The following is a 57352-nucleotide window of genomic DNA, read 5'->3' as shown; positions in this document are numbered from 1 at the left end:
TGAGAATGTTCGATGTTTGTGACTGTGAACATGTTGTGGGGACGTTCGTCTTTAAAGGCGAGGCGGTAGTCCCGGTGCACTTTAAAACGTTTATCGTCTTCCCAGACGATCTCCTCTTTCATTTTTTCGAGCCACTCCGGCATGTTCGGCTTGTACCCGGTAGCGAGTACGATCTTGTCTGCTTCAACGTGAAAATCCTTTTCCTCCATCCACTGATGGCAGGTCACATCGTAACGTCCCTCATCTGTTTTATCAATCGTTTTCACATCACTTGCAGAGCGGATCGTCACCGGCGCAGTGCCCGGATGAATGGATTTATGGTAAAGAAGATCGTAAATTTCGTGAAGGGTCTTCTCCTCCACGCCGTTTCGGAGGTGATAGAGGTTCGGGAGCTCTTCTTCTCTTTTTTCAAAACTCAGTCTGTGAAAGTAATTCACATAATCCGGGGAGAACACTTCCTGCCCTACTTTGCCCGATTCAAGCTGAAAAAAGCCCGGAGACCTCGTAATCCAGTGAAGATGATAGCCGGCACTGTCTTGACGCTGGAGAAGGTCAAGGAACACTTCGGCTGCACTCTGGCCGGACCCGACGATAAGAATGTCATCGGAGTCTTTCATTATCCCGTCTTTATGACACATATACTGGCTTGTGTGAACCACGTCTTCCACCGGAAAGGCATCAAATCCTTCAGGTACGAGAGGGATGCTCCCGGTTCCCATTACCACATTTTTAGCATAGTACCGCTCTGTAACCTTTGCTTCACGGTCTTCAACGACCACTTCGTAAAACGGCTCTCCTTCTTCTCCCCGGTTAATCACATCGGTGACCCGCTTCCCAAAATGACAATAGTCAAGCTGCCCGGCCACCCACTGGGCATAGTGATTATATTCCGATCGTGGGATGTCGAAACGGTTAAAGAAAAAAAACTTCTGTATACGGTTGTGCTTGTGCAGGTAATTTAAAAACGAATAAGGACTCGTCGGATCCGCGAAGGTGACCAGATCTGCAATAAACGGAACCTGAAGATCAGCTCCTTCAATGAGCATTCCCGGGTGCCAGTTAAATTCAGCTGATTCGTCAAAAAAGATGGCACTCACATCGTCAACACGATCCAAAAGGGCTGCCATCCCCAGGTTAAACGGTCCGATTCCGATCCCAATTACGTCGTATGAAGCTGGATTTGTCATAGTAACGCCTACTTCCTCTCATCTGGTTCTATTAGTTTTTTCGACAAATATTATTCTCATTCCCATTACCCTCTTTTTTCCCATTTAAAGCTTTTGTTGACGCCTCTGTGCGCAGCGGATAAACTAAGTAAAATTACAGCAGAACAAGAGAGGGGACTCCCATGCTTGAAAACCAGATTAAAACAGCCCAGAAGCAGGAGCTGTGTGACCTTGTGATAAAGAACGCCACGATTGTGGACGTGTTTAATAAAACGCTGATAAAAGACCAGGATGTTGCAATCCAAAACGGAATGATTGTTGGGACCGGCCTATCTTTTAAAGGACGTGACGAGTATGACGCCAAAGGGAAAATCATGGTGCCGGGTCTGATTGACGCTCATGTACATATTGAATCATCCATGATGACACCGCGGCACTTTTCCGATACCCTCATTCCAAGAGGCGTAACGACGGCGATTACTGATCCTCATGAAATCGCCAATGTCTCCGGGGAACGAGGGATCCGTTTTATGCTGGAGGAAGCGGAAAAAGCAGACACAGATCTTTACACGATGCTGCCCTCTTCTGTGCCGAGTACGCCATTTGAGACTGCAGGCGCAAAACTCACAGCAACGGATCTTGCTCCCTTTATGGATCACCCGAAAGTCCTCGGCCTCGCTGAAGTCATGGACTCATCGGCCGTGACTTCAGGAGATGAAGACATGCTGGCAAAACTGGCTCTTGCAAAGAACGCCGGGAAAAACATTGACGGACATGGGGCAGGCCTCGGTGTTGATGCTCTGAACGTCTATCGCACTGCGGGTATTGAAACAGATCACGAATGTGTCACAGCCGAGGAGGCCATCGAACGGGTACGCAGGGGGTTTTATGTGATGCTCCGGGAAGGCTCGGTTGCCAAAGACGTAAAGAACCTTCTCCCTGCAGTCAATGAGGCTAACAGCCACCGTTTCATGTTCTGCACGGATGATAAGCATCCGGACGACCTTCTCACAGAAGGAAGCATTGACCACAATATCAGAATCGCCATAGAAGAAGGCGTTCATCCGGTTACAGCGGTACAGATGGCAACGATCAATCCCGCTGTATGCTTCGGACTCAAAACCAAAGGAGCGGTGGCTCCGGGATTTGAAGCCACGTTTGTTCTCACAGAGAGCCTTGAGGAATTTCATGCTGACGAGGTGTATATAAAGGGCGTTAAAAAAGCGGAAAAAGGTAAGCTCACGAGGGACACTGACTATACAGTGGACCTGCCTGAAGAATTGAAGGAGACCGTTCACCTGCCAGCGCTTACAGAAGAAAGCTTTGCGATTTCAATGAACGGGTGTAACAGAGCAAACATCATTGAAGTGCAGGCAAACTCTCTTGTTACCAGACACGCCGTGGAACATGTAAACGTAAACGAGGACGGCACGTTTGCTCCTGATACAGCAGCAGATCAGCTCATCCTTGCCGTTGTGGAGCGTCACGGGAAAACAAGGAATATCGGCCTTGGGATTGTGAAAGGTCTCGGTCTGAAAAACGGTGCCATTGCGACTACCATCGCCCACGACTCCCATAACATCATTACCGTAGGAACATCGGGTAGAGATATCCTTCAGGCAGTCCGGAAGATTGAAAAAGATCAGGGGGGCTTAACGGTGGTAAGCAGCGGTCGGGCTGTGTCCTGTCCTCTTCCATGCGGCGGGCTGATGGGACTGGTGCCGGTAAAAGCTGCTGCAAAGAAGCTGGATGAGCTTCACGAAGCTTTGCACAAGACCGGATGTGAAAATACCTTTAATCCATTTCTGACTTTATCGTTTCTCGCTCTTCCCGTAATCCCATCGCTTAAGTTAACAGACATGGGACTGTTTGATGTAAAAGAGATGAAGCATGTAAGTGTTCCGGTGGAAAAATAGGAACTCGAAGAGGCTGGGACAAAAGTGTTTTAGTTGAACGAGAATCTGAACGAATAACAGAGGCGCTGATAAACCGCTACTGAAATATACTTCGCTTTCCGCGGGAAGCTGGTGAGCCTCCTTGTGCTATCGCACTGCGGGGTCTCACCTTTGCTTTTCATCCCGCAGGAGTCTGCGTATATTTCATCCGCTATGTCAGTACATGGTTCGGATTCTCAGCTAAATACATTCTTTATGTCCCAGCCTCTTCTATTTTGTATTTTAACCGTTTACTTTTTGATCAGTACCCATACATCATCCTGTCCACCTTGAGGACCGCTTCATGAACGACAAAAAACAAGCCTGCGCTGATAAGTCCCCCGACTGTAGCAATGTTTATAATTCCGTGGGAAAAAACGCTCTCGTCAAAAATGCGGTACGGAAAAATAAAAGCCAGCCCGAATATGAGATGAATAAGAAAAGAAAGGAGCCTCATGTTCTTCCATCCTGCTTTTTTACTTAAGTAATCCGCTAAAAATGACGCGGGGATACCATAGATAAAGACAGCAGGAGTGAGAAACAGACCGTATAAAAGGACATTCACAACATATCGGTCCACAGTAAACACCGGAAGAATAACAGGCATAAGCAATGAAAGAATGATGATTGAAATGAGAGCGGTTGTGACCTTTGGAAATCTCACGATAATCGACCTGCCTTCTCTGGAAACCCTGTTCTATATATTTATGTTCAACACCTGCCGGCCTCTTTCCTTTTTATCTTTCTGTCCCTGAGAATAGAGATCCGGAATGCGCGTTGGGACATGCCGGGAATAAGTTAAAGTGTATTATTTACAGTGAATACGTGCCAATCCTGCGGGAAGAGCAAACCTCCCGTGGATTGGGATCGCGATGAGCGTAAATCAACACCTGAGCTTAACAGGAAATCATTTCGTTTTCTACTCTGAATTTAACAAGCCTAATCATTTTTAATGTTACATAATGCTATGCTATCATTAGGTTAAGTAACTTGGAGGTCAATATTATGGAATATGTTGAACCAATTAAAGACATCAGTAAAATTAATGAGATTAAGGAAATATTAAAAAAGCAGTCTCCGAGGGATTATGCCCTGTTTACTCTCGGCATCAATACCGGGCTGCGCATTTCAGAGATTCTCTCCATTAAATTATCTGATATATCCGATTCTTCCGGCAGTATTAACGAGTTTTTCAGCTATACAGAAAACGAAAAAGCATACTGCCACTTCTATTTGAATAAGCAGGTGCACGAGGCACTTCATCTTTATTTATCCAGCAGGGATCTTAAACCCGGGGATTACTTATTCAAATCTGCAAAAGGAGACTTTCCCCTCTCCCGCCAGCAGGCCTACAGAATTATCCACCAGGCAGCCAGGGAAGCCGGGATTACCAATAAGATCGGCACCCACACGCTCCGGAAAACCTTCGGCTATCACGCTTACCAAAAAGGAGTTGCCATTTCGCTCCTTCAAAAAATACTGAATCACACTTCCAAGAAGAAAACCTATGAATACCTGGGAATCGATCCTGAACAACAGGCACCCTTAAAAATAGACGTGAATTTGTAGAAAGGCGGTCATGAATACAGGATGATACAAGACATCATCAATACCGATTATTTCATACTTATATTAGCCCTCTTTTTCATTATCGGGGTTGTAACGACAAAGTTTTCCTCCCGTTTTGGGGTTCCTGCTCTTATTTTATTTATTGTCCTTGGCATGGTTGCCGGAAGTGACGGGCTCGGCCTTATTTATTTCGACAATGCTTCCTACGCACAGGTAATCGGAATCTTCGCACTCGTGGTTATTTTGTTTGAAGGGGGACTCTCAACCAAGTGGTCAACAATAAAACCCGTAGCGGTCCCTTCTCTCCTTCTTGCCACTGTCGGAGTACTGGTGACCAGTTTTACTGTCGCTGTGGTTGCAACGTTCCTTCTTGGTGTTACCTGGCTTGAAGGACTGCTGTTCGGTGCCATTGTCGGTTCTACAGATGCAGCAGCCGTTTTCGCCGCATTAAAAGGGCAAAACATTAAAGCACGGCTTGGAGCCACACTGGAAGCGGAATCGGGCACAAACGATCCGATGGCCATGTTTCTGACGCTCGCTCTTATTCAGTTAATTACAATTGAAGAAACAAACATTTTGCATACGATAGGCACGTTTTTTCTCCAGATGGGGCTTGGCCTTATCTTCGGTCTGGCACTCGGCTGGATTGCGTCGTGGGTCATTAACCGGATCAACCTCGATTCAGGGGGGCTGTATCCGATTATTGCCATGGGATTTGCTCTCATGACCTACAGTGTTACAGCAAGCCTTGGGGGAAGCGGACTTCTGGCTGTGTATGTGGCTGCCCTTTATATCGGGAATTCAGAATTGACATACCGCCATACGATCTTCCGTTTTAACGAAGGATTTGCCTGGATGATGCAGCTTCTCATGTTCGTCATTCTCGGATTACTCGTATTTCCCGCGCAGCTCTTTACATTTGAAGTCATCCTTCACGGGTTAATCTTGTCGTTTGTCTTAATCTTAATCGCCAGACCACTGGCTGTTCTTTTGTCTACGATCGGGTTTAAGTACTCCTGGAAAGAGAAAACCCTCATTTCCTGGGCCGGACTTCGTGGGGCTGTTCCGATTGTACTGGCCACATTTCCGATGATTGCCGGCCTTGAGAATGCACAGCTGTTTTTCAATGTCGTCTTTTTCGTTGTTTTAACATCAGCCTTAATCCAAGGCTCAACCATTTCTCCTTTTGCCAATAAGCTTGGTCTTACAGGACCGAAAAAAGTCACACCTCTGCACTCCCTTGAGCTCGTGTCCATCGGTCAGGCAAATGCTGAGATGGTCGAGTATGTAGTTAATGAAGAGACAGCCATTATTGGGAAGAATCTGGCTGAGATCGAATTTCCTCCGGATGTACTGATCAATGCCATCATTCGTGACGGCGAGCTCGTGACACCATATGGGGAAACGATCATTGAACAAAATGACATCCTCTATATTCTCGTTTCAAGAAAAAGCAAGAAGCAGCTCACCATCCTTTTAGGAGAACGTGAGAGTGTTCCGGAAAAATAAATGATGGTAATGAAGTCACAACAGGAACTCGTAAGTTTCAACCGCTCCTCTTTCGTGAATAAAGAAAACGTAAAGCAGTACAGAAAGGATGATAGATAATGCAATCATTACAAGGAAAGAAAGCACTGATTACTGGAGGCAGCCGGGGAATCGGCCGGGCCACCGCGATTGCTCTTGCAAAGGAAGGCGCACACCTTGGTCTCGTCGCCCGCTCAGAAGACAGTTTCGGCTCAGTAAAAGACGAACTCACCGAGCTTGGTGCCACTGTTGTCACAGCCGCCGCAGATGTAGCGAACGAAGCTGAAGTCCGGAAGGCGGTAAAAGAAATCGAAGACGAGCTTGGCGGAATCGATATTCTGATTAATAACGCCGGTATCGCTGCCAGAGGAACGTTTCAGGAGCTTACAACCGAGCAGTGGCAGAACGTCCTTGATGTGAATGTGATGGGAATTGTCCATGTAACAAAAGCCGTGCTGCCTGGGATGATTGCCCAAAACCGAGGCGACATCATTAACATTTCATCTATGTCCGGTCTCAAAGGTACAAAAGGCTCAAGCGCCTACAGTGCATCAAAGTTTGCCGTGATCGGCATGAGTGAAGGGCTCATGCAGGAAGTAAGACCTCACAACATCCGCGTAAGCGTCCTTACTCCAAGCCTCGTGGAAACAGACCTTACACGGGGGCGGGACAACAGCGAACGGGATCCGGAGAAATTCACCCAGGCGGAGGATCTGGCGGAATTTATGGTAAGCCAGCTCAAGCTTGAGCAGCGCACCTTCGTGAAAACCGCGGCGCTATGGGCAACCAATCCATTTTAAATGTGTCATTTCATGAAGCAGCCCCAGGAGGTCTTTACGCCTTTTGGGGCTGTTTCCTTGATTTTTACCCCTGTAATCGATTTATTTCTCAAACCTCCCCTGTTTCGATATGATAAGAATGAGGTGATCAACATGACTGAAACGTATGCCGTCTGGTTTCGAAGCGACTTTCGCCTGGACGACCAGGCAGCTCTGTATCATGCCATTGAAACCGTGAAACATAATGATGCCCGGTGGTTTGCTTTTTTCCACCTGGACCCCCGTTTTACAAAAGAGATCGACCTTCATCATGATTACTTTTTCCAGACCCTGAACGACTTTCGCAAGGCGTGCAAGGACCACGGTGTTCACCTGCACCTTGTATACGGAGAGCTTGAAGAGGCACTCAACCGAATAACGAAAAGGGTTTCGTCCCTTGAAGCTGTCTTTTTTAACAGAGACGATGCCGGTGAAAACAGCGTCCGGGATCAAGAAGCGATTGATTTTTTCCATAAAAAAGAGATTGAAACCTATGCATATGAAGACGCCCACCTGCACGGCCCTCACGAGGTGACAAAGCAGGACGGTGATTATTACAAGGTATTCACCCCCTATCACAAAGCGTGGAGCAAGGAGGAAAAGCCTAGATCCTATCAAGTGGACACAAAAGCACTGGCAGATTATCAGGCTGAGCTAAAACCTCTCCATGAAAAAGGGGAAACGTTTTTTGAGGAAGACGTCCTTTCCCGCTGCGAAGGAAACTGGCAGGCAATCGGCCGTGAAGCGGCGCTCGACAGGCTGGAAACCTTTGTAGATGAGCGTCTGAATTACTATAAGGACGAGCGGGACATTCCTCTAAAGGCAGGCACGAGCCGGCTCAGCCCTTATTTAAAAACCGGGGTTCTTTCACCGAGGGAGGTTTACCACCATGCGGCTGCCCGCCGGGAAGAAGCCGGGGCCGGTGCTGAAACGTATCTCTCAGAGCTTGCGTGGCGGGACTTTTACTATATGATTCATGCCCATCACCCGGATTCCAAAGATAAAGAGATTACGGAGAAATATACGACCCTCAGCTGGGGAAAAGATGAAGAGCGTTTTCAGTTGTGGTCCGGAGGCATGACTGGATTCCCGATTGTGGATGCAGGGATGCGGCAGCTTAACCGGATCGGCTGGATGCACAACCGCCTCAGAATGATTACCGCTTCCTTTTTGACGAAGGACTATCTCCTCGACTGGCGCCTTGGTGAGCGGTATTTTCAGAAGAAGCTCATCGACTATGATGCGTCATCCAATATCGGAGGCTGGCAGTGGGCTGCCTCTGTTGGAACCGACGCCGTTCCTTACTTCAGGGTGTTTAACCCGACAACCCAGGGCAAACGGTTTGATCCTGATGGCGACTTTATCCGTAAGTACGTGCAGGAATTAGGGAACGTGCCAAAGAAATACATTCACGAGCCTTGGAAAATGCCAGAGGACGTGCAGAAAGAAGCAGGCTGCCTGATCGGCAAAGACTATCCTGAGCCGTCCGTTGATCACAGTGTGCAACGAAAAAAAGCGATTGAGATGTTTAAGGGAGAGGGTTAAGTGAACATTCGAAAATTAAAAGAGCACGAGCTCAACACAGCCATCCGGATGTCAGAGTTCGCGTTTCAGTATGAATTAACAGAAGACGAGAGAACAGAAAGAAAAAAAGCAATGAATCCTGAGGAAACGTGGGTCATTGAAGAAGAAGGTGACATTCAGTCAAAAGCCACAGTCCTTCCTTTGAATGTCTACATTGGAGGTAAACCGTGGTCCATGGGCGGTGTTGCCGGTGTTGCCACGTGGCCCGAGCACCGCCGGTCGGGGCTCGTCCGCGAATTGCTCGGGGCTGCTCTTAACGAAATGAAGGAAAAAGGACAGACCGTTTCCTTCTTGTATCCGTTCTCCATCCCTTTTTACCGCAAGTTCGGCTGGGAGCTCTTTGCCGACCAGACCGTGATTACGATGCCCAGGGATAAGCTGCCTGTGAGGCGGACAACTGAGGGAAGCGTCCGCCGTGTGGAAAAGAACGACACGATCGTCGGGCCTGTATATGATCAGTGGGCACAGAAATTCAACGGTCCTTTAAAACGTAACAGTACCTGGTGGGAGCGCTCGGTTTTTAAACGCCGGGACGGTGAGCTCGCCGTTTATTTTAACGAGGATAAAGAAGCACGGGGTTATCTTTACTATCAGGTAAAAGATGAAGTTCTCACCGTTCACCAGATCGTCTGGCTTGATCATGAGGCTCGGACAGGCCTGTGGACGTTCATCAGCAACCACGATTCCATGATCAAAGAAGCGGTTGTCACACTTCCCGGGGACGATGGAACCGTGTTTTTACTGGACGACCCCCATGTAGAGAAAAAGGTCAGTTCGTATTTTATGGCGAGAATCGTGGACGCGAAGAGCTTTCTTGAGGCGTATCCTTTTGCGACAGCGAACGAAGATGACGGGCCAGTTTTCATTCATCTGGAGGACAGCTTCTGTGAGTGGAATAATGGCACGTATGTGATCAAACCGGCTGCTGGTGGCGGTGAACCGGTCCACGTGACCCATCATCATAAGCCGGAACAGGGGGCGAGCTGTGCACACCCGCCAAAACGTGGTCTTACAATGACCGTCAATACCCTGTCTGCCCTGATGCTCAATGCCCAGCCTGCGAGCGTTCTTTACGATGCCGGACTTATTACCGGGCGAAAAGAAGAAATCGTTCGTTTGGCCGGCATGATTCCGGACCGTAAACCGGCCTTTTATGATTTTTTCTAAAATTAATATCTCTTTTGCCTGATCATAAGAAAAAAACGACATGGAGAAACATAATCTCCATGTCGTTTATCTATGATTGATCCACAGGTTAGAAATGCCAGTTTCAATAACGCCTGCATTTGGGGCCATCTTTTCAGGCCTCCTGAAACGTCTTTGATTAACCTGCCTTCCCTCTGCACACAACGTAGCCTTTGGCTTTGAGTAAGGAATACAGGTTTTTAACGGTCTTTCTGTTTCCGTCCCGGTAGTTGGTATTCTCCAGCAGGTCCTCAACCGCTGCAAGTTCTTCCCACTGAACAAGAGCTGAATGAAGCTTTCTGCCATTATCCTTGGCATCATTTTTGTTTTCAATCGTTTGTTTCGTATCCCAGTTGTTCGTAAAGTGAAAAGCGCACCAGCGGGCATGTTCTGATTTTGCCAGCTGTTCCATTACCCCCTCTAATGCTTCATGGTACTCTTTTTCATCAACGATCTCGTCTTTTTGAGGATCAATCTTGTCTCTTCGTTTTTTATGAAAGTTTAACTCATTGAGCTTTGTTTCAATGTGATCCGCCTGGGCACGGTTGGAATTCTTGTGAAAAAGACTGAGTTCCTCCCAGGAGGGGCCTCCGCCTTCGTTCGTATCGCAATAATAGTCGTGTATTTCTTCTGCAAGTTCATCTAGGCGGTGGTTAATAATCACATCCTCACTGGCAATATTCTGCAGGTCTCCGAACCGGTACATCGTTTTAAACTGCTTCACATTCTGATCCACCCACTCAGCAATGTTCACATCACGCTCCATATGGATCGCAACCGGAATCGTGTGGTACTGTTCCCAGAAGAAAAGGCCGTTAATAAAATCAATATGGTCTGAGGATAAGCTCACTGCGATGTAGGTGATCGGCTTCGTTTCCTCTAAACGCAGTTCGGTGAGATCCGTGATGGTCTCAACGTCTTTTGTAATCACCTTCATGGTGCACACGCGGTCAATAAACTTATACCGTTTACGAAAGCTCTTAATCTTATAATCTGCCTCTTTATCAATGATCGTCACGTGGAGTTTTTTTCCGTCCATAAAATGACTCAGCCTGGCTGCCTGGAGGAGGATGTGCTGGCCGGTCTTTCCGAATCCCACAATGAGGAGGTGGACAGCCTCACCTTTCGCTTTATGCTTATATAACGGGTGATGACGGAACAGTACTTTGGCCGTTGTTTCATAGAGGTTGAAGATTTCCAGATCAAGGCTGTTTTTCGTTTTGCTGTGGTTGTTAATTTCCTTTTCGAACTCTTCAATCACTTTATGAAACTTAGGGTCAACGATGTGTATGCAGCACCTTGTTTTTCTTGTTGTGAATGTTTTACGCTGTTTAAAAATCGAGGTGGTCTTGATAAGTGCTTCAATGTTTAACGTGTCGTTCTTTGTCATCATCAGAAGATGTCTGCAGTTGATGACATTTGCCTTCTCCAAGGTCCTGTAATCAAGAAAGTCCCCTTCGATCACAACCGCCCCGTTTCTTCTAAGCACACCGATAAATTCATTTTGATGGTCTTTTTCGATCACAATAACCTTTTTGTGGTCTTTTCGCAGGTCTAGTGCCAGTTCTTTAGCAGCCTCATTCAATCCGCAAATGACGTAGTGATTACCGACAATACCTATTAATCTGCTTTTGAACGTTTCTGTTGTAATGTTATAGATTTTGTTCAGCACAGCAGAAAGAATAAAGAGAACGGCAAACCAGCGGGCTATCTCGAGGGAAAACGGAACTTCCGTGGTATCCAGGTTAAGGAAGAATAACTTCACTGTGGCATACAGGCTCTCAAAAAAGACGTGAAACCCATTGCCATCAATGAGTTCGAAAAAGCTCGGCATTCCTGTAAGAATGACAACCGCAAAAGATATTTTCTGAAGTCGGTTGTGCCGGGGCACTTTTAACCAGTTCAGGATAATAATAAATGTAAAAAGCAAACCAAGAGCCAGTATGTTTGCATAAGGTCCCTCACTGTATTCAGGGTGAAACAGAAAAACAAACGCAGCTCCGCCTGAAAGGAAAGCGGCAGTGCTGAGCAGCCATACGTGCAACGTTGTTAATTTTTCATTAAACAATCTTCAATCTCCCCACATAGTCTGTTCAATTCTTTTTATCGATTGTATACCCGAGTGCCATGATGGCTTTTAAGGTATTCATTGCTGTGATCCGGTCATACCTTTTTTCTGAATCTGACAGACGTTCATATTCTATAAGGCTCGGGTGCTCCAGTTTTTCGTCGTCCCGTTTTGGTCCATAGGTCCAGCCGTTTCTCATTCTTTCTTCCGCCCACAGGTCATGGGTATTTTTTGCAAGTTCTTCGGTCAGTTTTTCTACATCTTCAGGCAGCGTAATATGATCGGTATTGATCGGCTTTGGCTTATAGGTCATGGTTTAAACACCTCTGTTTATGTATGTTCCAATTATACCTTAATTTGTATTATTTACAAATTGGCAATGTTAAAAAAGCTCTGGTAAACTTTCCTGTTGAATTCGCACTTTCCACGGGCGGTTCGATTCGACGTTTGCATCTGCGGGGCCTCCTCGAAACCGGCTTCTACTATCGTGCTTTCGCTCCAATCAATCATATAAAAAAACCGGCCCATAAGGTGTTTCCTACTTATGGGCCGGCCATTTACGGGAGTGTGTTACTCCCACATCTTTCTCATCGCTTTAATCGATCCTTCACTTTTGCTGTACCGGAACGGCAGGTCAAATTTATTTGTCTGCTTCAGGACGCTTTTCTCATGTGAGAACGTCTCAAAGCTCGACCGCCCGTGATAGGCACCCATGCCGCTTTCCCCGACACCGCCGAATGGAAGGTGAGGTGTCGTGATGTGCATGAGTGTATCGTTGACACATCCTCCCCCGAAGCTCAGGTTCTCAAGAATAAGAGATTCGGTCTGTTTTTTCTCTGTAAACAGATACAGAGCAAGAGGGTGCGGCCGTTTGCGTACTAGTTCGATCACTTCGTACTCGTCTTCAAAGCTGATCAGCGGCAGAATCGGTCCGAAAATTTCTTCACCCATTACAGCGTCATCAAAGGTGACGTTATCCATAATCGTCGGCTCGATGAACAGCTCTTCTCTGTTATGGGCGCCGCCGTAAACGATTTTATCGGGATCAAGAAGTGCCGTAATCCGGTCATGGTGCTTTTCGTTTACAATACGGGGGTATTCCTTGTTTTCTTCGACACCTATGCCGTAAAATTTCTTGATGTACTTCACCAGGTATTTATAAAGCTTTCGCTTCGCTTTTTCCTGAACGAGAATGTAATCCGGTGCCACACAAGTCTGCCCTGCGTTGATGAACTTGCCCCAGACGATCCGCTTGGCTGCCAGCTTCACATCCGCGTCCTTCATCACAATAGCCGGACTTTTCCCGCCGAGTTCCAGCGTCACCGGGGTCAGGTGTCTGCTCGCCGCCTCCATGACTTTTCGGCCTACGTCAACACTTCCCGTAAAGAAAATGTAGTCCGTGTTTTGTTCGAGAAGGCCCTTTGCAACGGACGCATCCCCTTCTCTTACGGCGACGAAGTCTTCTTCAAACGTGTCTTCAATAATTTCCCGGACCACGGCGCTTGTGTGAGGCGTCATTTCCGAAGGCTTCAAAATAGCTGTGTTTCCCGCCGCAATGGCTCCGATGAGCGGTGCCATCACGAGGTGAAACGGATAGTTCCACGGTCCGATAATGAGCGTTACACCATATGGCTCTTTATAAATAAAGCTGGTCGATCCCACATGGGTAATGGCCGTCTTTTCTTTGCGGGGCTTTACCCAGTCATCGATGTTTTTTGTCGCATCCTTAATTTCGCTGTACAAAAAGCCGATCTCCGAGAGAAAAGCCTCCCGTCTCGATTTGCCCAGGTCTCTCCATGCGGCATCCATAATGTCGTCTTCCCGTCTTTTAATCGCGCTTTTCAGCTTCTGCAGCTGTTCTACGCGGAACGATACTTTCCTTGTTGCGCCAGTGTAGAAAAAGCGGCGCTGCTTGTCCACCAGTGTTTTGAATTCCCCACTCATCGCGATTCCTCCTACCTTCTTTTCCGCTTACGTTCATTGGATTTTTTCATTTTCACCGACGCTGTCGCCGGCTGCTTTTTAATCCATTTTAAAAATTTCTTTATCTTTTCATCGTCACGGAGACGCTCAATGGTGCCGAGCCGGAGTGCGAGTTCCTGATTGGTGTAAAGGTTATGAATCTGCCTGTGGCAGGGGGAGCACAGCATCCCTGTTTCCAGATGAGTTCCTCCCTCTTCTCTTGGAATGAGGTGGTGCTCCGTCAGCCTTGCCCCTTCCCGTAAACATAACTCACATGTACCAGTCTGCCCCTTCATCCAACGCGCTCCTTTTTTCCAGCATGCTTATTCTTATATTATGTTAAAAAGCCACTGATCTACAACTTTTTCGTTTTTTTCTACTGCAGAGGATCACGTGCGGTTCCATGCTTAATCACATCATAAATCGCTTTTCCGTCACTCGGGTTTCCGTCTCCGTAGTCGACGGGCAGAAGAGAGAAAAAGGTAAAATACAAGGAGAAATAGACAAATTGATAAAAGAGGATATGCGGCTCCAGCAATCCCATATGAATGGAAGAATTGATTATGATCACGGTTGCAATATTAAAAAGGGGCCCACCGAGATATACAATTGTATGGGACCATTTGTTACTTACGCTTAACTTATCGATCTGGCACCAGGAATCAAGGAAATAAACGCGCCTGACTTCAATCCCGCCTAATTTAAACAATATTTTTCCCCGGCCGAGGCAAAATTTTATTTTCCCGCCGAACAAACGGGTAAATAAATAGTGGCCAAGCTCGTGGATCAGGGACACGAGAGGTAATATGACAAAAAACGCCCAGATCGCTGTGGGAACATCTGACCAGCCAAACACGGTGCTTTCACCCTTTCACATAGAAGTACTTCTCCTATTTCCAATACGTTTACCTGTTAAACGTGCGTTATGTGGAAAAATCTCAAACCAGGATTGTTGTTAAACAAAAAGCTGCTTCCGGTTTTTTTCCGAAAGCAGCCTGATTACTCTATTTATCCCTTGGTTCTGAAAAGAAATACTCGACTGCCTGCTTCAGATTCTGGTAAACTTTGATCCGGTCAAAATCCAGGTCTACCTGGGAAAAATCAGCGGCAATTTCATGACGTACACCTGTAAGAATCACGTCTACACCGAGGACGCGGAGCACTTCGATGAGGCGGATAATAATATCGCCGAGTTCTTCGTCCAGAGTCCGGATCGCTGACAGGTTGATGGCAAGTTTTGAGAATCGCTTCTCCCTGCAGATCTGGGCTGTTTTTTCCACAATGACCCACTTCTGCTCATCTCGAAGAATCGGCGGCAGGGGCAGCACTCCGATCGTATCGGAAAGAGGCACCACATTCACCGTCATGTCGATAATCATTTTCTTCAGTTCTTTTTCCTGTCTGGCGTGCTCCGTCAGATCCTCAAACCTGGTCATCACATATTTCTCGCCTTCATACTCAAATCTTTTGGAAACAGAGTCGAGAAAAAGGATCTCTCCTCCGAGCTTGTGTGTTACTTTCTTACTAAACTTCCTGATGTCATTGTCGATCATTTCCGTTACAACTTGGTTCTCCTGCGGGGTGTCAGTAAACACGTCGTGGAGATGCTTTCCTACAATGTCTTCGCTTTTGAGTTCAAAAAGCTCCTCGTAAGCATCATTTACATAGCTGATTATATAATCTTCAGTGTTAATAATAACTGGTTGCTGCATCTGATTAAGTGCTTCCTTGAACATGTTATTAGCACCCTCCTGGTTTCAGTTCCAATCCTTGCCTATTAATCTTCTTTCCATTGTAAAGGAAATAAAGGCACAAGAGAAGGAAATTGATAAATTCCCATAGTTTGTGAGGTTTGATTTTGGTTCATTTTGTTGACTATTGAGGTTGGATTATGTAAAATCGAGCTATGCTAACGATCGTTCGTTTTTTGTATTGACCACATAAGGAGTGACGATAGATGCCATCTCGGACAGCGGAAAAAATTAAACAGGTGTCCCTCCGCCTTTTTGCCCAGGAGGGGTACGATGGAGCCAGCCTGTCAAAGATTACTGATGAAGTGGGAATCCGCAAATCTTCCCTGTATAACCATTTTAAAAATAAGGAGGCTTTGTTTTTAACACTTGTTGATGATGTTTATGCCCGTTACGTCGCCGAGCTGAATGAGACCGTCCATGAAGGGGCGGATGATGAGAGTGTGGACACCACCCTTCACAAGGCGTTTATCATGACCACCGATTTTTTGCGGAAAGAAGAGGTGGGAAGGTTTTATATGCATTTTTTACTGTTTCCCCCAAAGGATCTGAAGCTTTCTGTCCATGAGCGTTTTTTGCGTTTTGAAGAAGAACTCAACCTTGTCCTGCTTCCGGTTATTACCCGTGGAATGAACGACAGGGCAATCGAAAAAAGCAGTCCGGCTGACGTTTTGGACGCTTTTTACTGCGTGTTGGACGGGATTTCAGCCCAGATGTTTTATTATGATCCGGATACGGTCAACAGGAAGCGGCAGCACGCATGGAACGTGTTCTGGCGGGGTATCCGGGCTGATTAAGAGAGGTGCTTGATGATGTTTGATCTGCTATGGCAGTATATACTGGTTTTCTTGATGGCCGCCCTCCCGTGGCTTGAGATCCTTTTTGTTATCCCCATCGGCATTGGGATGGGGCTTAACCCTTTTGGGGTGGGCATTGTCTCCTTTGCCGGCAACTTCATTCCTGTGGTTCTGATTGTGTATTTACTCAAATGGTTTCAAACGACCAGGCTCTATACGAATTGGAAAAGCAGGCGTGAGGAGAAAAAAGCCGTAAAGCTTGCTGCACAGACGGAGCAGGACGAGGAGAAGCTGATGAAAAAGCAGCGAAGGGCAGCGCGGGCACACCGGGTTTTTGAAAAATACGGTCTTCCCGGCCTCGCTCTTCTCGGCCCTCTTCTTACGGGTATTCATCTGGCTGCGGTTATCGCTTTATCGTTAAAAGCGAATAAGCACGCCACCACTGTGTGGATGGGGGCAAGTCTCGCGGCATGGACCGTGTTTCTCACCATTGCTGCATACTATGGGTTTGATTTTATTTTGTAGGGAGCCTGTTGGACTGGTTTTGAAATGACCGGAGTGCCTAAGCGTAAATTCGCTGCTCTAAGGGTAAAATACGGTGGCCTAAGCGTAAAATAGATTTGCGTATGTGTAGAATACGTGGATCTGACTCGCTAACTGTAAAATACGGTGGCCTAAGCGTTAAATTCGTTGCTCTAAGTGTAAAATTCGTTTGCCTAAGCGTAAAATAGATTTGCGTATGTGTAGAATACGTGGATCTGACTCGCTAACTGTAAAATACAGTTGCCTAAGCGTAAATTAAGCTGCTCTAAGTGTAAGATACGTTTGCCCAATTGCTTAATTAACAACTTGGCTCTGGTTTCATAAATAATCCCGGGAGAAGAAAGCGTCTCCCGGGATTATTTTACGTGTTGCATCCTCTTGCATCCACCGGCCAACGGTCGGCGATCGTATCCCCTTCCACCACTAGATAGTGGTCGTAGAGATTCACGGCTGTACAGGCATGATTGGGGATGATGCGGATCACCTCATCCGTGATGGCTGGTGCTCCGTCGGGAAAATCGAGAATACCGTGTTCCTCGGATAACCGGGTCAGTGATTTCCCCGCCAAGGTTACAGGTTCCACAATGGTCCCGAAGCCGGTTACCGAGGCGTTGCCGTGAGCCCCTTTTTCAAGAGTGAGGGATTTGCTGCCGGCATCGACGATCAGCCTGTCTTTTTTCCCGCTCACCACCGAGGCGGTTACAGTAAGGGCGCATTCATCCATTGTGCACACGCCAAGCCCCTCCTGGACGCCGTCGAAGAACACGGCATTCCCGGGTCTCACTTCTGTAATTCCATCATAAGCCCCGCTCCATTCATAGGTGGGGGTGCTTCCAACACTCCGATTCTCGATGGGAAACCCTGCGTTTTCACACGCCTCTGCCGACCGGACAACGGCCTCTGCTTCCTCTTTCGCGATCCGCTCCCGGTCTTCCTGTGCGCCGGCGCCATAGGCATGACCTGCGTGGGTGTAAAGACCGGTCACCTCGAGCGCCTGAAGCGGGGCAATGTCTTTTACAAGGGAGACGGCTTCTTCTCCGGGGTCTACTCCGCACCGGTTCAGTCCGCTGTTTACTTTTACCCACACTTCAACTCCCATGCCAGCCGTTGCTGCCGCCTCATCAAGTCTCCCTGCCTGTACAATGTCATCAATGGTTGCGATGAGCCTGCCCCGCTTTGCAAGCGCAACAAAACGGGCAATTTTCTCTTCGCTTCTTAAGGGAAAAGCAACAAGAAGATCGTCAAAGCCCGCGTTTTGAAATACCTCTGCTTCGGAGAGCGTCGCAACGGTGAGTCCAGTGGCACCGGCGTGGATCTGCCTTTTTGCCACCTCAAGGCTTTTGTGGGTTTTGATATGCGGCCTCAACTTCACGTTGTTCTTCCTGGCTGATGCAGCCATTCTTTCGATGTTCCGGTTCATTTTCTCAAGGTCGAGGACGAGAGCCGGCGTAGGAGCTTCCTTCCATGTTTTCATAAAAAACCCTCCATTCTTTTAGTAAACTATGTAAGTTTCACTGAACGCATTGACATGAGTGCGTTTCTTTAGTAGATTTTTTCGTTGTACTATCGGAATTGCTAATATAAAGGAGGCAGGTCCCATGCAAACCATCACATACAGCCAACCGCCCCTCGATTCAGACAATCAGGACGTAACCGTGCTTTTGGACGGTGACCATACAGGAAGCATGAAGCGTTTTTTCCCGACGAAAGTTCATGATGTCATGAACCAGATCGTTCCGAACCAGTGGGCACATCTGACGTTCACGACCCTGTCAGGGATGGAGTTTACCATCGTGCAGTCGAACGGGTTTATCCCGAACAAGCCCCGTCACTGGAACGTTCTTGACGGGACACAGATTGTGGGAAAAATTAAGGAAGAAACGACCCACCAGGCTCAGGTTCACACCCTTACCTACACGAGCCAGGATCGTGTGATTACGATGAAAAAAGGGCACATAGCCGGTTCGTCCAAAAAGGGCGTCCTTGAGGTAAAAGACGGCGGCGGGTCCGCGGACTTGACTTTTAAAGCCGAAAGCGATTTTATCCGCAACGGCATCACTACTGCCCACACCGTAACCGTTCAACAACAGGCGGACGATCCCCTGCTCATTGCAACTATGAATTATTTATTAAGGTTAACAGACAAGAACTAAAATGGGAAAGCCTGACCCGGCGCGGGTCGGGCTTTTTTCGTTGGCTGTTTTTTCGGCGGGCGGGGTCGGTGGATAGGCGGTGCGGTGCGTTTAAACACGTTAGGTGCGGCTTTACACGGGTTAGGATGTGATTTAAACACGTTGTTAGCGGTTTTAAACAGGTTAGAACTCCTTTTAAACAGGTTAGCCGGTTTTCTCCCCCAACCACCTCGCTTTCCCCCGGGTTGCGCTCACGCATTAACACCTTAGCCACCCTATCCCACAAAAAAACAGGCCTCCCGATCAGGGAGACCCGCGCTTTATTATGCTACTTCTTTTGACACCATATCCACTTCGAACGGCTGATCTTTTCCGAGTTCTTTACGCAATTTCAGCGAGAAGAGGACAATGATGATAACGGTGGCGATGGCGGCTCCGATCAGGGAGACGTTCATCGGAAGACCGAAGCCGATCTCGGCGTTCAGGATATAGGTTGTCGTAACCATTGTCATAAAGGTTGCCGGAAGACTGGCAATCCAGTGATTTTTCTTTTGAAGGGCCAGGTACATGGCGCCGATCCAGAGGGCGATCATAGCTGTACTCTGGTTTGCCCAGGAGAAGTAGCGCCACAGGAGTGTGAAGTCAATCTGCGTCAGTGCAACAGAGATCACAAACATCGGCAGGGCAATGAACAGACGGTTCATCTTCTTGATTTGACCAATGTTGAAGTAGTCCGCGAGAATCATTCGGGCACTACGGAAGGCTGTGTCACCGGATGTGATCGGAAGAATGATGACCCCGATGATCGCAAGTGTACCACCGATGGCACCGAGCATCACAAGACTTACTTCACTTACAACAGCAGCTGGTCCGCCTTCTGCAATGAGGGCGTTCAAATCTGTGCCGTGGAAAAGGGCCATGGCAGCGGCTGCCCAGATCATGGCGATGACGGCTTCTGTAATCATCATGCCGTAAAAGATCTTACGTCCCTGTTTTTCATTTTGAGTGGTACGTGAAATAATCGGCGACTGGGTTGCGTGGAATCCACTCAACGCTCCACAGCTGATAGTGAGGAACAGCAGCGGGAAAATCGCCAGTCCTTCAGGGTGCATGTTTGAGAAACTTAACTCAGGAATTGGAGCACCTGTAACCACAAGTCCGCCTCCGATGCCCAGTGCACTCAGAACAAGAAGTGCCCCGAAGATCGGATACACGCGGCCGATGATTTTATCGATCGGCAGCATCGTCGCAATGATGTAGTAGATAAAAATCAGTGTGATGATCAGACCCATCGTTACCCAGCCCGGCGTCAGGTTGTCGATCAACGCAGCCGGCGCTGTTACGAACACCGTACCGACGAGAAGCAGCAGCAGGACCGCGAAGCCGTTTACTACGTGCTTCATCACTTTACCGAGGAATTTACCCGCAAGCTCAGGCAGGTGGGCTCCTTTGTTTCGAATCGAGATCATTCCGGTTAAATAATCATGAACCGCTCCGGCAAAAATCGCCCCGAGGACGATCCATAGAAACGCCACCGGACCGTATAAGGCACCGAGGATCGGACCGAAAATCGGACCTACACCGGCGATGTTTAACAGCTGAATCATGGAATTTCGTTTTGTTCCCATCGGCACGTAGTCAACGCCGTCCTGGTTTGCATAAGCGGGAGTCGGACGCGCCCCCTTCACACCAAATACTTTTTCAACAAACTTTCCATATGTGAAATAACCAATCACTAATATAACAATGGAGATTAAAAATGTAATCATAGCTTCACCTCGTACGTTCATTTTGAATACGCTTTCATTATAGCGCTAAAACATTAATGAAAGACGTTTTCGTCGTAACATGTCGAAAACAGCCCTTCACGTGTCATAAATGGCGCTTCAAATGACAGCGGTTTCAGTGAATCGGTTTGAGGTTATGGGAATTCATTATGTCATTACCGGAGTCGGCAAGAGCTTTAACGGGGTTCGTCCACTAAAGCTCCAGCTTCTGCCGCAGTTCTTTTACATAGTTCCGGCTCACGGGGATGTCATCCGTGCCGCCGCGCATTTTTACCTGGTAGGCGCCGTTCAGCCACGGGGTGAGTGACTCGACCTGCTCCAGGTTTACGAGATACCCTTTGTGGGTCCGGAAAAAAGAGTGGGCACCGAGTTTTTCTTCAAGTTCACGCAGAGTCAAGCGGCTGGAGTAGCAGCGCTCACGTGTGCACACTTTCGTTTCCTTTCCTTCCCGGAAGCAGTAATCGATTTCTTCCGGGGTCAGGTATATGATGGTTTCGTCGTGTTCCACGGCCAGACGGGACACCTTTTTTGACGGCGTTTCGGGTGCGGTTTTGTGTAAAGAACGGATCCGCTCCACCGTTTCTTCGAGCTGTTCTTCGTCGAAGGGCTTGAGGAGGTAGTCAAGGGCCTCCAGGCGAAAGGCGTTGACGGCATAGTCCGGGTACGCTGTGGCAAACACGACGGCGGGGACTTTTTTGAGCTGCTGGAGGGATTTCGCCAGTTCCACGCCGCTCATCTCGGCCATTTCGATGTCGAGAAAAAGGACGTCAGGACTCAGCTTCAGGCTGAGCTCGAGGCCTTCTTCTCCGGATCCTGCCTGCCCCACTACTTCCATATCTTTATACTCCGATAATAAGTGAGCGAGTTCGTCCCGGCTCAGGGGTTCATCGTCTACGATTACTACACGGATCATTTGCTTTCTCCTCCTTTCACCACGTGGAACCAGACACGGGTCCCGCCTTTTGCTTCGCCGCTTTCCACGTGGAGTTCGCTTGCATCTCCGAACATGAGAACAAGCCTGCGGTTGACGTTGTACAAACCGAGTCCGGTTCCTTCCTGTGATTCCACCGGCTGCTTTTTGACTTCCTTGAGGCGCTCCTTGCCTATGCCGGCGCCGTTATCTGTGACTTCCACACGAACGGCTCCGCTGTCTTCGCTTTTGACGTGAATATCTAGTTCGAAATAACCGTTTCTTTTTTTACCCTCAAAGCCGTGTTTCATGGCATTTTCCACCAGTGGCTGAAGCGTCATAGACGGGACGGTGAGGGCCATGGCCGTTTCGTCCAGGTCGTAGGTGACTTTGAGGCGGTCCTGAAAGCGGGCTTCCTGGATGGCCATATAGGCGCGGACGTGGTCGAGCTCGTCTGTTAGTGTGGCCCGCTCACGCTTCATGCTCGTCAGGTTCTGCCTCAGGTAACGGGACAGGTGGAGCAGGAGCCTGCGGGCGTGTGCCGGGTCGATGCGGATCATGGAGATGATCACGTTCAGGGCGTTAAAGAGAAAGTGCGGGCTAACCTGGGCCTGGAGCGCCTTTATTTCGGCCTCGCCTGCGAGAGCTTTGAGTTCGTCGACGCGGGCAAGTTCGAGCTGGTTGCTTAAAAATAAAGACACGCCTTTAACGAGTTCCCGTTTGGTCGGAGTGATCTCTTTTTCCGAGCTCACGTAAAACTTGAGGGTGCCGATCGTGTCCCCTTCCTGCTTAAGGGGGACGATGATGCCGGCGCGGATCGGGCAGCGGGATTTACTGCAGCCAATGTCCTTTTCTTTTGCTTCAATGATGGTGCCTGTTTCGATTACCTGTTTTGTGGCGGGCGTCTGGATCTCGCTCCCCACCGGGTGGTGGTCCTTACCCCGTCCTTCGAAGGCGAGGATCCGGGTTTTGTCGGTAATCGATACAGCCACGGCGCCGACTTCTTTGACGAGGATGGCGCATGTGGCCCGGGCGGACTCCGGTGTGAGACCTTTTCTGAGGTGGCCCACAGTGCGGTCGGCAATACGGAGGGCGCGCTCGGTCTGGGCGGCTCCGATCCGCTCTTCTTCCCGGAGGACACTTCTGATGATCAGGACAAAAATCATCGCTCCCACGCCATTGGCAAGGATCATAGGCATGCCGATCATCTGAACAAGGGCCAGGGCCTGGTCAAAGGGTGTGGCCACGAGCAGAATGATGCCCATCTGGATCGCTTCGCAAAGAGCGCCGACGCCGAGGGCTGCTGGGAGTGAGACGATCCGTTTCTTTTTTACAAACCGGTGGACGAGTCCGGCGAGCATGCCGGCGACTACAGCGGAGATGCCGCACGCAAAGGCGGTGTAGCCGCCGAGGGCGTAGCGGTGTGCGCCGGCGATAATGCCGGCTCCGGTGCCGACCCGCCAGCCGCCTAGAAGTCCGGCCACGACGATCCCGATGACCCGGGAGTTGGCGAGGGCTTCGTCTTCATTGAGGTCCCACGTCCAGACGGAAAAGGTCTGCTGGTTCGGGCTCACGGCGAGTCCGGTGTAGGTGCCGATGATGCCGAACAAGCCGAAGAGGATGGTGATTTTCAGGCGCTGGGTGAATGTGACATCGTAGCGGTCCAGTATTTGGCGAAAGTATGAAATCCGGGTCATGATGAAGGCGACCATGACGATGATGCCAAGGCGCTCCAGCATGAGGACGAGCAGTTCCCACATAGGCGGTCTCCTTTATGTATTTTTCTTACTATGTCCGATTATCCACAGTACATGATAGAGGATTTGGCGCGGGATGGGAAGGGGGATGCATAGAAGGGAGGGGTTTTACAGGTGAGGAGGGGAATTTTACAGTTAGTCGTTTTGGTTTAACACTTAGGCGGGGTGATTTTACACTTGACTCGCTGCTTTTTACACTTACGTTTCATGATTTAACAGTTAGGCAGACTCCTGGGGGCTGATGCATTTTTCCAGCGCAAAAAAAGCCCCGGAGATGAGCCCCAGGCCTTTTTGTGCAGATATTAGGCTACTCTCAAACAACTCTAATTCATTTAGCGGGATTAACGGGCTCGGGCGGGGGGCTTTTACAGTTAGGTGGTCGGTTTTAACACTTAGACGGGGTGATTTTACACTTGGCTCGCTGTTTTCTACACTTACGTTTCAAGATTCAACGGTTAGTGGTTTTATTACCGGTTTAGTAGGCCATAGTAACGGTTTCCCCCAGCCACGCCGCCATCCGCTCGATATCCTTTGAAAAAACCCGGTCTTCTTTAATAGAAGGAACGACTTTCCGGCCGGCTTCGTAAAACGCGCGTGTCTGTGCTGCCATGTTATCCACCCCGCGGTACTCCACGGCCTGCATGGCACAGATCGCTTCGATGGCGATAACACGCCGGAGGTTGCCGGCAATCATCCAGGCATGGCGGGCGCCGGTCGTGCCCATGCTCACGTGATCTTCCTGATTGGCAGATGACGGGATCGAGTCCACGCTCGCCGGGTGGGCGAGGGTTTTGTTTTCCGAAACGAGTGAGGCGGCCACATACTGCATGATCATCGCCCCTGATTCAAGACCTGGGCGGGGGCTTAAAAAGGCCGGCAGATCGTTCAGCTGTGGATTGACGAGGCGCTCAATCCGGCGCTCTGAAATGTTGGCCATCTCGGCCATGGCGATGGCGAGGAAGTCCATTGCAAGGGCGATCATCTGACCGTGAAAGTTCCCGCCGCTCAGTACTTTTTCCCCGTCATCAAAAATAAGGGGATTGTCTGTGGCCGCGTTCATTTCCGTTTCCAGCTGTTTTTTTACGTAGCCGAGTGCCTCTCTGCTCGCCCCGTGGACCTGAGGAATACACCGAAGCGAATAGGCGTCCTGCACTCTCAGCTCCCCCTGCTTCGTGACAAGTCTGCTGCCGGCTAAAACAGACCGGATGGAAGCGGCTGTCCGGATCTGTTCCTCATGACCCCGGGCAAGATGAATCGACTCGTCAAAGGCATCGATGATTCCCCGGAGTCCTTCCATGGTCATGGAAGCAACCCTGTCGGCATGATCAAAGAGCCGTGCCGCCTCGAGCCAGGCAAGAGCACCGACACTCGTCATGGCCTGGGTGCCGTTGATCAGGGCGAGACCTTCTTTTGCCTGAAGTTCTAGAGGCTCGAGTCCGGCTGCATGAAGAGCCTGGGGCGCGGCAACCTTTTGTCCTTTCGCCACCACTTCCCCTTCCCCTAAAAGGCCGAGTGCCAGATGGGCGAGCGGGGCCAGGTCGCCGCTTGCCCCGAGAGATCCCTGGGACGGGACGACCGGATGAATTTCTTCATTTAAAAAGGCAATAATCTGATTGACCACATCCGGGCGGACGCCGGAAAATCCTTTTAGCATCGTGTTTACCCTGAGGAGAAGCATCCCCCGGGATACTTCTTCGGGAAACGCCTCCCCTACTCCGCACGCGTGGGAAAGAATCAGATTCCGCTGGAGCTTGACCACGTCCTCTTTTGCGATGGCGATGTCGCTGAATTTTCCAAATCCTGTATTGATGCCGTAGACGGTTTCTCCGTTATTGACGATCCGGTCCACAGCACACCGGCTTGCCGTTACTCTTTTCATGGCTTCTTTATCTGCGGCCACGCATTCTTTTCCCTTAACCACCCGCTCAAAAAGCGTGAGTGTCATGTCGTTTCCTGTTAAAATCACCATTTCTTTTCCCCCTGCCTTTCTTCATGCACCGAAATAAAGCACGAAAAAAGAGACCTGGTCAAAAAATCACATCCGATTTTTTGTCCGGGTCTCTTTTGTTATTTTCAGAATGAAGCCTTCCATGGCTCATCACCTTTTTCTGTTTGAATAGTTAATTTCCGCTCATTGCACTTTCCGCGGGCGGCTCGATCCTCAGCGCTTTGCGCTTCCGGGGTCTCCCCGGAACTCGCTCCTCCCGCAGGAGTGTCGCGCATTCGCTTCAACAATTTTATACAACAAGACCTTAACACAATCATTAAACCAAGCCCGTTTCTACCTCTTTAATCCAGTGCCTGGCAGAATATGAGCTCACCGGCACCCCCACGGAAAGCGAAGAGCATGGAGGCAGCATCAACACCCTTTAGTTTTGGATATCTCCTTTCTATTTTATTAAACATTCTGACATTTAGTCAACCTGAAGCGCTTTCTTTTCTTTATTTCTGTATGCCTGTGCTATACTATTCCGTGAATCGACAAAACAGGAGGAATGACACGATGACTAACGTTACGTTAAATAACGGACTTGAGATGCCTCAGCTTGGTTTTGGCGTGTGGCAGGTTGAAGATGACCGTGCTGTGACGGCTGTGACAAACGCCCTTGATACCGGCTACCGCTCCATCGATACCGCGATGATTTATCAAAATGAACGAGGTGTTGGAAAGGCGCTGCGCCAGTCCAGTGTTCCACGTGAAGATATCTTTCTGACTACGAAGGTTTGGAACTCCGACCAGGGGTACGACGAGACCCTGAAAGCATTTGACGAAAGTCTTGAGCGTCTCGGCACAGAATATGTTGATCTTTACCTGATCCACTGGCCGACACCGGAATATGACGATTACGTGGATACATATAAAGCGATGGAAAAGCTCTACCACGACGGGAAGGTGAAAGCGATCGGCGTGTGTAATTTTGACATCGAGCATCTCGAGCGTCTTCTTGATGAGTGCGATGTGAAGCCTGTGGTGAATCAAGTAGAGTGTCACCCGTACTTTGCCCAGAACGAACTGAAGGCGTTCTGTAAAAAGCACGACATCTTCGTGGAATCGTGGAGTCCTCTTATGCAGGGCGGTGACGTTCTTGAAAATGAGGTTGTGAAGGAAATCGCTGACGCACACGGCAAAACACCGGCACAGGTGGTTATCCGCTGGCACCTGCAGAACGATTCCATCGTGATTCCAAAGTCTGTGACCCCTTCCCGGATCAAGGAAAACTTCGATGTGTTTGACTTCGAGATTTCGGCTGACGATATGAAGGCCATTAACGAGCTCGACCGCGGTGAGCGAAAAGGTCCGAAGCCTACTGAAATGAATAGAAGATAACGTTAAAAGACCTGGAGAGCCCCTGTGGTTCTCCAGGTCTTTTTTTTACGCTCTTTTCCCAAGGTTGTTGCTCTTACAATAGTAAATTTTGCTACAGGCGGACTTTTTCCACAGTAGGTATCATTTCAGCCTCCTAGTGGAAAACACCAGGACCACAAAAAAAGTCAATTTGTTCAGATAAGTACTCCGAAACCACCATACGGTCTTCAGTCGATACTATTCCAGCAGGAGTCGCCGCCTTTCGATCCAATTTTTATAGCAACAATTTATCCGAAAACAGCTTTAATTTAACTTTACTAAATCGGAAGTGTAATGAAATCCTTTTAGTATTATGCTCCGCTGGACGCCAGCAGTGAGACTCCTGCGACTGTGGGGGCCAGGCGAGACCCCGCAGGGCATAGCCCGCGAAGGCTCACCGGCACCGTCGCGGATGGCGAGCGGATGGCGTTCAGCGGAGCTCAGGTAAACTGACTTAAGGGTATATTCATTTGAATTTATCATGAAAGATGCCTCATTTTCTGCATATACTCTACTATTGCGGAATAGGGGGGTGAATGTATGGGCGTCCGCTTTATTAAAACGGCTGTTGTCTACTTTGTCGTCAGTATCGCTGTTCTCACGTACATGACGCTGGCAGGCGATCAGACTGCGGGTCCTCTCTCCATTATCACTGCCGTACTCGGCTGGTGTTCCCTTGCGCTTACGGGTATCATTTATCACTTCTTTCCGAAGGCTGGCGAAAACAAGCTGGCACACCTTCATTTCTGGCTTTACAACACGAGCCTTCCTCTGTTCCTCACCGGCCTTCTTCTCGAACTCACGGATATGAGCATGGTCTTCCCTCTTGTGCCGGTGAGTGTCACTCTTTTATCCGTTGCCATTTTTGTGTTTATCTATAACGTTTTTCTGCATGTGAAAAAAAGGCGGAGGTTATAGGTACCTGGGAGAAAGTGCTTTTACAGTATGAATCGCATTTAAAAAGGGGCCGAAGAGTAAATTCTTCGGCCCCTTCACTTTATATTTAGAGCAAAAAAAGAACGGCTATTGTAACCCCTCCCCATAAAAAAAGAGCAATCCCTGGTTGTTCAAGAACTGCCTATGCATCATCACTACCCCAGTAGTCTTCAGATTCCGGGTGCATCGTTTTATGTCAAAACAATAATTTTTTATTGATAAACAATAAATCAAGGTATATGATAAAAATTACCATAACAGATGAGGTGAGGGTGTATATGAAGCGAGGTTCCATTCCCTTTTTAAAAAGTGCACTTGTGATTATCGGCTTGATCCTACTCGCCATGTGCGTGTTTGTTCTGCCGCCTCTTGCCAACAGCACTGCGGCCATGAACCCGGAGTTTTCTCATTTGAAGTACCCTGTTCTCCTTGGTCTCTATGCTACCGCGATCCCTTTTTACATTGCACTGTATCAGGCATTTAGCCTTTTACGCTGCATTGACAGAAACAACGCCTTTTCAGAGTCAGGGGTAAAAACGTTAAACCAGATTAAAAACTGTGCCACAGTCATTATGGCGCTGTATATTTCAGGCTTCGTTTTTCTTGCCCTCCAGGGGGCCCTCCATCCCGGAATTATCCTTATCGGGGTGACTATTCTCTTTTCCTGCTTTGTCATTTTCGTGTTTGCATCGGTCCTGCAGGAGCTGCTTAGGAATGCACTGAAAATAAAGTCAGAAAACGATATGACGGTTTGAGGTGAGAGCGTGGCAATTCGAATTAACATTGATGTAATGCTGGCAAAACGGAAAATGAGTGTGACCGAACTGTCCCAAAAAGTCGGCATCACCATGGCCAACCTGTCAATTTTAAAAAACGGAAAAGCAAAAGCGGTCCGCTTTTCCACATTGGAAGCCCTCTGCAGAGCCCTTGACTGCCAGCCTGGGGATATCCTTGAGTATGAAGACGATAAAGATGAGTAACACAGAAAGGGTGAGGAGATGTCACTGCTTTTGCTGACCGGCATATTCGGTATCGTGCTGGTTCTTGTTTACAAAAAAACGTTAATGAACAAGATCGGGACAACCAGCAAAATGGTACAGAGGCTGAGCCAGGCAACCTGGTTTTACAACCACTGGCTGGCAGGACTGTTCCTGTTCGCTCTGAATACCGCCTTGTTTTTCACCACGGGCTTTCTTCTATATCTCCTTACCCTGGTCCTGATTCCATTCGTCCATTTGTTTGTGATGACCGGGGCCGTCATCGCAAGCATCCTTTTGTGGGTCGTTCTCAGCCAAACATGGCGCGGAACGAAAGAAAACCGTCTTAAAATGAGTGCAACGGGAAGCAGCGTTTATCTGATTCTTACCGTGCTCTTCGGGTACTTTTTCGTGACTCTTGAGCCGTCTTATGAAGGACAGGACACCTTTATGGCTGCAATCGGACTGTTGTTTGCCGCCATTGTCACAACTGTGGCCTTTCTCACGTGTCTTACAATTACAGGACTGTATGGAAAAAAGAGCACCGGTGCATAACAAACGCGCTGTGCGCCGGCGCTTCTATAAAAATTCTAGATAAGCCAGAAAAACAAGCTGATCACAAGCCCCACAATGGCTGTGTTTCTCTTATTCTCTTTATTTACTGGCGCATTCTTCGCAATCATCAGGGCAAAGACAATTCCCACCGGAATGGGAATGAAAATCCAGAAAATAAAGCCCCCGAGCAGGGTATGAGGCCACTGAATTAGTACAAAACAACTTTTTCACTGCCTTTATTTGAGTTGCAATGGCTCCATTCGGTTGCTCGCCTGTTACGAGAAACCCACTCATAACAGGCTTTTCAAAAATGCAACCGTTACGCTCATTGCTTAAAAGGCACTGGAAAAGGTAAAGACCGACCTTTTTCAGTGCCTTCTCGTATACCCGAGCATCTTCAGAAAACCCCAGTCCTCCCTCTCGCCCCTCTTGTAAAACAAAAACGCCGTAAGGAGAAGCAGACCAAAGTGCAGAAAGTCAATCTCAATATTCACAACCATTCCCCCTCTTCCCCCTATTGTAGCAACGATGGATAATTCATACAAAAATACCCGGCTATCTCCCCCGAAGCAGGACATCTCTCCCCCAATCTCGAAACCCTATTTCAAGGAGAGATCATTATGCCGACACTGCTCATCGCCGACCGCGACCACGCCGAATGCCAAGGGCTCAAGTGGTTTGCGGAGCGCTCATCACAAAATATGAAAACCATTACGCCCGCCCACAGCTGCGGGGAGCTCCTCGCCGCACTCGATGGCACCACACCTGACGTGCTCATCCTTGAACTGGACCTCCTTTCAGATCCCCGTGCAAAGTCACGGATTATGGGCCTCAGAGAAACAGCCATCATCGCCACCACCGCCGAACCGACCTTTGAAAAAGCGATGCAGGCCTTACATATGAACGCCCTGGACCTGCTCATCAAGCCCCACGCCCCCGCAAGGCTTCAGGCCCTCCTCGCAGCGGCAGCCAAAACGGGGCACTATGAACCTCCGGCTTCAAATGCCGCCACACTTACGTACGACGACCTGTTTGTGAAAAAAGAGCCCAAGGACCGTCCGTACAACGCCGTCGCCTTTGCCCCGTCAAACAGCCGGAGCCGGGAGCGGCTCTCCCGTTTTTTCAGGGAGCAGTCTTTTTCCAGTACGTTCTTTACCCTCAGTGACTGGACGATCGCCATAAGCGACCAGGGGGCTTCTGATTTGGCAAAAGAAGCGAACCGCCTGTTGGACGTGTGGAACAGCAATCACCCCTCCACCGCCCTGGCAGCCATTTTGTATACACCCGGATCAACGGATATCCATCACCTATATCAGGAGACAAAGCAGTTGATCCCCATCACCTTTTACAAAGGATACAGACAGCTGTTTGCCTTCGAAAGACCGCTCCGTTGGAAAAAAATCGATCCGTTTTTAACACCAAACGAGCAGCGGGAATGGGTGGACATGCTCGCACACCGGGAGCTCGACCGGGTCAAGGACTGGCTCTACTCGAACCTTCTTCATTCCGACGCGCCGTACCCCGAGCCACAGCTTATGAGAACCCGGCTCACGAGCATTCTCGCCCAGGTGAGGCGCTACATGCGTACGTACCGCCTGGACAGAGGTGACGATGAAGCGGCTTACGAAAAACTTTACGGGACAATCCTCCACGGGCCGACCCTTCACGGGATCGTCCAGGATCTGTACCTGTTTATTCAGGACACCATCACCCACGTGAGCCGGGAGCCTGGGAGTATGGACGCAGTGGAAAGGGGAATTCTGTATATAAACGCACAGTATCAGGACCCGAAGCTCAGTCTGTCCAGGGTAGGACAGGCAATCGGCCAGAGTCCCGGGTATTTCAGTGAGGAACTGAAAAAGCGGGAAGGGATGTCCTTTCGCCCGTACCTCACCCGTGTGAGGCTGAAAAAAGCCGAATCCCTTCTCCGGGATTCCACATTATCCATAAAGGAAACCGCCGCGCAGTGCGGCTTTATATCGAGCAATTACTTCGCCCGGACGTTCAGACAGCACCGCGGTGTTTCACCGAAAGCGTGCCGGGAAGCCTACAGGAGGGAAAACCATGATCACCATACGCAAAGCGGAAACCAGTGATGCAAAGGGCATCGCCCGGGTTCATGTGGACAGCTGGAATGAAACGTACAAAGGCATCATTCCGGATGAAGTCCTGGACGGAAGAACGTATGAAAGGCAGGAAAAAATGTGGAAAGGTGCCCTCGCCGCTGCCCTGGAAGACCGGGCCATTTTTGTCGCCGAAACCGATGGCGGTGAAGTGGTCGGCTTTATTACCGGGGGACCGAACCGGGAACCGGATAAATTTGACGGCTTTGACGCTGAACTTTACGCCGTGTATGTATTAAAAAATGCCCAGGGTCAGGGTGTGGGACGAAAGCTTACGAACAGCCTCACGTCCTTTCTTGGGGAAAAAGGGTACGATTCGATCATGGTCTGGGTCGTGAAAGACAACCCGGCGGTCCGCTTCTACGCCCGGATCGGCGGCCGCCCGATTGGAAAACGGACGGAAACGATGGGCGGAAAGGAAATTGAAGAAATGGCCCTCGGCTGGGACATTTCCGAGTAGGCGCCCTACTCGGTTCCCAGCTTCATCGTTTGAACGAAGTTTTTCGCAAACCGGTCGTAAACAAAATCCATGGCCACCCGGACAACGGGCGTCTCTTCCTCCCACTCGGCGCTTGGGCGAAAATCGGCGATGCTCTGACCCCGCGTTGCCGGATCGGCGGAGACGCTCACGGGCTTTTCAGCGTAATCAAACATGTCGGGCTCCACGAGGGTCATGAGTGCCACCACGTCATGAAACGGCGCCCCTTCAATCTCCGGCACAAGAACGGCATAGGCATCGGCATAATACGAATAGACCGGCTCAATGAGCGCTGTAAAGCTGTTGAACTCCTCCTGGGTAACGTCGGTGATCATGCGATCAGTGACGATGGCATAGTTTGTGACGTTCAAAGGGACCAGGGTCACGCGCTCCCCTCTTGCCATCACCAGGTTTGCCGCGATCGGATCGCCGTAAAAGTTGGCTTCACTTAGTGGCGTCACGTTTCCCGGGTTGAGAAACGAACCACCCATGATTACGACCTGCTTCACTTTTTCCATCACTTCCCCGCCGAGGATAAACGCCATGGCAAGGGATGTGAGCCTCCCTACATCCACAATCGTCAGCTCACCTTCGTATTGTTCAATCACATCAAACAGATCGGTAAAGTTCAGCAGGTCCCCTTTGATTTCGTCCGGCGGCTGAATCGGGCCGAGCCCGTTTTCCCCGTGAATTTCCGGGTAAAACACCGCCAGCTCCCCTGACAGAGGAAAGCGAGCACCGGCATAAATCGGAATATCTTCCCGTCCGGCAAGGGACAGAAGATAGGCGGCGTTGTTGGTTGCCTGTTCCTGGTCCACATTTCCGTAACCGGTCACAATTCCCACAAGCTCAATATCCGGATGCAGAAGGGCATACATAATCGCCACTGAGTCATCAATTCCCGGATCACAAAACAGCAGTACTTTTTCCAAAAATTCCGCACCTCCCCTCATCTCCAGTTTATGTGAAAAATTCAGGCAGATGCCCGTCTGTCAGCAGGATACTTACAACGGCTTAGTTTCCGGCAAAAAAGCTATGATTCTTTTAAAATTGAACCAATTTGTTATTTCCCAGGTGAAATATCAGGAATTTGTCCTTGTTTTCTGTGGAAATTCGTCTGTTTTTACCCGCCCTCTCTTTCTATACTGAAACTATTAAATGGTCAGGATGGTGAAAAGATGAAACAGGTGAGAACAATTCGAAGTAAACGGGGCACTGCCCTTGAGACGAAAGGCTGGATTCAGGAGGCAGCGCTCCGCATGCTGTCAAACAACCTGGACCCGGAGGTGGCGGAAAATCCGGAAGATCTCGTTGTGTACGGCGGGATCGGAAAGGCCGCAAGAAACTGGGAAGCGTTTGACGCTCTTGTTGCGAGTCTGAAAGCCCTTGAAAATGACGAAACCCTTCTCGTCCAGTCAGGAAAACCGGTGGCAGTGTTCCGCACACACGCCAACGCCCCGCGGGTGCTCATTGCCAACTCCAACCTCGTTCCGGCGTGGGCAAACTGGGATCACTTTCACGAGCTCGATGCAAAGGGACTCATGATGTACGGTCAGATGACCGCCGGAAGCTGGATATACATCGGCAGCCAGGGCATCGTTCAGGGCACATACGAAACATTCGGGGAGCTTGCCAAGCAGCACTTTAACGGCTCACTCAAAGGGACGATCACTCTTACTGCCGGCCTCGGAGGCATGGGCGGCGCCCAGCCCCTGGCTGTGACGATGAACGACGGGGTCTGTCTTGCCATCGAAATTGATCCTTCCCGCATTGAAAAACGGATCGAAACCGGCTATCTGGACCGTTCCACCGACTCCCTCGAGGAAGCAATCCGAATGGCCAGACAGGCGAAAAGTCTCGGGGAGCCGTTATCCATCGGGCTTCTCGGAAACGCTGCCGAACTTTTACCCCAAATGATTGAAGACAGCTTTATCCCTGATGTACTGACAGACCAGACGTCCGCTCACGATCCGCTAAACGGCTATGTGCCGGAAGGGTTCAGTCTCGATAAGGCTGCCGCGCTCCGTAAACAGAACCCGAAAGCATACACCGGTCTTTCAAAGGCGAGCATGGCGACCCACGTAAGGGCCATGCTGGAGATGCAAAAACAAGGAGCCATTACGTTTGACTACGGCAACAACATCCGCCAGGTGGCCTTTGATGAAGGCGTCCGGCACGCCTTCGACTTCCCGGGGTTTGTACCGGCCTATATCCGTCCTCAGTTCTGCGAGGGGAAAGGGCCGTTTCGCTGGGTCGCCCTCTCCGGAGACCCTGAGGACATCCGGAAAACCGACGAAGTGATTCTCCGTGAGTTTGCGGACAACGAGCATCTGTGCAACTGGATCCGGATGGCTCAGAAGAAAATTCAGTTTCAGGGGCTGCCGTCAAGGATCTGCTGGCTCGGATACGGTGAGCGGGCGCGGTTCGGGAAAATCATCAATCAGATGGTGGCGGACGGTGAGCTCTCGGCTCCGATCGTTATCGGGCGGGACCACCTGGACTCGGGCTCTGTAGCCTCCCCAAACCGGGAAACAGAAGCGATGAAAGACGGCAGTGACGCCGTGGCCGACTGGCCGATTTTAAACGCCCTTATTAACAGCGTCGGCGGTGCGAGCTGGGTGAGCGTGCATCATGGGGGCGGTGTGGGGATGGGGTACTCCCTTCATGCCGGAATGGTGATTGTGGCGGACGGAACGAAAGAAGCAGAAGAACGCCTCGAGCGGGTTCTCACGACCGACCCGGGAATGGGTGTGGCCCGCCACGCCGACGCCGGGTATGAGAAGGCGATCCGTACCGCGGAGGAAAAAGGAATTCACATTCCCATGCTCAAACAGAAAGGAGACGCGCGCCAATGAGCTATACGTTTATTAAACACGCGAACGAGCTGCTGACAGTAAAAGGACACTCTGAAGCGCCTGCTGTAAAAGAACAGATGAACAACCTTCATATTATTGAAGACGGAGCTGTGCTGATCGAGGACGATACGATCATCGACGTGGGAACAACCGACAAGCTCAAACGAAAATATGCGGACATTCTTGATGATGCGATTGTGGTTGACGCATCGAATAAAGTGGTGGCACCGGGACTCGTGGATCCCCACACCCACCTCGTGTTTGCAGGAAGTCGGGAAAATGAGTACAACATGCGCCTTCAGGGGGCCAAATACATGGACATCATGGCCAAGGGCGGCGGCATTCACGCCACCACCCGGGCTACCCGCCAGGCGTCCGCGGAACAGCTTTACACCGAAAGCTTCCCCCGTCTCGATTCGTTTTTAAAGCACGGGGTTACAACCGTGGAAGCGAAAAGCGGCTACGGTATGGACTGGGATGTTGAGCGGCGTCAGATGGAAGTGGCCCATCAGTTGAACCGTGATCACGTCGTGGACATCGTGAGCACCTTCATGGGCGCCCACGTGATTCCCGAGGAATACAAGGAAAAGCCTGATCAGTTCGTGGACGAGGTGGTAAACGAGATGATCCCGGCCACAGCCGAGCTCGGTCTCGCCGAATTTAACGACGTTTTCTGTGAGCGGGGCGTGTATACACCTGCCCAGAGCCTGCGAATCCTGGAAGCCGGGAAAAAGTACGGCCTCATTCCGAAAATCCACGCCGATGAAATTGAACCGTACGGCGGGGCGGAAATTGCCGCGGAGGTGGACGCCGTGTCCGCCGATCACCTTTTGAAGGTGTCCGACCGGGGACTCAGCATGATGGCCCATAAAGGGGTTGTGGCGGTTCTCCTCCCGGGGACGGCATTCTTTCTCATGACGGAAGCGGCAAACGGACGAAAAGCGATCGACGCGGGCGTTCCGGTGGCTCTGTCCACGGACCGGAATCCGGGCTCGTCCCCCAGCACATCGATGCCGTTTATGATTAACCTTGCGAGTCTGACGATGGGCATGACGCCGGCCGAAGCCATTGTCGCGGCCACCATCAACGCTGCCCACGCCATCAAGCGGGCCGACCGGATCGGCAGTATCGAAGCGGGGAAAAAAGCGGATCTCGTGATCTGGGACATTCCGAACCACATGCAGTTTACGTATTTGTACGGCGTGAACCACACAGAAACGGTCATTAAAAACGGGCGCAAAGTGGTCAATAAGGGGGTTCTCGTGTGAATCCATACGAAGGACTCGAACGTCCCCCGTTTGTCTGGAACCAGCACAAAGACGTACCTGAAAAAGTGCACGAATGGATCCGGCCGGTTCGGGAAAAAAGGCCGGAAGATGCTGACGCCGTCCTATACGGCGTCCCTCTTTCCCGCTCCTCCATCAGCCCCTCGGCGGCTTCCGCGTTTCCCGAAGCCTGCCGCCGGGCGTGGCGGGGATTTACGACGTACAACCTCGATGAGGATGTGAATCTGAGCCGGCTTCGTTTGTATGATCTGGGTGACGTGAAGCAGCACGTCACCGATATTCCGCAGTGTCACCAAAACATTGTAGACGCTTCGGCGGATGTGAAACGGCACCACCCGGGGAGCGTCTCCCTGGCCATTGGCGGGGATCACTCGATTACGGCGATGATTGTAAAGGGATTAAAGGAAGCGGCGCCGGATAAGACGATCGGAATTGTGCAGCTGGACACCCACTTTGATCTTAGGGATATGCGGGAGCTCGGTCCGGCGAACGGGACACCGATCCGGAACATGGTGGAATCGGGTCTTGTAAGGGGCGATCACATTCACAACATCGGGCTCCACGGATTTTTTAATACACCTGATCTGAAAGACTACGCCGACCACCACGGCATTCACTACACCACGCTTAAACAGGCCCGCAAAAACGGCGTTGCCGAGACTATGGCACAGGCTTTGGAGAGCCTCGGCGGGAAAGTCGATTGTGTTTATTTCACCTGCGACATGGATGTTCTGGATATGGCGTATGCTCCGGGAGTGCCGGCCACGACGCCCGGGGGGATGCGTACCGATGAGTTGTTCGAGGCGGCGCTCGTGTGCGGGCGGCACCCGAAAGTGATGGCGATGGACATCGTCTGCCTCGATCCGGAGAAAGATGTGGCGGGGATGACGGTGAAGGCCGGGACGCATGTGATGCTGTCGTTTCTGACGGGGGTGGCGATGCGGTAGGTTTTAGGTGTGGTTTTGGGCACAGGGGGAGGTTTCCTCTGTGTCTTTTTTGGGTGGGTTTTGGGCTAACTTGTTTAAATCGGACCTTAACTCGTTTAATTGAGGTGCTAACTAGTTTAAATGACCTGCTAACCTGACTAAAGGACCCCCTAACCTGTTTAAAGCAGATCCTGACTTGTTTAAAACCACGGACGGGGCGCTCCCCCTTACTTCCGCCCTAGTAAACTTCTCCTCCATTTGCTACTCCAACGTCTATCTTCCTGATTCCAAGGGATCAATTTCCAATTCTTGATGCGGGATGGATTGTTTTTCTCTATGGTTCAGCTATGATATACGTCAGATTACATATGAAGGCACTGAAAAGGTTATTTTGTACTTGTTCAGTGGCCTCACATTTAAGGAGGAGACAATATTATGAAGAGAAACCGATGGCTTCACACCCTTTTGGGTGCCGGGGCGTTATCCTTGGCGCTTATTGGGTGCGCTGAAGATGTGGATCAGGATGTGGAGGAACCTGAGGAGGAGCCGGCTGAAGAGGAGGCTTCTGATGAGGGGGAATCGTTTGAGCTGACGATTTTTCATACGAATGATACCCACGGCAGGACAAATATGTATCCTCAGCTGATTACAACGTTGAATGAGGCGAAAGAACAGTATGGCGAGGGGCTTTTGCTTGATGCGGGGGATGTGTTTTCCGGTACGCTCTATTTTAACGAATTCAGCGGCCAGGATGCCCTGGAGTTTATGAATCTTATGGAATACGACGCGTTTGTCCCGGGAAATCACGAGTTTGACCTTGGGGACCCGGACATGGGCCACCAGGAGCTCGTTGACTTTATTAAAGGAGCGGAGTTCCCTGTTGTGGGGGCGAATATGGATTTTTCCGGCGATGAGGGTCTGAGCGCACTGGCCAATGAAGGGGTGAGCTTTGAAGCGGAGAACGGGCAGATTTACGACGGAATTGTTCTGGAGCATGACGGTGAGGAAATCGGTATATTCGGTTTGAATACAGAGGATACTGAATCGATCTCCAGCCCGTTTGATGTAGCGTTCACAAACTATGTGGAGGCAGCCGCGGGCATGGTTGAAGCCTTTGAAGCGGAAGGCGTCAATAAGATTGTAGCCCTTACCCACCTCGGGTATGACAGCGATCCGAGTGTCGGCAATGACCTTCTTTTAGCACAGCAGGTTGAGGGGATTGACGTGATCATCGGCGGGCACAGCCATACGGAAATCGCTCCGCCGACGGTCGTTACCGAAAACGCTGACGGTGAGGAAATGGATCCGACTGTGATCGGACAGGCGGGTGAATACGGCCAGTACCTTGGGGTGATGAATGTCTCCTTTGATGAAAACGGTGTTGTGCTGAAGGCTGATGGAGAGCTTCTTGCCACCGAGGACCGTGAAGCGGATCCTGAAGCCGCTGAGATGCTCGCTCCGTACACCGAACAGATTGAGGAGCTGCAGAGTGAAGGTGCCGGTTCGTCAGTGGTAACCGAGCTTCCAAACCCGCGTCATGGTGAAGGCGATGAGCAAAGTGTCCGGGCAAACGAGACGGCTCTTGGCAATTTAATCGCCGATGCCCAGCTTGAGGCTGCATTATCGGCTGATGAAAATACGGTTATGGCCTTGCAAAACGGGGGCGGTATCCGTACGTCACTTCCTGAAGGAGACATTACGATCGGTCATTTAATTGAGGTTCAGCCGTTCGGCAACCGCCTGACACTGCTTGAAGTTTCAGGAGAGGAATTGATCGAAGCCTTTGAGGTGAGTGTCTATGATGCTCCTGAGGAAAGCGGGGCGTTCCTTCAAGTATCCTCCGGAACCCGACTGACCTATGACAGTAGCCAGGAGCCTGGAGAACGTGTCGTTTCTGTTGAAATTGACGTGGACGGTTCCTATGAGGAGATTGATCCGGACGAAACGTATACGATTGCCACAAACAACTTCACGGCTACTGGTGGCGACGGCTTTACCGTTTTCGCTGATGCATATGATGACGGCCGCGGCACGATTGTCGGCTTCACTGACTGGGAGATGCTTCGTGATTATATGGCTGACCATGGTGAAGTGGATTATGAGCCGGAAGACCGGATTGTGGATGTGGCTGAGGGAGAATAGAAGATTGTATGTTTTGGCATCCCCTGGTTCTTTTTTGGACCGGGGGTTTTTTGCTGATTGGTTTTGTGGGCGGGGGGCCGGGCTAACTTGATTAAAGCAGTTTCTAACTTGATTAAAGAAGATCCTAACTTGTTTAAAAGGATCTTTATGTGTATTTTTGTATGAGTTCACCTACAGAGTAACCAATAAAATCCTCGTGGCTGCGAAGTTTTCTGTCTTCTGATACGAGATTGATTCCCAGTTTGGAAGATTCATATATTATCATCAGATCATAAATGGTTGAGAGTTTTTGCTGCTTGGAGAATATTTTGAGTATACGCATGAGGCTTTCTTTATCAGGGTGTACGAAGAAGTCTTTTTCAAAGAAGGGAATTAGTATGTCGGTGATCTTTCGAACAGGCAAAGCGATACGGTTCTTTGGCTTACCCTCATCATCATATGCAATGAGTCTTTTCGCTCCGAAAAACACGACTACTTCTACTAAAACATGATAGGAGAGGTAAAAAATCTATGATGCCTTTTTCGGCAAGGCTGAAAACGCCTTCAGCGTTTTCGAGATTCGAATCTGCTGTGAGGAAACTGATAATGATATTGGAATCAAGAATGAGCTGTTCTTTTTCCATAGGCATTAACGGTTCCTATCATCAATAATGGTTTGAGCATAATACTTATGCGCTGATTCAATTCCTTCATCACAAATCTTTGTGGAGATGGAGAACACGCCTTTGAATTCATTTAAAGGGGTTTCTTTCCTCCACTGCTGACTAGCACCTTTTTTCAGTACACATGTTTCATCATTCACTTGACGATTGGCAGAAATGACATGACGGCCGGACACTTGAGGATATAGATGACCTCTTCGCCCTCTGGTTACACGTCTAGCTTTCATTACAGACATTCTTTTCCCACCTTTCATAAACCTTTTTCTCATCGTAACACTTCCCCCTGAAATCTAATAGTAATCAGTATACGCACAGAGGTAGTTTTTTAGCCTTTCTTGCTGGCTTGTGCTACTCCTCTCCTCCCCCCGCTTCTGCCAACCCGTTAATTCCTGGATATCCACCACACGCTTCGGAAATGCAGATGACTCCTTTGCTGTATCTTTCGTTTTTTGAGAAGTCAAAAGCACAGCTTTTGCACAAAAAGAACAATTGACCTGCTTCTAACCTACCAGTTTCTGTGACAGAAAAGGAAGAACTTCTCATGATAAAATCTTTCGACTGCCTCACAATTAATTTATAGAATATTTAGATAATAACTTTAGGAGGAACGTTATGAAACGGTTACGAACTAAAAGTATAATTGGTTTTTTATGTGTTGTTTTACTGGGTTCCACCTTTACGACCCAGTTTCCTGCGTCAGCACAACAGGCGGCCCCGCAGCATTCCATTGAGGAAGAACATTTCCATCATGGAAAACCAAGCTCTCTACCTGCACAGGTATCTGCTCCTGCATGGTCGAAGGCATGGGACAGAGCAGGAAAACCAAACAGAACTATCCGTGAAGGACATCCCTCCCAGGTTAATATGAACGGGGATTATTTAGAAAACATTGATGAGGTTGTTCTTAGGGGAATTGAGGAAAACAAATACCCGGGTGCTGTTGCTATGGTAGTAAAAGACGGCCGTATCGTGAAACACGAAGCATATGGAAAAGCGTCCGTTTATAAAAACGAAACAGAAGTTTTACCAGAAGAGGAACAGTTGGCGATGGAAAAAGATACGATCTTTGACCTCGCGTCTTTAACGAAGATCGTCACATCCATTGCAACGATGCAGCTGGCAGAAGAGGGCCACATCAGCCTGGATGATTCACTCGCAGCATACATACCTGAATTCGGTATCCTCGGTAAAGAGGAGATTACAATTAAACAGTTATTAACTCATACATCCGGGCTTGCAGCGTCTCACCCTCTTGACAACTACGACACAGAGGAAGAAAGGCTTGAAGCTTTGTATACATTAGAGCTTCAAAACGAGCCTGGAAAAACCATGGTATACAGTGATTTGAGTATGATTCTGCTGGGGCTTCTAGTCGAAGAGGTATCCGGGGAGTCATTGGATCATTATATTTACAATCACATCACCAGCCCTCTCGGCATGGATGACACGATGTTTAACCCGTCAGAGGAGTATCTGCCGAGGATCGCACCAACGGAGCACTCTCCATGGTCAGGCAGAGAAATGGTATGGGGTACAGTGCATGACGAAAAAGCTTATGCCATGGATGGTATTGCAGGACATGCAGGCCTGTTCAGTACGGCTGAAGACTTTGCGATTTTATCCCAAATGATCTTGAACGGCGGCAGGTACGGAAATGTCCGCATTCTGGAACCTGAAACGGTTTCTCTTATGCTCACAAACCACATGACAGATGAAACAGATTTAGGTCAGGGCCTGGGCTTTAATTTAAACCGTGGCTGGTTTATGGACGGACTCTCCTCTCCTGTGGCAGCCGGTCATACGGGTTTTACGGGCACGTCCTTTGTGGTTGATCCGGTCAATGACACAATTGTTATCTTTTTTACAAACAGGGTCCATCCGACACGGTACGGTCCTTCCATTAACCCTGAAAGGCAGGATGTAGTCCAACAGGCAGCAAGAGCATTACCGGTTCGCCCTGCAGCCGGGCAGAAAGCCTGGTTCAGCGGAAATGGCAGGGACAAAAATCATACCCTTACCCTCCCTGTCACTCTTGAAGAAAACAGTGAACTTACATTTAAAACGTGGTTCGATATTGCAGATGATATTCCACGGGATTTTGGCTACCTTGAAATTTCAATGGACGAAGGTGAATCATGGGAACTTCTTGAAGGCGAACTTTCTGCACGGCACACGACATATGAGCACGACGGTGTTTTCACTGGTTCCACAGTCTGGCAATGGGTGGATGCGGCATATGAATTGGGAGATTACAAGGGCGATGCGCTCCTCCGTTTTCATTATGAAACAGATGCCTCTGCAAACGGCCGCGGCTGGTACATTGACCGGGTCAGTGTAAAAGGAGATAACGGATATGTGTTCAAAGATGGTCCTAACCCTGATCCAGAGAGCTGGCAGGCAGAAGGCTGGGAGTTAAGCGGGGATTAATTCTGATGCTCCGTGATTATATGTCTTACCTAAGTGGATTATTGTAAGGCAGGACTGTGGATGTGGCTGAGGAAGAATAAGCAGAGAGTGTGTTGGCGGGGATCCCCGGTTCATTTTGTGGACCGGGGTTTTTTGTTAAGTTTAGAGAAAGCTTTATATCTACTTTTTGTGGGTGGACCTCGCCTCCCCCGTTAATGTGCGGGTCGAATCCGCGAATCCCGTCCACCAACTAGTTAATGACAGGATTTCCGCTTCCTTTTTATCTATGAAGCTCCCTTCCTGACCCCAAGCCATGTGGATGTCCCGATCGCGAGGCCCATGACCACGCCCATCAGTGTACTGTCAAAAATCGGGGTGAAAAAGATGATCCCGATCGTAAGACCAATCGCCAGCCAGCAGAGGTAAAAGAAAGTCTCCTTAATATCCATTGTCATGTCAATCCTCCTCCTTCCTGTGTGTGCCGAAGTACAGGAACGGATTCAGGATACTCAATCCTATTACGGCCACACTCAGCGTGGTGTTTACCGTACTCCCGCCAAGGCCCAATTCATCCACGATAATAGCATCATAGTAAATCACCTGTACCGTAATGACGGCAAAGACAAGTGACAAACCGGCCACCGCAATTCCATTAAGTAACCGGTGCTTAAGTTTTGGAAAGATGATGAGAAAGAAAAGACATAACGAAAAAACAGCTAATGTGATATATACTGGTCTTAGCAGTGTGAATGAACCTTCAGTCACAAACGAATCATAGGTGTACATGAAAGCCTCCTTAATGATTTAACAGCAAATAAATTTTATTGCTCTATGAACCTTCTAGCCTGAAATAATACATCCATGGACGCAAAATCATGTTTAGAATGCCTAGCATAATGAAAGGATAAACGGTGACATTGAAACGTTCGAGGATGGACAGGGACAAATAACCGTTTTCCAGTACATCAGGGAGCATTGAGGTAAAGAAATTGCTGCTGAAAATAATCAGGGCCGGCGTTAGTATCAGGGAGAAAAATATGGCCATCCTCTTAATGGCGTGCTGTTTCAATTCAGCGACGTCAGTATTCTCGTCGTGATTCTCCTCAATTTCGAAATCACTTTTTCTCCAGATGGTCCATTGCTGCCTGGAAGAACCAGTGGCAGCGGCCTGTTCCCATCCGGTATTTTTGTGCGCAAGGTAAAGGTGAATATCCCCTCTTCCTTCATACGCGACACTGAAGGTGCAACGGGCTGGATCTGCTTCTTCAAAATAAAACGTGAGGCCCCGTTTCGAAACCTCAACCAGGTGATACCCTTCAGTTGCTTGTTTCTCGAGCCAAGCCTGTCAGGTGCATACATCCAGCCGAATTTATACCGTTTGATTGAGGTTGTTATGCCGTCCATTTCCCTCTCTCCCCTTCTATAAATCTGTTTCCAGCTGTATATCCCGTACTTCTCTCAGGTAGATGGTTTCGTTTATTTCTTTGGCCGGGACGCACCCCATCGCCCGGTAAAAATGCTGTGTTTCTGTTGCAGGGTGGGCTCCGATATAAAGCTTTTCGGCACCGGCTGCTCCCGCTTCTTCCTTTGCTTTCTGGAAAAGCCGTCTGCCGATACCCCTCCCTCTCTTTCTCCTGTCCGTGTGAAGATAGGAAAGCTCCTGATAGACTGCGGTTTTGCCGAAAAGGCCTGGCTCCAGAACGGCGAAACCTGCAATGTGAGGACCGTCTTCAGCTGTGATTACTGTTCCCCCGGATTCAATAGTCTTATAGAAGTGGTCTGTGATCGTGCGCTTTTCCTCCGGAGACCATGCGTCTTCAAAGTAATCGGTCTTTTCTTGCCATTCTCCTTTCTCATACGTCAGTACCCGGGATGTGTGCTGGGTGCGGTCAAAGGAATTAAGCATGGACGGAGTGAGGTCATTTAAGGATAAAACACGTATTTTTATCATCGGCGGCCTCCTTTCTACAGGAACCAAAGTCCTGTTTTTCAGCGGTAGGAAGGAAGAAGTCTTCTCCCCGGTGAATAAACAAAAATCAATATGAAAACAAGGGTGACGGTATGGGTGTGGAAGTGATTTTATGCGGAATGATTGTGTTGGGTTTTATCATAATGGGGGCTGCATTTTTCACGAAGGAAAAAGACATGGATGAGCTGTCTTTTTTCGGGGCAGCTGATTTATTTGCCTGGATTTATCAACTATTATTTAATACTTCAGACATTTTTGCAAAGCGGTTTCTGATTTTTTCCCTCGGTTTGGTATGGTCGGGGGTGTTTATTGCTGTACTCATTTTAGGCCTATACTAACCTTTGGCCAGCTCTTCCTTAAGGGCTCTGATGGCTTGTCTGGCCTCTTTCATCTGTTCCTCGCCGTTCATGTTGTTTCTGGCGTGAAGGAGCACCGGTCTCACGGACTCAACCGAGCGGCCGAACGCGTACATCCACTCATAGCGGGGTACCATCCACGTGTGAAAGAGTGGTGTCTTCGTTGTAAAAATAATAGACGTGCTCAATGCCCAATACCTTTCGCTGTGCTTTTCGAATCGTGGCCATGAGGCTGATGTACTCGTACCGCTCCTCTTCTGTGAGTTCATCCAGGCACGTGGTATGGCGCTTCGATGCGAGAATGACCAGCCCTTTGACCGGATACGCCACGTCCTGGTGGGCATGAAAGTGCCCGGTCTCCATGATCGTGCCTCCGTCCGGCTCAATCAGGCCTGTAGTGATGGCGCAGCTCAGGCACGTCATTTCTACTTGTTCGCCGTTTGACAGGGTCACTTGCTTCATTTCTGCCTCCTAAAATTGCACACTGATTCTGTTAAAGCGGTGAACGCCGGTTCCGAATACAATCAGATTGTGTTCCTTCAGATACGATACGAGTCCTCTGACATCTTCCAGAATGTCCGGGTCGAGACCGAGGGAATTGTGGCCTCCGTAAATCCTTTTCACACCATTGAGATTCGTCATTCTCTCAAGGGACCGGACCAGGTCTTCGGGACTTGTGCTCGGAAAAAAAGCATAGACCGGTGTTTCGTCATAGATGAGGTCGCCGGAAAACAGAAAGCCGTTTTTCACGTCAAAGACCGCAATATGCCCCGGGGAATGACCGGGCGTATGATAAATCGTGAGTTCTCTGTCTCCAAGGTTGATTGTATCCCCATCTTTCAGCGTCCCGGCAGGCTTTCCCTGATAGGGCGTGTACATTTCAGGATTAAAGGAAGCGGGAACCGGCAGCGTAATATCCCGGGCAACGTCTTTTCTGATCTGATCGATAGGAAGTCCCTTTATGCCGTTTACAAGCCAGTCCTCTTCCTGTTCATGAACGAAAATGTCCCCGTACTCGCCGTGACTGCCGATGTGATCCCAGTGAACGTGGGTGGTGAGCACCATGACCGGCAGTGATGTGAGCTGATCGGTGATTTTTTTCATGTTATCAATGCCAAGCCCGGTATCGATGAGAGCCGCCTTGTCTTTTCCGAGTAAAAGATACGAGTGGACTTTTTCCCAATGGCCGTATTCGCTGATGCCAAAGGTCGCGTGATCGAGTTGTGTGACCGTAAACCAGTTGTCCTCTATGAAGCTCACTCTGCTCCCCCCTCTAATATTCTCGTATAGCAGACAAACGTCAGTTTCTGCCCGTTAAGTTCGACCGTTTCCTTGTTCGTTTCCACTTCCCTGAAGCCGTTTTTCTCCAGCACTTTCCGGGAGGCCGTGTTGTCCTTGGTTGTTTTTGCGTGGAGTTCGGTTATGTGTTTTTCTTTCAGGTTCCCGATTAATAATTTGAGGGCATCCTTCGCCACACCTTTCCCCGTATGGCTCTCGCCGATCCGATAGCCGAGATGGCCCCGGCCCTCTTCTATATCCGTCACATTGATCCGCCCCAGAATCGTGCCGGTGCTGTCTTTGATTAAATAATAAAGGGCCTGTCCCATGGCCTGTTCCCGGAGCCGTGTTTCGAGCCGGCTTCTAAACGTGTCGCTGTGGTAGAAGCTGTTGCCCCGGCTTGGGACGGACTGCTCAAAATAGGCTCTGTTTTCGAGCTCAAATTGAAGCAATGGTCCGGCGTCTTTTTGGTTAAGCGGTTCAAGATGGATTGGCATGGTGATCATCCGTTCTTTTATAAACTTTTTGTGGTTGATTTCCGCTATTTGCGCTCGCTTCTATCAACCTTTTTTTTAAAACACTTTTAAAACAACAGCTTTATTTCATATCCGGATAAAGCCAAGGTATCACCGGCGGGATCCCTGCTTCGGGCAGGAGGTAGGCAAATATGAACCATGCCCCCATGAGGATACCGAGTGCCGTTACCCAGCCTGACATGACGGGACGGTTGCCTGAAAAAGCGCCGATCGTTCCGAGAATGGTGGTGAGAATTGCTGTTACCATCATTGAAATGCCAAATTGATAGGCTGTGAGAGCTGTTCTTTCGATGAGAAACAGAAAATCGACAGCCATGGTGAAAAAAATATAGGTTATTTGAATGATGAGTCCGATAAGAGCTGCGTGCTTCAAGATGGTGTCACGTCCTTTATGCTTATGTATGACTGCCTTAAGAAGCCCCCGTTTCTCCGGTTCCTCCGTCAATAATCTTTCGCGTCTTTCAGCTCATCGATGATTTCGGTGAGGCGGGTTCTTACTACGAGCTGGGCTTTTCGGGGCTGATCGTCCAGGTGTTTGAGATCTTCTGTCTGTTCCTCCCACGAAAGCTTTGTTTCCCGTTCCAGCGCTGAGACTTCTCTTTCAACCCAGTCGGGGTTTGTGTGGTAGAGGCGGAGCGCAGGCTCTTCGTCTGCCAGCTCCCCGGGAACCGTATACGTGAGCTCCCCAAGCCATGCCTGAAAGTCCTTGTCCCCGAGGACGGTTCGCTTCTCTTCCAGTACCCCTTCAATCAGACGGGCCGCCTTCGGATCGAACCCCTTTTCGTCCATTTTTCCCGTAACGGTCTTGATCGTGAGCCTGTTGAGCTGTTTGGCTTCAGCCCGTTTGCCCGACACGTAAAAGTACAGCATCACGCCTGTGGCGAGAAGGACAATCACCGCGCTCCTGTCGATCTCGCCGTGGTTGATCCAACCGGTGACGAGGGTGAGGCCGCCGTAGCCGAGAAGGATGGCGGTGAGGATGATGATGAATTTTGATAGTGTGGTCATTGCTTCTCTTTCATCTCATCGAGCTTTTTTGTGATTTCGTCCAGCTGGCGCTTGTTTCTCACGGTGTGCCTAATGAACCAGACGACCAGTGCCGCCATTCCGACGAGAATGCCGAGGCCGGCGAGCTGAAATAGAATATCTGTCATTGTGATCATTGTTTATTCCCCCGTACATGAGTTTTTTGACAATTCCATTTTAACATAAAATCCCATCATGACACTGACTGACATTTTCTTTAAGGCGGTGTAGGATTGCTCCTAACTTTGCGGAAAGGATTTGGGTATTTAATCCTACCGGTTCGTATATCCATGTTCATATACGAGAAGGCACTGAAAAAGTTCGATTTTTATCTTTTTCCAGTGCCTTCATGCCAACGTTGGAGGCCTTGAGATGGATACGGTGAAAAAGGGATGGGAAAACGTGTGGATGTGGCGGGTTGCGGCGGCTGTTTTTCTTGTGTTGTTTTTCGTGAGTCTGGCATCGTGTCATGGGGCAAGGTCTGAAGCAGATATTGCTGCGACTTTGATCGGGGAGCTGGATAAGGAGCGGGACCGAGTGTCGGAGCAGTTTGAGGATGCCCGTGACAGGGCTGATGCTCTCGAAGCGGAGAACGAGGAACTTGCCGGTACTGTCGGGGAACTGGAAGCGACGGTTGCGGAGCTGGAGTCGTTTATTGAAGAGAACAACGTGGAAGCTGCGGTTGCCGAGCGGGATGATGCGGAGAAAAAGCGGAAGGCCGCTGAGAGCAGGGCCGAAAGCCTCGAAGGCGATCTGGCAGAAGCAGAAGGGAATCTTGAGAAGAAAGATAAGGAGATTTCAGGGCTGAAGGCTCAGCTTGAGGAAAAGGAAGAGGAGATTATTGCGCTGAAAAATCCGCAGCCGCCAAAAACGGAGAAGCTCGGAGCCGGAAAATGGACGGCTGGCGAGCATATCGCCCCCGGCCGGTACACGGTTAGAGCTGAGAGCGGATCTGGTAACTTTATCGTCTATGACAGTTCAGGATGGCTTGAGATCAATGAGATTCTCGGGGGTGACTGGGGCGTGGACGATGTGACGTTTACGCTTGCTGATGGGGATGAAATCGAGATCATGGGGATTACGGTGATTTTTGAGGAAGCGGATTAACCAAACGACTAAAAGTGCCCGGATGCGAGCAATCGTCCGGGCATTTTGTACCTGCCTAAGCTCTTTTAAAAAGAGGGCTCCCATCCCTCCCAGCCGGGTTAAAAATCACTGCTATCGATGACACGTTCTGTCCCGTCTTTGTTTCTATACACAACGTCTCCTTCAGAGGCATGAATAAACCAAAACCGATCATCGTCATTTATGCTGATTATGGTTGCCTCCTGACCGTCCACTGCCACGCGTTCTACATTCTTATCATTAACCATTCCTGCATAGAAGTGTGGTGAGCCGTGAGATATACGCCAGTTGATACCGCTTTCCTTAACGTTCGCACCGAGGGAATGCTTCCAGTGCCAGTGTTGCCCCATTTTCTCAAGGTAAACAAGAAAGACCTGCTCCCCTTGATTGTTTTCCTCAGTAAACACAACAATTCCGTCGTTATTTTGTAACACTCCTTCATCCATATACAGAACCGAATAAGGTCGTTCTTCCCGGTCTCCGTGTTGATTCATCATGGCATGAAAAGAATCGTGAAGGGTGTTATCCTCATATTTCTCTAAATTTTTCTCGTAAAACGCGGGATAGTCCCGGTTAACGACTCTTTCCATAATACGGTTAAACGCCTCAGGTGTATCGACCGCATTATGCATAAACGAGACGTCCTGAAAATCAGTGGCTACGGTTTGGAGAAAGGCGCGCTCGCCGGCTGACAACTCACCTTTGTAATAAAAAGGTTCACCTTCGTATCCCGGTACTCTGTCTCTTTCGTTCCTGCCGGTTGTGATAAACGTCAGCTCTTCAAAAACACGTGAGTATTCAATCTCTTCGTATTGTGCACTTCCTTCATAAAATTGTTCATCCAACAGAAGGAACATTGCTTTTAACTCGTGCAAGTATGCCTGAAGTTCGTCACCATCACTGTTGGTTACATCGTGTAACTTCACAGCCGCTACATCCAATCCGGCTGAAAAATCGTCGAAAAAGGTGTCATCCATTACGCCTTTTCCCTCTGAATCGATAGGCGCTTCCAAAGTAAGGAGAAATACCCCGATCACGATGACGCCGATTAGACCTAAAGGCATTATCTTCTTCGCTGACTCCCTCATACTCCCTCCTCCTTTTTTTCTGTGTAACAAAGGTAACTGAAATGAATTTCTTTTATAAATGTGAGTGATTTTTCCTTCTTTTTATAAGGATGGGGAAAAATACACGAGAAGAGACTCCGAAAATAATGAAACGCATTCGTATAATAGCCAAAACTCATAGGAGAAATAAAACAGGCCAGCCGGGACTTTAGTAGAGTCCGGGTTACAGATTCAAACCGGTGGTGAACGTTCCTAAATCTCGTATTCTTTTTCTGTATCCTTTGGCATGACCCAGTCGGCGATGATGTAGACGATTACGCCGGGCATGATTGATGTGAGGAGAGTGGCGATGGCAAATACAAGCCGAACGATCGTCGGGTCCCAGTTGTAATATTCGGCGATGCCGGCTAGGACGCCGCTGGCCTTCACGTCTGTGGTGGATTTGTAGAATTTTCGGTTGCTCATGATTTTCACCTCCGTTTTTGGTTACTTTTCTTTCATAAACCTCGAGGGATAAAGCTCTTCTGCTTCCACGACAATCGCCGTCAATCCTTTTTCCGACCGGGTTTCGTGCCATTCACCACGCTCCCAGCAGACGGCGTCGCCGCTCGTCACTTCAACCCACTCGTTTTCTTTTCCCATGACCGTTCCTTTACCGGAAACGATGAGCAGCAGCTGGGGTACGGCAGCTTCATGGGCTCCGATGACGCCTTCTGCCCCCAGATGCATACAGCCGATGCGGGTTTCCGTGTCTATGACAGCGATCCGGGACATAATGAAGTCCGAATTAAACCGGGTCACCTGCGTTCCTGTTTCTTTTGCGAATGTATAAATGACCATCTCTCCACCTCCGAATCTCTGTGTTCATTCTAACAAATATTCCATTTTTATCCTACGCAAATTATAATAAAGGAAAACAGTGGGGGGATGCCGGGTGGACTTTTATATGATTCCGTTCGTTTTCTTCATCTTTTTCGCCATCAGTTCCATTTTGAATGTGCTTTTAAATAAGAACATGACCAAGAGGCATTGGGGATTTTCGGTTGTTGTATGTGCCGGTTTTACCCTGAAACCGTTGCCGTTTTGGGGATGTAGACTGGGCGCGGGGAGATGTTTTGAAGGGAGCTCTCCAACCCGTTAATGGAGAGGGGAAGCCGTTAATAACCGTACTGAATCCGTCAATCATAGGCGTAAAACCGTTAATGGGGTTATATGCTGCACAAAAAAGAACCGGCGCGGGTTGCGTCCGGTTCTTTTCTATAGAAATATGTGCGGTTATTCCGGGGAAAAGGTGCGTTTCCCGAGCTCGCTTTCAAGCATGTAGAAAGCATTGCTGTCATTTTCGATACGCTTGAGCTTTTGAATGATCGAGTCGAACGTGGCCTCTTCCTCCACCTGCTCTTCGATAAACCAGTTTAAAAACGTCATTGTGGCGTGTTCTCTTTCATCAAGGGCGCGGTCAGCCAGCTTGTAGATGCGGGCGGTCACGTCTTTTTCGTGCTGCAATGATTTTTCAAAGGCATCCAATACAGAAGAAAAGTCACGGTTTGGCTTTGGCAGTTCGTCCACTACCGCCCGGGCTCCCATATCTATTATGAAATTGTAGAATTTCATGGCATGATACCGCTCCTCTTCCGCCTGCGCCAAAAAGAAATTTGCAAACCCGTCGAGACTTTCGTTCGAGCAGTACGCTGCCGTTGCCAGATAGATGTGGGCGGAGTAAAATTCGTAATTCATCTGCTCGTTCAGTTCTTTGACCAATTCTTTGCTTACCATAGTAATCATCCTTTCCCGAGGGAGTACTCAAAGATTCATGTAGTCATACTATACCCTTTCCTACTTCAATATAACTTTCAAGTCTCCTTTATTTTGTTTTATCGAAAGTAACACTTGCGACGGCGTCATGGAGATGTATGGACTCTTCATTCCGGCATTCCACTGTAAATTTGATGATGCCTTCTTCCTCATACAGGTCAGCTGCCACAAGGCGTACCATATCTTCTACAAATCGCGGATTTTCATATGCTCTTTCTGTGACCGCCTTTTCATCAGGTCTTTTTAACACAGGGTATAGGAGAGAGCTTGCGTTCGTTTCCGCAGCTGTCAGAAAAATCTCCTTCCAATCTCTGCTTAATTGCTGAAGGTCCAGGTGTGCCTCTATCGTTACATACCCCCTTTGATTATGGGCGCTGTACTCGCTTATCTCTTTTGAGCATGGGCAAAGGGTCGTAACCGCCGCCTTTAGTCCTCCCCTGACAGAAATCCCTTTCTCTTCATGGTAGGACACAGTCAAATGGGCATCCGCATGCATCATGCCAGGTTTTTTAAGCACGGGACTTTCCCTTGTAAAAAACCACGGAAAACTGACTTCCACTATGGCAGCCTCCTGTTCCATACGATCGGCCAGCTCTTTTGCAAGAGCGGATAATTGTTCAAGCGTCAACCGGAGTCCGTCCTTTTCCTGGTATTCATGAAGAACCTCTGTCAGCCTGCTCATATTGATTCCTTTCTTATCCTGACGAAGAGACGTAGTCAAAGAAAAGGTTCCCACCGTTGCCTGCTCATATGGTGCACGATTACTTATGACCACCACAGGATGCTTCACACTTGCAACACCAACCGCGTCCAAAGAAAACAAAAAATCTTCATCTTTATTCTGCAAATCAGCCATCTCTTCTTTACCCGTTGGTTTTACGCCTTTTACCGGCGGAACAGAACCGAACAGAACGTGCCTTTCCGGTTTTGTCAGCCATGTATTGGTTATTGTCATCCTTGCATCTCCCTCCCGCAAATAAGAACGATTACGCTTTATAATTACGTCGTCTATTGTACGTGCAGCGCTTCAAATAATCAAACAAACGTGCCCTCTTTGACAGATTTAACGTATGTAAGTATGATAAGCTACATAAATAGTAATGATTACGATTTAAGGAGTTTTACTATGACTGCAACTCACTATGATGTGATTATCGTTGGCGCAGGTCCTGCCGGGGTGGGACTTGGGTCTCTTTTCAAGCAAACTGGACTGGAGAATTTCACGATTTTGGAGAAAAACGAGGTCGGCAGCACTTTTTTAAACTGGCCGAAAGAAACGAGACTGCTGACTCCCTCATTCCCGGGGCACGGATTCGGGCTTCTCGATTTGAATGCTGTCGTTCCGAGTACATCTCCCGGCTATGCCTATGACCGGGAACATCTGAGCGGGGAAGATTATGCTGATTACTTGAAGCGGATTGCCGATCACTTTGAGCTTCCTGTTCAAACGGGAATCACCGTTGAGCGCGTTCATAAAGAAAATGAGAGGTTTTTCGTTGAAACATCCTCTGGTGTTTTCCAGAGTGAGTTTGTGGTGTGGGCAGGAGGAGAGTATCAATATCCTGAACGCCATCCTTTTCCAGGGGCCGGACATTGCGTTCATTCAAGTGATGTGGGCAGCTGGACCTCTGTTCAGGAGGGACACCACTACATTATCGGTGGCTATGAAAGCGGAATTGATGCGGCTTATCACCTTGTTTTAAGCGGAAAGGAAGTTACCGTTCTTGCCAAGGGAGAACCGTGGAACAACGACGATCCTGACCCGAGCGTCTCATTATCTCCTTTCACGAGTGAGCGGCTTGATGAGGTTATTGACCGTGATGAGCTTACCCTGTTAGGTGACGCCCAAGTCGCAAAGGTAGATAAAAAAGGTGAGCGTTTTTATATTCACTTACTTTCAGGGGAAGTGATCGAATCAGAGACCGTGCCTTTTATTGCTACAGGATACAAAAGCAGTCTCACCCTTATTTTTGAGCATTTTTACTGGGAAGATAACGGTAATGTCCGTCTTACGGAGTCAGATGAATCCACGGTCACAGATGGTCTGTTTCTTACAGGTCCCCAGGTAAAGCATGCTGAGGTGATCTTTTGCTTCATCTACAAGTTCAGACAGCGATTTGCCGTAATTGCAAAGGAAATTCTTGTTCGTCTCGGTCTTCCCGTTAACGATGAGGTGTTTAATGAGTACCGCAAAGCCACCATGTATCTTGATGACTTATCCTGCTGCGATAACAGTTGTCAGTGTTAGGCCATGAGATCTCACACTCAACAACATCTACAGCCTGTGCAGCTTCCACCTTTCTTTACACAGGCCTGGGTGCTGCTCGTCATTATTTTGATTTATGGGATCCCGATTTTTCTTGCCTATCACTTTGCGTCCTTTATCGAACCTGTCGTTGAATCCTATGTTCTCGAACCGTTGAGTGGCACACTCACAAACATGCCTGCTTTTGTTCAAACACTTTTTATGGGCGACTACGGACTAATCTCACTCGGTACCTTTTCTTTTGTCTGGGCTTTTCCTGTGGTTCTTTTTGTAGGAGTGAGTATTGCCCTTGCTGAAGAAACAGGGCTCCAGACTAAATTAGTGCGGGGAAGCGATCCTCTGTTAAGAAAGATCGGTCTTACGGGGTCGGATTTAGTGCCTGTTTTAACGGGATACGGATGCAATGTGGTGGCCATTATGCAGACAAAAGGCTGTCATGCCTGCAGTCAGAAACACTGTGTTTCCATGGTATCTTTCGGCTCTGCCTGCAGCTACCAGATAGGAGCGACCTTGTCGATTTTCAACGCCGTCCATGCACCTTGGATGTTTATTCCCTACATTGGGGTCCTGTTCGTTGCAGGAGCATGCCATACCCGGATCTGGTACGGGAAACCGCGTGACATGCCATTGATATTCCCGGGGGGTTCACGGCTTCGCAAACCTGCTAAAAAAAGGGTGGTAAAAAAACTGACCGGCATGCTGAATCAGTTTTTTTACCAGGCTATGCCTGTTTTTCTCCTGATTTGTTTTATTGCTTTCTTGCTGGATGAATTCAAAATCATGGCTTTTGTGATTGGAATATTTGAACCAGTCTTTTCGTTCTTTTCCCTTCCTGTAGAAGCAGCTGTGGCCATTTTCTTTTCTGTGCTGCGTAAAGACGGGATCCTCCTGTTTAACGAAGGGGGAGGCGCCATGCTTGCCACATTCTCTATTCTTGAAATTTTTGTTGTGGTGTACCTTGCATCCACCCTTTCCGGCTGTTTGGTTACAATCTGGACAATCGGGAAGCAAATGGGGGTGAAAGCAGCCCTTAGTGTTACCGGAAAGCAGGCAACAACCTCCGTTCTTTCCGCACTGGTCATGCTCGTGCTGGTCCGGCTCATAACAGGAGATTTATAGGGGGCATTTCCTCCTCACATTAACTGAGGTTAAGAAGGGGTCTCAAAATGGAAGACCGGCAGCAAGGTTCACTTCTGCCGGTCTTTTTAAAGGGAATTCGGATATGCTCAAAAGCTTTAAGATTGATTCAAATAGAGCGTGTTGAAATTTTCGAAGGTACTGAGTATTGAACCTTCGTTGCTCATGTGATTTTGTATATATTTTCTAAAATGAGTATACCATTACGTCAGTTTGTGAAGCTCCGCTGAACCCCATCCGCTGGCTTTCCGCGGCGGTGCCGGCGAGCCTCCTCGGGCACTTCCCTGCGGGGTCTCGTCTGGCCCCCACTGCCGCAGGTGTCTCGCTGCTGGCGTTCAGCTACGCTTGACATAAAACGAACCAGCACTTCACATTTTATAAAAAGGTTCACTGACTAAGAGGTATACTCATCTTTTCTAATTATAAACCGGATTAAAGAACCATCAACAGTCATTCACTATAAGCTCGTTCAACCTGCTTGTAATGTAGCCTTTATCCAATTCCAGACCGATTAAGATGAGATAACTCTCTTCTTGAGCCTGCGCTTTCTCCCAGTAGGTCTTCTTCACCACGTGCTGAATGAGGTGGACGTCTGCCTCTCTTTTTACACTGATATACCCCTTTGCCCGAATCAGACCCGGCTTAAGTTCCTTAAATAACGCCTCTGCCGCACGTTTGGATTTAACCGGCTTGGTAAATTCAATTTTCAATGTTTGAATGCGGGAATGGGTGTGTTCATCAGTATTCTTTTCTTCTTTTAACAATGAAAAGGGCTTTCTTTCCCCTTCCATGTTAAATAACAGTTCGTCCAAATCCACCTGGCAGTAACTCGTAAACGTAACCGGTGCAACACTGTTTTCTTTTGAGATCACCCGCTTGATTTTCTTCCTGCTGTTTTCATCCATTTGATCTTCTTTATTGACAATCAGGGCGTCTGCAAAAGCGATTTGCTTGCGCGTTGTCTTCACCATCGCCCTTTCGGCTGTAAAAATGCTGTTGTAGTCGAGAATATTTTCACCATCAAGAACGGATATAACTTTCTTAAGTTCGATATGTTCCATGAGTTCCGGTTCAGCCAATGCATCTGCCACTTCTTCAGGGTCGGCAATACCAGTTAACTCCATTACCATCATATCCGGATTTGTCTCTGCCAATTTCATCACGGCCCCGGACACTTCACTCTTTTTGTTGCAGCACATACAACCATCAAGAAGCTTCTCTACCGGGAGATCACCATCCAGTTCAGAAATCAGCCTTCCGTCTGTATCGGTTTTACCGGCTTCATTCATAAGAACACTTAAACTCAGCCCCTTATCCCGGGCTTTTTTAATTATGTCAACCAGCAGGGTTGTCTTCCCGCTGCCTAAGAAACCACTCAGCACAAATACAGGAATTTTTTTCATGATAATCCTCCTCTCCCGATCACAAAACGTAATCATTACGATTCGAATTATGGAGGAAAGGGCCGGCTAATACAAGGGGGGATTGTCCTATTTGTGGTCTCTAATAATCTGATCGCTCAAAAAAGAGACATTTCTGGTGCTAAGTCGTTTAATGGTGTTCCTAACCTGTTTAAACGAACGACTAAACTGTTTAAACGAGCCGCTAACATGTTTGAAGCTCACTTCCACCTAAAAAAACCGCCACCGAAGTGACGGTCCACCATTATTTCATTAAAAAAGCGGCGGCTTCTTCCGCGAAGATGTTAAAATTCTCCGGGAAATCATGGCCGAGTCCTTCAACGACGACGAATTGGCATGGAACGTCGTAATCGAGAAGGAGCTGGTGAAGGGCCCTTTGCTGCTGAAGGTACGGATCGTTTTCGCCTGTGAGGATGTACCCTTTCACTTTGCTGCAGACTCCTTCCTTCAACAAGGATTCATAGGCTTTAAGGTCTTTGATGGACGGGACGACTGCGAAAAAGCAGTGATGGGGAACGGGCTGGTGCCTGAGGGCCAGGTCGATGGCCAGTTTTCCCCCCTGGGAAGCCCCGCACAGCAGGGTCTCTCCTCCGCCCACACTGATCTCGTCAAACGCTTCATATGATTTTTTCAAAACCATAAGAGCTTTTTCCTCATCATCCCAGCAGAAACGGCTGTATCCGTGAACCTGGGACGACTGGGGGAAGCCCATATGCCAGTCTGCAAGTCTAGGTGTGGTTTCGAAATACTCGGAGAAACTCTCGGCATCGTCACCGCGCCAGTGAATGGCGAACAGCCGCTGGTGGCTGAGGGGATTCCCCATGGAGACGAGAACCGGGTCCCTGGTGTCTCTTTCCTCATTATACTTTACCCGGCATCGCGCCACGAACGTCTCAAACCGCGGGTCCTCCTGCAAATCGGCTAGACCCGGCTCTTCTTTTATCCGGTCCGGGTTCCACCAGATGCCTTCGTCCAGGGCTTCAAACCCAATTTCAAAGGCTTTGTCCCTCTCCCCTTCCAGGGCGAACGAACACATTTTCCACATAACCGTACGATGCCTCTGTTTCGGAAAAGCACCGTCGATTTTCTTTACCAGCTTACGTACACCTTCGTAATCCTTTTGTTCAAACGCAGAGAAAGCCTCTCTTTGAAGATCCACAAACCGTCCGTGAGC

At 49.0% G+C, this 57352-nt stretch carries 58 protein-coding genes and 1 pseudogene (2 of these 59 only partly in view); 25 read left to right on the top strand and 34 right to left on the bottom strand.

Going from position 1 to position 57352, the window contains the following annotated elements; all coding sequences use genetic code 11:
• Nucleotides 1-1187, bottom strand: partial view of a lysine N(6)-hydroxylase/L-ornithine N(5)-oxygenase family protein gene (locus JSY36_RS06020; protein ID WP_205165670.1) — the 5' portion only. Its footprint begins 133 nt before the window's first position; 1187 of the gene's 1320 nt are visible here — the first part of the coding sequence; its start codon is at nt 1185-1187; the stop codon falls past the left edge of the window.
• 161 nt (nt 1188-1348) lie between these two features.
• Between JSY36_RS06020 and ade the strand changes: the two genes are divergently transcribed.
• Nucleotides 1349-3082, top strand: coding sequence for an adenine deaminase (ade, locus tag JSY36_RS06015; protein WP_205165669.1), 1734 nt, complete (start codon nt 1349-1351; stop codon nt 3080-3082).
• A 280-nt stretch (nt 3083-3362) separates the two neighbouring features.
• Here the strand turns inward: ade and JSY36_RS06010 are convergent, their stop codons facing one another.
• Nucleotides 3363-3764, bottom strand: a complete 402-nt coding sequence (locus tag JSY36_RS06010; RefSeq protein ID WP_205165668.1) for a hypothetical protein — start codon at nt 3762-3764, stop codon at nt 3363-3365.
• 341 nt (nt 3765-4105) lie between these two features.
• Between JSY36_RS06010 and JSY36_RS06005 the strand changes: the two genes are divergently transcribed.
• From JSY36_RS06005 to JSY36_RS05985, 5 genes are all read left to right on the top strand, one after another.
• Complete coding sequence (locus JSY36_RS06005; RefSeq protein WP_122901104.1) at nt 4106-4669, top strand: tyrosine-type recombinase/integrase; 564 nt, start codon at nt 4106-4108, stop codon at nt 4667-4669.
• 21 nt (nt 4670-4690) lie between these two features.
• A complete protein-coding gene (locus JSY36_RS06000; protein ID WP_205165667.1) occupies nt 4691-6178 on the top strand; it encodes a potassium/proton antiporter in 1488 nt (495 codons plus the stop codon).
• A 98-nt stretch (nt 6179-6276) separates the two neighbouring features.
• On the top strand, nt 6277-6996 hold the full coding sequence (locus tag JSY36_RS05995; RefSeq protein ID WP_205165666.1) for a 3-ketoacyl-ACP reductase: 720 nt from the start codon (nt 6277-6279) through the stop codon (nt 6994-6996).
• A gap of 132 nt (nt 6997-7128) precedes the next feature.
• Entirely contained in the window at nt 7129-8559 is a 1431-nt protein-coding gene (locus tag JSY36_RS05990) for a cryptochrome/photolyase family protein (RefSeq protein WP_205165665.1), read from the top strand.
• Nucleotides 8560-9765 (top strand): GNAT family N-acetyltransferase, encoded by a 1206-nt coding sequence (locus JSY36_RS05985; protein ID WP_205165664.1) that lies wholly within the window; start codon nt 8560-8562, stop codon nt 9763-9765.
• Between the two features lie 157 nt (nt 9766-9922).
• Here JSY36_RS05985 and JSY36_RS05980 read toward each other — a convergent pair whose 3' ends face one another.
• From JSY36_RS05980 to JSY36_RS05955, 6 genes are all read right to left on the bottom strand, one after another.
• The gene (locus JSY36_RS05980; protein WP_205165663.1) at nt 9923-11851 is read right to left on the bottom strand and encodes an NAD-binding protein; all 1929 of its coding nucleotides are present in this window, start codon (nt 11849-11851) and stop codon (nt 9923-9925) included.
• 25 nt (nt 11852-11876) lie between these two features.
• Nucleotides 11877-12164 carry a RyR domain-containing protein gene (locus tag JSY36_RS05975; protein ID WP_205165662.1) on the bottom strand — a complete coding sequence of 96 codons (288 nt, stop codon included), beginning with the start codon at nt 12162-12164 and terminating at the stop codon, nt 11877-11879.
• Nucleotides 12165-12421: 257 nt separating this feature from the next.
• Nucleotides 12422-13795 carry an aldehyde dehydrogenase gene (locus tag JSY36_RS05970; protein ID WP_205165661.1) on the bottom strand — a complete coding sequence of 458 codons (1374 nt, stop codon included), beginning with the start codon at nt 13793-13795 and terminating at the stop codon, nt 12422-12424.
• Between the two features lie 11 nt (nt 13796-13806).
• Nucleotides 13807-14109 carry an HNH endonuclease gene (locus JSY36_RS05965; protein ID WP_205165660.1) on the bottom strand — a complete coding sequence of 101 codons (303 nt, stop codon included), beginning with the start codon at nt 14107-14109 and terminating at the stop codon, nt 13807-13809.
• An 80-nt stretch (nt 14110-14189) separates the two neighbouring features.
• On the bottom strand, nt 14190-14669 hold the full coding sequence (locus JSY36_RS05960; protein WP_205165659.1) for a M50 family metallopeptidase: 480 nt from the start codon (nt 14667-14669) through the stop codon (nt 14190-14192).
• A 148-nt stretch (nt 14670-14817) separates the two neighbouring features.
• Nucleotides 14818-15549, bottom strand: a complete 732-nt coding sequence (locus JSY36_RS05955) for a PAS domain S-box protein (RefSeq protein ID WP_205165658.1) — start codon at nt 15547-15549, stop codon at nt 14818-14820.
• Between the two features lie 221 nt (nt 15550-15770).
• Between JSY36_RS05955 and JSY36_RS05950 the strand changes: the two genes are divergently transcribed.
• A complete protein-coding gene (locus JSY36_RS05950) occupies nt 15771-16361 on the top strand; it encodes a TetR/AcrR family transcriptional regulator (RefSeq protein ID WP_122901080.1) in 591 nt (196 codons plus the stop codon).
• 12 nt (nt 16362-16373) lie between these two features.
• Nucleotides 16374-16886 (top strand): small multi-drug export protein, encoded by a 513-nt coding sequence (locus tag JSY36_RS05945; RefSeq protein ID WP_205165657.1) that lies wholly within the window; start codon nt 16374-16376, stop codon nt 16884-16886.
• A 379-nt stretch (nt 16887-17265) separates the two neighbouring features.
• Here the strand turns inward: JSY36_RS05945 and JSY36_RS05940 are convergent, their stop codons facing one another.
• The gene (locus tag JSY36_RS05940) at nt 17266-18378 is read right to left on the bottom strand and encodes an alanine racemase (protein WP_205165656.1); all 1113 of its coding nucleotides are present in this window, start codon (nt 18376-18378) and stop codon (nt 17266-17268) included.
• A 124-nt stretch (nt 18379-18502) separates the two neighbouring features.
• Between JSY36_RS05940 and JSY36_RS05935 the strand changes: the two genes are divergently transcribed.
• The gene (locus JSY36_RS05935) at nt 18503-19057 is read left to right on the top strand and encodes a hypothetical protein (protein ID WP_205165655.1); all 555 of its coding nucleotides are present in this window, start codon (nt 18503-18505) and stop codon (nt 19055-19057) included.
• A gap of 302 nt (nt 19058-19359) precedes the next feature.
• Here the strand turns inward: JSY36_RS05935 and JSY36_RS05930 are convergent, their stop codons facing one another.
• The 4 genes from JSY36_RS05930 to hutH form a co-directional block, all read right to left on the bottom strand.
• The gene (locus JSY36_RS05930; protein WP_205165654.1) at nt 19360-20805 is read right to left on the bottom strand and encodes a carbon starvation CstA family protein; all 1446 of its coding nucleotides are present in this window, start codon (nt 20803-20805) and stop codon (nt 19360-19362) included.
• A 211-nt stretch (nt 20806-21016) separates the two neighbouring features.
• Nucleotides 21017-21736, bottom strand: coding sequence for a LytR/AlgR family response regulator transcription factor (locus JSY36_RS05925; RefSeq protein ID WP_205165653.1), 720 nt, complete (start codon nt 21734-21736; stop codon nt 21017-21019).
• Complete coding sequence (locus tag JSY36_RS05920) at nt 21733-23493, bottom strand: sensor histidine kinase (protein ID WP_205165652.1); 1761 nt, start codon at nt 23491-23493, stop codon at nt 21733-21735. Before JSY36_RS05920 ends, JSY36_RS05925 begins: the two co-directional genes overlap by 4 nt.
• Before the next feature lie 472 nt (nt 23494-23965).
• Complete coding sequence (gene hutH / locus JSY36_RS05915) at nt 23966-25459, bottom strand: histidine ammonia-lyase (RefSeq protein WP_205165651.1); 1494 nt, start codon at nt 25457-25459, stop codon at nt 23966-23968.
• Between the two features lie 534 nt (nt 25460-25993).
• Here hutH and JSY36_RS05910 point away from each other — a divergent pair.
• The 5 genes from JSY36_RS05910 (at nt 25994) to JSY36_RS05890 (ending at nt 29304) form a co-directional block, all read left to right on the top strand.
• Nucleotides 25994-26818 carry an aldo/keto reductase gene (locus JSY36_RS05910; protein ID WP_205165650.1) on the top strand — a complete coding sequence of 275 codons (825 nt, stop codon included), beginning with the start codon at nt 25994-25996 and terminating at the stop codon, nt 26816-26818.
• Nucleotides 26819-27376: 558 nt separating this feature from the next.
• Nucleotides 27377-27754 (top strand): cytochrome-c oxidase, encoded by a 378-nt coding sequence (locus JSY36_RS05905; RefSeq protein ID WP_205165649.1) that lies wholly within the window; start codon nt 27377-27379, stop codon nt 27752-27754.
• 296 nt (nt 27755-28050) lie between these two features.
• Nucleotides 28051-28527, top strand: coding sequence for a DUF2975 domain-containing protein (locus JSY36_RS05900; protein ID WP_122901054.1), 477 nt, complete (start codon nt 28051-28053; stop codon nt 28525-28527).
• Nucleotides 28528-28536: 9 nt separating this feature from the next.
• Nucleotides 28537-28752 (top strand): helix-turn-helix domain-containing protein, encoded by a 216-nt coding sequence (locus JSY36_RS05895; RefSeq protein WP_205165648.1) that lies wholly within the window; start codon nt 28537-28539, stop codon nt 28750-28752.
• A gap of 18 nt (nt 28753-28770) precedes the next feature.
• On the top strand, nt 28771-29304 hold the full coding sequence (locus JSY36_RS05890) for a hypothetical protein (protein ID WP_205165647.1): 534 nt from the start codon (nt 28771-28773) through the stop codon (nt 29302-29304).
• A gap of 368 nt (nt 29305-29672) precedes the next feature.
• On the opposite strand, the gene JSY36_RS20635 is transcribed toward JSY36_RS05890, so the two are convergent.
• Nucleotides 29673-29798 carry a hypothetical protein gene (locus tag JSY36_RS20635; protein WP_272873254.1) on the bottom strand — a complete coding sequence of 42 codons (126 nt, stop codon included), beginning with the start codon at nt 29796-29798 and terminating at the stop codon, nt 29673-29675.
• A gap of 126 nt (nt 29799-29924) precedes the next feature.
• Here JSY36_RS20635 and JSY36_RS05885 point away from each other — a divergent pair, with 126 nt between their 5' ends.
• The gene (locus tag JSY36_RS05885; RefSeq protein ID WP_205165646.1) at nt 29925-31400 is read left to right on the top strand and encodes a helix-turn-helix domain-containing protein; all 1476 of its coding nucleotides are present in this window, start codon (nt 29925-29927) and stop codon (nt 31398-31400) included.
• Complete coding sequence (locus tag JSY36_RS05880; RefSeq protein ID WP_122901046.1) at nt 31369-31887, top strand: GNAT family N-acetyltransferase; 519 nt, start codon at nt 31369-31371, stop codon at nt 31885-31887. Before JSY36_RS05885 ends, JSY36_RS05880 begins: the two co-directional genes overlap by 32 nt.
• A gap of 5 nt (nt 31888-31892) precedes the next feature.
• On the opposite strand, the gene JSY36_RS05875 is transcribed toward JSY36_RS05880, so the two are convergent.
• Entirely contained in the window at nt 31893-32837 is a 945-nt protein-coding gene (locus JSY36_RS05875; RefSeq protein WP_205165645.1) for a nucleoside hydrolase, read from the bottom strand.
• A gap of 246 nt (nt 32838-33083) precedes the next feature.
• Between JSY36_RS05875 and hutU the strand changes: the two genes are divergently transcribed.
• The 4 genes from hutU (at nt 33084) to JSY36_RS05855 (ending at nt 39114) form a co-directional block, all read left to right on the top strand.
• On the top strand, nt 33084-34760 hold the full coding sequence (gene hutU, locus JSY36_RS05870; protein ID WP_205165644.1) for a urocanate hydratase: 1677 nt from the start codon (nt 33084-33086) through the stop codon (nt 34758-34760).
• Complete coding sequence (hutI, locus tag JSY36_RS05865) at nt 34757-36028, top strand: imidazolonepropionase (protein WP_205165643.1); 1272 nt, start codon at nt 34757-34759, stop codon at nt 36026-36028. The genes hutU and hutI overlap by 4 nt, the downstream gene beginning before the upstream one ends.
• Nucleotides 36025-36993 (top strand): arginase family protein, encoded by a 969-nt coding sequence (locus JSY36_RS05860; RefSeq protein ID WP_205165642.1) that lies wholly within the window; start codon nt 36025-36027, stop codon nt 36991-36993. Before hutI ends, JSY36_RS05860 begins: the two co-directional genes overlap by 4 nt.
• Before the next feature lie 414 nt (nt 36994-37407).
• Entirely contained in the window at nt 37408-39114 is a 1707-nt protein-coding gene (locus JSY36_RS05855) for a bifunctional metallophosphatase/5'-nucleotidase (protein WP_205165641.1), read from the top strand.
• A gap of 145 nt (nt 39115-39259) precedes the next feature.
• Here the strand turns inward: JSY36_RS05855 and JSY36_RS05850 are convergent, their stop codons facing one another.
• Nucleotides 39260-39583, bottom strand: a complete 324-nt coding sequence (locus tag JSY36_RS05850; protein WP_205165640.1) for a hypothetical protein — start codon at nt 39581-39583, stop codon at nt 39260-39262.
• Nucleotides 39584-39742: 159 nt separating this feature from the next.
• Entirely contained in the window at nt 39743-40045 is a 303-nt protein-coding gene (locus JSY36_RS05845) for a hypothetical protein (protein WP_205165639.1), read from the bottom strand.
• 343 nt (nt 40046-40388) lie between these two features.
• Between JSY36_RS05845 and JSY36_RS05840 the strand changes: the two genes are divergently transcribed.
• Nucleotides 40389-42203 (top strand): serine hydrolase domain-containing protein, encoded by a 1815-nt coding sequence (locus tag JSY36_RS05840; RefSeq protein ID WP_205165638.1) that lies wholly within the window; start codon nt 40389-40391, stop codon nt 42201-42203.
• Between the two features lie 263 nt (nt 42204-42466).
• Here JSY36_RS05840 and JSY36_RS05835 read toward each other — a convergent pair whose 3' ends face one another.
• The 4 genes from JSY36_RS05835 to JSY36_RS05820 form a co-directional block, all read right to left on the bottom strand.
• Entirely contained in the window at nt 42467-42637 is a 171-nt protein-coding gene (locus JSY36_RS05835) for a hypothetical protein (RefSeq protein WP_205165637.1), read from the bottom strand.
• A gap of 1 nt (nt 42638) precedes the next feature.
• Complete coding sequence (locus JSY36_RS05830; protein WP_205165636.1) at nt 42639-42968, bottom strand: hypothetical protein; 330 nt, start codon at nt 42966-42968, stop codon at nt 42639-42641.
• A 43-nt stretch (nt 42969-43011) separates the two neighbouring features.
• On the bottom strand, nt 43012-43488 hold the full coding sequence (locus JSY36_RS20930; protein ID WP_205165736.1) for a DUF2812 domain-containing protein: 477 nt from the start codon (nt 43486-43488) through the stop codon (nt 43012-43014).
• A 114-nt stretch (nt 43489-43602) separates the two neighbouring features.
• Nucleotides 43603-44133, bottom strand: coding sequence for a GNAT family N-acetyltransferase (locus JSY36_RS05820; protein WP_205165635.1), 531 nt, complete (start codon nt 44131-44133; stop codon nt 43603-43605).
• A 110-nt stretch (nt 44134-44243) separates the two neighbouring features.
• Here JSY36_RS05820 and JSY36_RS05815 point away from each other — a divergent pair, with 110 nt between their 5' ends.
• On the top strand, nt 44244-44489 hold the full coding sequence (locus JSY36_RS05815; protein WP_205165634.1) for a hypothetical protein: 246 nt from the start codon (nt 44244-44246) through the stop codon (nt 44487-44489).
• Here the strand turns inward: JSY36_RS05815 and JSY36_RS05810 are convergent.
• From JSY36_RS05810 to JSY36_RS05785, 6 genes and pseudogenes are all read right to left on the bottom strand, one after another.
• Nucleotides 44486-44969, bottom strand: a pseudogene (locus JSY36_RS05810) (HIT family protein). The gene JSY36_RS05815 and the pseudogene JSY36_RS05810 sit on opposite strands and share 4 nt — an antisense overlap.
• A 9-nt stretch (nt 44970-44978) precedes the next feature.
• Nucleotides 44979-45758: an MBL fold metallo-hydrolase gene (locus JSY36_RS05805; RefSeq protein WP_419466030.1), complete on the bottom strand. Its 780-nt coding sequence runs from the start codon at nt 45756-45758 to the stop codon at nt 44979-44981.
• 5 nt (nt 45759-45763) lie between these two features.
• Nucleotides 45764-46282, bottom strand: a complete 519-nt coding sequence (locus tag JSY36_RS05800; protein ID WP_122901018.1) for a GNAT family N-acetyltransferase — start codon at nt 46280-46282, stop codon at nt 45764-45766.
• Nucleotides 46283-46382: 100 nt separating this feature from the next.
• Nucleotides 46383-46766 carry a hypothetical protein gene (locus JSY36_RS05795; RefSeq protein WP_122901016.1) on the bottom strand — a complete coding sequence of 128 codons (384 nt, stop codon included), beginning with the start codon at nt 46764-46766 and terminating at the stop codon, nt 46383-46385.
• Nucleotides 46763-47329, bottom strand: a complete 567-nt coding sequence (locus JSY36_RS05790; protein WP_205165632.1) for a hypothetical protein — start codon at nt 47327-47329, stop codon at nt 46763-46765. Before JSY36_RS05790 ends, JSY36_RS05795 begins: the two co-directional genes overlap by 4 nt.
• Nucleotides 47326-47484 carry a DUF4083 domain-containing protein gene (locus tag JSY36_RS05785; RefSeq protein ID WP_205165631.1) on the bottom strand — a complete coding sequence of 53 codons (159 nt, stop codon included), beginning with the start codon at nt 47482-47484 and terminating at the stop codon, nt 47326-47328. The genes JSY36_RS05790 and JSY36_RS05785 overlap by 4 nt, the downstream gene beginning before the upstream one ends.
• Before the next feature lie 235 nt (nt 47485-47719).
• On the opposite strand from JSY36_RS05785, the gene JSY36_RS05780 reads away from it, so the two are divergent.
• Nucleotides 47720-48454, top strand: a complete 735-nt coding sequence (locus tag JSY36_RS05780) for a hypothetical protein (RefSeq protein ID WP_205165630.1) — start codon at nt 47720-47722, stop codon at nt 48452-48454.
• A 98-nt stretch (nt 48455-48552) separates the two neighbouring features.
• Here the strand turns inward: JSY36_RS05780 and JSY36_RS05775 are convergent, their stop codons facing one another.
• From JSY36_RS05775 to folE2, 5 genes are all read right to left on the bottom strand, one after another.
• Nucleotides 48553-49560, bottom strand: coding sequence for a hypothetical protein (locus JSY36_RS05775; RefSeq protein ID WP_205165629.1), 1008 nt, complete (start codon nt 49558-49560; stop codon nt 48553-48555).
• Nucleotides 49561-49791: 231 nt separating this feature from the next.
• Complete coding sequence (locus JSY36_RS05770; protein WP_122901010.1) at nt 49792-50004, bottom strand: PspC domain-containing protein; 213 nt, start codon at nt 50002-50004, stop codon at nt 49792-49794.
• Nucleotides 50005-50025: 21 nt separating this feature from the next.
• A complete protein-coding gene (locus tag JSY36_RS05765; protein ID WP_205165628.1) occupies nt 50026-50379 on the bottom strand; it encodes a cupin domain-containing protein in 354 nt (117 codons plus the stop codon).
• A 435-nt stretch (nt 50380-50814) separates the two neighbouring features.
• Nucleotides 50815-51315, bottom strand: coding sequence for a ferritin (locus JSY36_RS05760; RefSeq protein ID WP_122901006.1), 501 nt, complete (start codon nt 51313-51315; stop codon nt 50815-50817).
• Between the two features lie 88 nt (nt 51316-51403).
• Nucleotides 51404-52309 (bottom strand): GTP cyclohydrolase FolE2, encoded by a 906-nt coding sequence (gene folE2 / locus JSY36_RS05755; protein ID WP_122901004.1) that lies wholly within the window; start codon nt 52307-52309, stop codon nt 51404-51406.
• A gap of 171 nt (nt 52310-52480) precedes the next feature.
• On the opposite strand from folE2, the gene JSY36_RS05750 reads away from it, so the two are divergent.
• Both JSY36_RS05750 and JSY36_RS05745 read left to right on the top strand, forming a co-directional pair.
• The gene (locus JSY36_RS05750; protein ID WP_122901002.1) at nt 52481-53602 is read left to right on the top strand and encodes an NAD(P)/FAD-dependent oxidoreductase; all 1122 of its coding nucleotides are present in this window, start codon (nt 52481-52483) and stop codon (nt 53600-53602) included.
• 3 nt (nt 53603-53605) lie between these two features.
• The gene (locus JSY36_RS05745) at nt 53606-54739 is read left to right on the top strand and encodes a nucleoside recognition domain-containing protein (protein ID WP_205165627.1); all 1134 of its coding nucleotides are present in this window, start codon (nt 53606-53608) and stop codon (nt 54737-54739) included.
• A gap of 461 nt (nt 54740-55200) precedes the next feature.
• Here JSY36_RS05745 and JSY36_RS05740 read toward each other — a convergent pair whose 3' ends face one another.
• Together JSY36_RS05740 and JSY36_RS05735 are read right to left on the bottom strand one after the other, a co-directional pair.
• On the bottom strand, nt 55201-56160 hold the full coding sequence (locus tag JSY36_RS05740; RefSeq protein ID WP_205165626.1) for a CobW family GTP-binding protein: 960 nt from the start codon (nt 56158-56160) through the stop codon (nt 55201-55203).
• Between the two features lie 262 nt (nt 56161-56422).
• On the bottom strand, nt 56423-57352 hold the 3' portion of the coding sequence (locus JSY36_RS05735) for an alpha/beta hydrolase (protein ID WP_122900996.1). The gene runs 12 nt beyond the window's last position; 930 of the gene's 942 nt are visible here — the last part of the coding sequence; its start codon lies beyond the right edge, outside the window; the stop codon is at nt 56423-56425.

Origin of the sequence: Alteribacter salitolerans (genome assembly GCF_016901055.1) — a bacterium.
GTDB lineage: Bacteria > Bacillota > Bacilli > Bacillales > Salisediminibacteriaceae > Alteribacter > Alteribacter keqinensis.
This window is presented reverse-complemented; position numbering and strand designations above follow the sequence as displayed.

Excerpts from the sequence above, each read along its gene's own strand:
- JSY36_RS05830 (WP_205165636.1), bottom strand. The coding sequence starts at position 42,968 with ATGTACACCTATGATTCGTTTGTGACTGAAGGTTCATTCACACTGCTA.
- JSY36_RS05900 (WP_122901054.1), top strand. The coding sequence starts at position 28,051 with ATGAAGCGAGGTTCCATTCCCTTTTTAAAAAGTGCACTTGTGATTATC.
- JSY36_RS05905 (WP_205165649.1), top strand. The coding sequence starts at position 27,377 with ATGGGCGTCCGCTTTATTAAAACGGCTGTTGTCTACTTTGTCGTCAGT.
- hutH (WP_205165651.1), bottom strand. The coding sequence starts at position 25,459 with ATGGTGATTTTAACAGGAAACGACATGACACTCACGCTTTTTGAGCGG.
- JSY36_RS05780 (WP_205165630.1), top strand. The coding sequence starts at position 47,720 with ATGGATACGGTGAAAAAGGGATGGGAAAACGTGTGGATGTGGCGGGTT.
- JSY36_RS05935 (WP_205165655.1), top strand. The coding sequence starts at position 18,503 with ATGCAAACCATCACATACAGCCAACCGCCCCTCGATTCAGACAATCAG.
- JSY36_RS05845 (WP_205165639.1), bottom strand. The coding sequence starts at position 40,045 with ATGAGAAAAAGGTTTATGAAAGGTGGGAAAAGAATGTCTGTAATGAAA.
- folE2 (WP_122901004.1), bottom strand. The coding sequence starts at position 52,309 with ATGACAATAACCAATACATGGCTGACAAAACCGGAAAGGCACGTTCTG.
- JSY36_RS06005 (WP_122901104.1), top strand. The coding sequence starts at position 4,106 with ATGGAATATGTTGAACCAATTAAAGACATCAGTAAAATTAATGAGATT.
- JSY36_RS05750 (WP_122901002.1), top strand. The coding sequence starts at position 52,481 with ATGACTGCAACTCACTATGATGTGATTATCGTTGGCGCAGGTCCTGCC.
- JSY36_RS05790 (WP_205165632.1), bottom strand. The coding sequence starts at position 47,329 with ATGACCACACTATCAAAATTCATCATCATCCTCACCGCCATCCTTCTC.
- JSY36_RS05910 (WP_205165650.1), top strand. The coding sequence starts at position 25,994 with ATGACTAACGTTACGTTAAATAACGGACTTGAGATGCCTCAGCTTGGT.
- JSY36_RS05920 (WP_205165652.1), bottom strand. The coding sequence starts at position 23,493 with ATGTGGGAACTGCTCGTCCTCATGCTGGAGCGCCTTGGCATCATCGTC.
- JSY36_RS05765 (WP_205165628.1), bottom strand. The coding sequence starts at position 50,379 with ATGGTCATTTATACATTCGCAAAAGAAACAGGAACGCAGGTGACCCGG.
- JSY36_RS05885 (WP_205165646.1), top strand. The coding sequence starts at position 29,925 with ATGCCGACACTGCTCATCGCCGACCGCGACCACGCCGAATGCCAAGGG.
- JSY36_RS05815 (WP_205165634.1), top strand. The coding sequence starts at position 44,244 with ATGGGTGTGGAAGTGATTTTATGCGGAATGATTGTGTTGGGTTTTATC.
- JSY36_RS05955 (WP_205165658.1), bottom strand. The coding sequence starts at position 15,549 with ATGTTCAAGGAAGCACTTAATCAGATGCAGCAACCAGTTATTATTAAC.
- JSY36_RS06000 (WP_205165667.1), top strand. The coding sequence starts at position 4,691 with ATGATACAAGACATCATCAATACCGATTATTTCATACTTATATTAGCC.
- JSY36_RS05820 (WP_205165635.1), bottom strand. The coding sequence starts at position 44,133 with ATGATAAAAATACGTGTTTTATCCTTAAATGACCTCACTCCGTCCATG.
- JSY36_RS05800 (WP_122901018.1), bottom strand. The coding sequence starts at position 46,282 with ATGCCAATCCATCTTGAACCGCTTAACCAAAAAGACGCCGGACCATTG.
- JSY36_RS05760 (WP_122901006.1), bottom strand. The coding sequence starts at position 51,315 with ATGGTAAGCAAAGAATTGGTCAAAGAACTGAACGAGCAGATGAATTAC.
- JSY36_RS05880 (WP_122901046.1), top strand. The coding sequence starts at position 31,369 with ATGATCACCATACGCAAAGCGGAAACCAGTGATGCAAAGGGCATCGCC.
- hutI (WP_205165643.1), top strand. The coding sequence starts at position 34,757 with ATGAGCTATACGTTTATTAAACACGCGAACGAGCTGCTGACAGTAAAA.
- JSY36_RS05975 (WP_205165662.1), bottom strand. The coding sequence starts at position 12,164 with ATGACCTATAAGCCAAAGCCGATCAATACCGATCATATTACGCTGCCT.
- JSY36_RS05940 (WP_205165656.1), bottom strand. The coding sequence starts at position 18,378 with ATGAAAACATGGAAGGAAGCTCCTACGCCGGCTCTCGTCCTCGACCTT.
- JSY36_RS05950 (WP_122901080.1), top strand. The coding sequence starts at position 15,771 with ATGCCATCTCGGACAGCGGAAAAAATTAAACAGGTGTCCCTCCGCCTT.
- JSY36_RS05970 (WP_205165661.1), bottom strand. The coding sequence starts at position 13,795 with ATGAGTGGGGAATTCAAAACACTGGTGGACAAGCAGCGCCGCTTTTTC.
- ade (WP_205165669.1), top strand. The coding sequence starts at position 1,349 with ATGCTTGAAAACCAGATTAAAACAGCCCAGAAGCAGGAGCTGTGTGAC.
- JSY36_RS05775 (WP_205165629.1), bottom strand. The coding sequence starts at position 49,560 with ATGAGGGAGTCAGCGAAGAAGATAATGCCTTTAGGTCTAATCGGCGTC.
- JSY36_RS05855 (WP_205165641.1), top strand. The coding sequence starts at position 37,408 with ATGAAGAGAAACCGATGGCTTCACACCCTTTTGGGTGCCGGGGCGTTA.
- JSY36_RS05945 (WP_205165657.1), top strand. The coding sequence starts at position 16,374 with ATGATGTTTGATCTGCTATGGCAGTATATACTGGTTTTCTTGATGGCC.
- JSY36_RS05840 (WP_205165638.1), top strand. The coding sequence starts at position 40,389 with ATGAAACGGTTACGAACTAAAAGTATAATTGGTTTTTTATGTGTTGTT.
- JSY36_RS05890 (WP_205165647.1), top strand. The coding sequence starts at position 28,771 with ATGTCACTGCTTTTGCTGACCGGCATATTCGGTATCGTGCTGGTTCTT.
- JSY36_RS05770 (WP_122901010.1), bottom strand. The coding sequence starts at position 50,004 with ATGAGCAACCGAAAATTCTACAAATCCACCACAGACGTGAAGGCCAGC.
- JSY36_RS05990 (WP_205165665.1), top strand. The coding sequence starts at position 7,129 with ATGACTGAAACGTATGCCGTCTGGTTTCGAAGCGACTTTCGCCTGGAC.
- hutU (WP_205165644.1), top strand. The coding sequence starts at position 33,084 with ATGAAACAGGTGAGAACAATTCGAAGTAAACGGGGCACTGCCCTTGAG.
- JSY36_RS05740 (WP_205165626.1), bottom strand. The coding sequence starts at position 56,160 with ATGAAAAAAATTCCTGTATTTGTGCTGAGTGGTTTCTTAGGCAGCGGG.
- JSY36_RS05835 (WP_205165637.1), bottom strand. The coding sequence starts at position 42,637 with ATGACAATGGATATTAAGGAGACTTTCTTTTACCTCTGCTGGCTGGCG.
- JSY36_RS05925 (WP_205165653.1), bottom strand. The coding sequence starts at position 21,736 with ATGATCCGTGTAGTAATCGTAGACGATGAACCCCTGAGCCGGGACGAA.
- JSY36_RS05745 (WP_205165627.1), top strand. The coding sequence starts at position 53,606 with ATGAGATCTCACACTCAACAACATCTACAGCCTGTGCAGCTTCCACCT.
- JSY36_RS05965 (WP_205165660.1), bottom strand. The coding sequence starts at position 14,109 with ATGAAGGGGCAGACTGGTACATGTGAGTTATGTTTACGGGAAGGGGCA.
- JSY36_RS05995 (WP_205165666.1), top strand. The coding sequence starts at position 6,277 with ATGCAATCATTACAAGGAAAGAAAGCACTGATTACTGGAGGCAGCCGG.
- JSY36_RS05785 (WP_205165631.1), bottom strand. The coding sequence starts at position 47,484 with ATGATCACAATGACAGATATTCTATTTCAGCTCGCCGGCCTCGGCATT.
- JSY36_RS05930 (WP_205165654.1), bottom strand. The coding sequence starts at position 20,805 with ATGATTACATTTTTAATCTCCATTGTTATATTAGTGATTGGTTATTTC.